Below are 57,671 nucleotides of genomic sequence, written 5' to 3'. Positions count from 1 at the left end.
TATTTGTACCTGACCAAAAGGATTAAAATACATCGCCAATTTGGCTTTATTAGGCAATGCTTGCTGCAGGTGTTTTACCGGTGACGGAATATTAATTAACAATAAACGCCTTAGTCCGACCCTATGATGACGCAGCGCTTCATGTTCATCGTCAAACAATTTAATACTGACATCATTGTTGTTATCCACTAACGCAGGATACGCTTTAACTTCATAATTACCTTTACGTTGCTGATACTGTGTTGGTAAGTCACCAAAGCTCCATTGAGTAATGTTTTGTTGCTCTATTCCTGTATCTGCCACTTGCCTTATCGCTTTTGCTACCACACCTTGTAATGTCTCTTTTAAGACTTCTAAATCACGACTTTGACTAACTAAGCGCCCTTTGTCATCTTCAACTTTAAAGTTAATATGCAAATGAGTTGCCAGCTGGCTTAAATCAAAATCAGTAGGAGCAATACGATTACCAGACATGCGCAATAGCTGTTTACACATGGCATCAAGCATCGGCATATCAAATGGTGTCATGGCTTGAAAGCAAGCCTTGGCATAATCAGGCGCAGGGACAAAGTTTCGGCGTAAATTTTTAGGTAACGATTTAATTAACGCAATCAGTTTTTCTTCACGTAAACCTGCAACCAGCCAATCAAAATCGTCACTATCAACTTGGTTAAGTAGTGCAACAGGGATATGCACCGACACACCATCATCTTCATTACCAGGTGAAAAGTGATAACTGACTTTTAAGGTTAAATTGCCTTTATGCCACACTTCTGGGAAGTCCAATGCTGAAATATGGTCAGCGTCACGCTGCATTAATAGCTCAATATTTACATCAAGCAAGGTTGGCGTGTCACGCTTAGCTTGTTTCCACCATTTAAAAAATAGCGGCGCGTTGTAAATCCCTTGCGGAATAAGTGGTTCATAAAAGTCCACCAGCACTTGTTCATCAACGAGAATATCTCGGCGGCGAGATTTATGTTCTAGGTCTTCAATATCACTGCGTAGCTGTTGATTTTTTACAAAAAAGGCTTCTTTAGTTTGCAGTTCGCCTTCGGCTAATGCACTACGAATAAAGATGTCACGCGCCTCAATAGGATCAATTGGCCCATATTGCACTTTACGGCGATTAACAAACCGTAAGCCATAAAGCACTTGGCTTTCAAACGCGACAACGCTTGCCGGTTTGGCTTCAAAATGTGGTTCTACATAGCTTTTTTTCACTAAATGGCCAGCCAACGACTCTAGCCATTCAGGCTGAATCTTGGCACAACAACGGGCAAATAAGCGCGAGGTTTCAGTCAACTCTGCCGCCATGATCCACTTAGGACCTTTTTTCGCTAATGGCGAGCCTGGAAATACAAAAAACTTGCGATTACGCGCACCTAAATATTCATTGTTATTGTCTTTAAAACCGATATGGCTTAATAAGCCTGACAAAATCGCCTTATGAAAAGATTCATAATCGGCTGCATTATCATTTAAACGCCATTTTAAATCATGCACAGCTTGGCGGGTTTGAGTATAAAGATCTTGCCATTCACGTACCCGTAAGTAAGCAAGGTATTCATCACGACAGCGCTTTCTAAACTGGCTTGCCGATAGCTCACGCTTGCCATCTTTAATGTGTTCCCACAATAACAACCAACTCGAAAAGTCAGAGTCTTTGTCACTAAAGCGACGATGACATTCATCCGCGGCTTGTTTTTTATCAATCGGGCGTTCACGGGGATCTTGAATCGATAATCCAGACGTCACCACCAGTACTTCATGCAAACAGCCTAAATCATTTGCTGCAAGTACCATGCGCGCTAAGCGAGGATCAAGGGGGATTTTAGATAAATTGCGTCCAAGTTGGGTTAGCACTAAATCGCCTTTACGTTTTTCCACCGCTTGTAACTCTTCAAGCAATAAAAAACCGTCACGAATATGTTTTTGCTCTGGTGGTTGAATAAATGGGAAACCACCAATATCACCTAAACCAATCGCCAACATTTGCAAAATAACCGAAGCCAAGTTAGTACGAAGTATCTCAGGATCGGTAAACTCAGGACGCTGAATAAAATCTTGTTCATCATACAAACGAATACAAATACCTGGCCCTACCCGACCACAACGACCTTGACGCTGATTTGCACTGGCTTGTGAAATGGGTTCAATTGGTAAACGTTGCACTTTAGTACGATAACTATAACGGCTTATCCGTGCGGTACCGGGATCAATCACATAACGAATCCCTGGCACAGTCAATGACGTTTCAGCTACGTTAGTTGCCAACACAATGCGCCGTCCAATATGGCTTTTAAACACTTTGGATTGCTCACCATAAGAAAGACGTGCGTACAAAGGTAAAATTTCAGTATCACGATATTGCTGTTTTCTAAGCATATCAGCGGTGTCACGAATTTCGCGTTCACCGTTCATAAATATCAGAATGTCACCAGGACCTGCGGCCATCAGCTCATCAACGGCGGCAAAGATGCCGTCGGTGACGTCTAAATCAGCTTCATTGTCTTTGACTAATGGACGATAACGCGTGTCTACAGGGAAGGTGCGCCCTGAAACTTCAATGACTGGGGCGTCATTAAAATGTTTAGAGAAGCGCTCAACATCAATGGTTGCAGATGTAATAATGACTTTTAAATCAGGTCGTTTTTTTAAGACTTGTTTTAAGTAACCAAGAATAAAATCGATATTTAAGCTGCGTTCATGCGCTTCATCGATAATGATGGTGTCATACTGGTTTAAAAACTTATCAGATGTCAGCTCGGCAAGTAATATACCGTCTGTCATCAATTTAACGTAGCTATCTTCATTTAATGCATCTGCAAAACGTACTTTAAATCCAACAACTTCACCCAAAGGACTGTTTAGCTCCTCTGCAACACGGTTAGCAACACTTCGAGCGGCAAGACGACGAGGTTGGGTGTGACCAATCATCCCACGCGTACCTAAGCCAAGTTCTAAACAAATTTTTGGTAGCTGAGTGGTTTTACCTGAACCGGTTTCGCCAGCAACAATGGTCACTTGGTTATTGGCAATGGCCTTTGCAATATCATCACGCTTTTGTGAAACAGGTAAAGCATCGGGATAACTGACTTGAGGGCGATTTTCAAAGCGAAGTTTAGCTTTTGCTAATGCCTGTTGTGCCATCTCTTCTAATTTAGCTGTTTCTTTGGCTTTTTTATCTTGATCTTGTTCTTTTTTTAAACGAAACAACCGACGCCTGATTTTGGCGGCATCAAGCTGGTAACATTGGTTTAAGTAGGTTTTAGAAAGAGGATGAAGGCCCGAAGTCAATTCTGTGTCCCTTGCCGATAATCAAAAAAACGATCCTAACAAGGAACACCCCATTTTGGTATGACTAATCACTAAAAAGCATGTAGCAATTGCCTGTTCAGGTCAATTTTGTCCAACATGTTTGCTTTTATTGGCAAAAAAGCATTGAAGTTAACAACGAAGTAAATTAACCCATTTTTGTGATGATAAATTACAGACAAATAGTTTACTCGAAAACTCACCTAACATTGACGAGTAAACCAGATAAAGATGATTAAGCCGGTGCTAAGTAACATTGCTGCATATAGGTATTAATAGCATTAAGAACATTGGTGCGATTAATGGTTCCAATCACTTTATTATTACTGACAACTGGATAAATTTTCGGTTTTTCCCCTAACATTTGCTCCGCTAATTGCAGCATACTGTCTTGAGGTGACACCGTTAATACCGGTGTTTTCATACAGTCGGCAACGGTACTGGTAAGGTCACAGTGATAACTACTTTTTAGCATAACAGCCAAGCAGTCTTGCTGAGATAAAAAGCCCACTAATTCCCCTTGAGAGGATATCACTGGCGCGCCCCCTTTTTTGCTGTCTAATAATAATTCAACGGCCACTGCTAATGACATATCACTTTTTAGCAATACCGGTTGTCTGTCCATATGATCTGCAATTTTAATTGAATCCATAGCATCCCCTTTTAAATTGCTAGCCAAGATGTGCATTGCTGATTGACAAATATTTGCGCCGTAACAGCAAGCCTAAACCTTAAATAACAATGCCTAACATATAATTGAGTGTAGACAAATTTAGCGTTGGCGCGTTGAATTTAACTATTATTTTTATTGTTGTTCCTTTAAAAAACACAAAAAAATAAGCGTGCATATAACCTGCACGCTTAGCATTGTTCATTTAAAGCACATTTCCATCACGGTCTTGACCAATTAAAATATATTCTGGGTTATCTGCGTAATCAGGGTGGTTTTCCCAATTACTTGCATCAATAATCCATGGTTGCAAACAAGCTCGCTCAGTCACACATGGGTCGGTTAACGCTTCCATAAACGCAACTACATTATCTGATTGCTTAACATTAATATCGATTTCTGGTGCGGGTGAATGCGACGTGTCGCTAAAGCTTTGACGGAATAAGACTCGTGTATTTAACACCGCATCTGGGTTCATATTGTTAAACACTTGCTCACAACTCTCGCCGGTCTTATCCATAAGTTGTACCACAGATTGTAATTGACAATAATTGGCATTTTGCAACTCATTAAATACGGCGTTGGCATTTAAAATGGTACCTATGCCGAGTAAGTCATTCATTGCACCGCCAGGATTGCCGTAAACATCCATCACTTGACGTAACGTCGATAGTGCGCCGTTGTGCATGTAAGGACCCGTTTGCGCAATATTGAGCAGCCCAGGGGTTCTAAAGTGGTAAGCTTGGGTGACATCACCATTGACATTCTGACGCCCTAGATCACCATTAGTGACAAACAGGGTGTTATCGCCATTACCTGGACCAACTTGCCCAAGGCCAATAGCATGAAACTGACTATCGCTAAAGGCATCGCCAGAATGACACTGACTACAAGCGGCGCCGCCTTCATCACCAGCGGTCATAAACAACACCGCACCAACTTTTTGGTCATAATTTAATGCATCGATATCGGCACTGACATCACCTTTAATTGCGCTGACATATTCTTTCCACGGGTTATTGGCAAACACCATTGACTCTTCAAAAGCAGCAAGAGCCTGCGCGATAAGATCAAAGTTAATATTGGTACTGCCATAGGCTGCCAAGAACATCGCTTCCCAATGAGCATGCCCTTTAAAACGAGCAGCTAGCATATCGCGATAGTGTTGATGCGTATTTTCCAGTGGCACATCACCGCGCATTTCATCATGATTAACTAGCGGAAAACGTGACTGTGCATTGGCTAACGACGCCCCTAATGGCACAAGGCTGTCCGCCGTATTTGCATTAAAAGAGTCTGGAGTAATAATGCCAGCGTCCGTTCCGCGCGCCCCTTTTGTCGCGCTAACACTTTCAATCCTGCCATCCCAAAATAAAGCTCGATCAATCAAACCAATATTGAATATTGTCGGCGCATTACGACCAATAACAGGATAGCCAGCAAGTTCATCACTTGCAGAGCCATTAAAGTGACGTCCTGGGCCGAGTAAATTTGGTGAGAATTGATGAAACACATCAACAGCATCATAACCAACAGGCCATGAAAGATTATCGCCGCCACCTAGCATTGGGTGATGACAAGATGCACAAGCGGTATCAAATTCGCCGCTTAAGCGTTTGGTATAAAATAATGCTTTACCTAATTGAGCAATAGCATTTTCAATTTCAGGTAAGTTGCGCCCTGTGGTTGGGTCTCCGGTAAAACCTTGCTCGGTTATTAACAGTTGTGCATGCACATCAACAGGTTCCATAACACCTGCTACTGAGCCTAAGCCGTCATCTTCAATCAGTGACTCGTTTTGTTGGACATCCACTGCGGCTAATTGGTTATCATCAATGCCAGCGCGCACTAATCTGACTAACATCGTGTCACTGCGACCTTTAAACCAATTAAGTCCCGTTTTAAAATTTACAAACCAAGAGTCTTGATCAAATTCAACCATAGGTGATGATGACCATGTGTATTCATTGGTGGTGGCAGGGAAAATAGTGACATTTATCGCGGGGCTAACACGATTGAAATCCACTAATGAGAACAACTCTTTATTATTAGGCAAACGCCAATCATCATATTGCGCAAAAGTGCTTGTTTGAGCATATTCAAGCGCATCAGCCCAGATCATACTTTGACCACTGCCGCTAGCGCAATCAATGCCCTCTCGCCCTGCAACACATTGTGTCCACATCAGCCCTGTAGCTAAATCGGTCACGGTACCATCGTCGTGTATACTATAACGTTCATCTGGTGTTTGTTGAGGAATATCTTGGGTTGTTATTGGGTCAATGGCTCGCACTAAGCGCAGCGCAGAAGGTTGATAGCGTTGTACATTTTTATTGTTAGCAAAGACAAACTGAAATGCCCAAGCATAAAAACCACCATGCTCGCCCCTATACGGCATGGCGCTCCAATAAAACTCATCCACTGTATTAGGGAAATAATTAGTATCAATTTTCATTGCTCGGCGGTTTGCACCAAAGTGAGCAATCGACATCAACTGCGCATTATTGGGCACTTGCCAGTCACTATAGCCACATAATGATTGTTCATTAGTGTTAATAATTAAACTGTTCCAATCATCATAGTAATCGCCTATACGTTCTGGATTGGTTCGGTCAAGCCCAGTTAACCCTCCCCAGCGATACATGTGACGATAATCATGAATACCACCATCGGTTGTTTTGACTTCCCACATTAACCCGGTGCGGTTATCACGAACACAAGCCCAAGGCTGACTAGCATAATTGCCATTACCGGTGTATTCAGAACCATCTGTATTAATTCGACTGAAATCAAAACCATGTTGTGCGCTATTTTGCGCACTGCGCCCTTGACTGCAGTCTTGCGCTAATTTAGTCACGTTATCACTAGCCAATAAGCCAGTATCACAATTACTGCCATTAATATCGTTGTTTGCCCCAAAGGTAATACCGGTGTCATTTAACGCCGCCATGCCAGTGGTGAAAATAGCTGGACTCTCTTCTACTGGGTCACCAGCTGAGCCATTGTCATCACTTTCACCTTCTTCGTTGTCATCACCTTGTGAGTCATCTTCACCCGAACCGGTCTCTTGTGAATCATCTTCTTCTGAGCCTCCGGTTTCAGTGTTGCCGCTATCGCCACCAATAATGTTGCCGCTATCAGCGTTGTCCCCGCCATCAGAGCCGCCACAACCACTAAGTAACAACGCTAAAGTAAATGCACAAAGCAAGGGGTGAGGTGTATTACTGAATATGGACATAACTATTTCCCATAAGAAGTGTACAAAACTAATGTTGGAGAAATGTTAAGCCTTTTAATTGATAGTTAAAAGTAAAGAAAGGTAATTGTTTGTAGTATTTTTGTAAACGCAAAGCTAGTGCCAGCACCTGTAGCCTTTTAGTGGCATATTGATTCCAATTTTAATACGAATCAGAAGTCAATTTACACAAACAGTGTATTGACCACCTATTACGCCATATCGCAGAAGTATTATCAGGACGGTCAGTCCATTAAATGACGTTATCTAAACACTCACAGATAGAGGAAACTTACTTATATCCAACAAAAACTAACGGCAAAAAAACGAATATTTTATTCTAAATAATTTAATTGCCGTCTCTAGTTGGAATTAGTCTACTTATTACTGAACTAATTCCTTTAACTTGGCGCAAATAACATTTTGCTCATCAACAGTTAAATCAGGAAACAAAGGTAATGTGAGGCAAGATTGATAATAAGCTTCAGCTAAAGGGAAATCTCCTGTTTTAAAGCCTAAACCTTGATAATAAGGCTGTAAATGGATGGGAATGTAATGCACATGCACGCCGATACCTGCTTTTCTCATTTCATCAAAAACATATTTTCGATCGCAATGTTGTGGTAACTTGATTAATAATAAATGATAAGCACTTAGCGTACCTTCTAACGGTGTGATGACATTGATTTGTGTATTTTTAAACTGCTGTTGATAACGTAATGCCAATGCATTTCGCTTATTTACAAATGTACTTAGTTGATTCAGTTGACTGTTACCAAGAGCGGCTTGCAAATCCGTCATTCGATAATTAAACCCCAACGACTGTTGTTCATAATACCAAGCACCTTGCTCAAACTCAGTAAATTCATTGTGATTTTTTGTTATACCATGGCTACAAGTCATGGCCATCGATTTTGCTAACAGAGGGTCATTTGTTGTTGCAACACCGCCTTCTGCTGTAGTAATTATCTTAACAGGGTGAAAACTAAAAACGGTTATATCACTGTATCGACAACTGCCAATAGGGTGTTCTAAATAATGACCACCAATGGCATGCGCTGCATCTTCAATAATTTTAATGTCAAATTGTCGAGCAAGTTGAGCTATTGGTGTCATGTCGCAACTGTGACCTGCAATGTGAACAACAATAATAACTTTAGGTAATTTGTTATTTTTCTCGGCAATGACAAGCTTTGCCGCTAAGGCTATTGGACATATATTGGCAGTCTCAGGGTCAATATCTACAAAGTCGATTTGAGCTGCGCAATACAAAGCGCAATTAGATGAAGCAACAAACGAAATAGGGCTGGTCCATACAATATCGTTTTTACTGACGTCTAACGCGATACAAGCCGCATGTAATAATGACGTAGCACTGTTTGCCGCGACAGCGAATTTTGACTGAGTAAGATTCGCAATACTTTGTTCAAATAATGGCACCTGCGGACCTTGGGTTAAAAAGTCTGACTTAAGCACTGAAGTAACCGCTTCAATATCTGCATTTGAAATAGATTGATGCCCATATGGAATCATTATTTCGCCTCATCCATCGAGATAATTTCCTCAGTAGATAAAAAATCTTGGTTATTGCCTGAATGGTATTCAAAACCGGACTCAACCAATTGCCCTTCTTCACCCAACTCATTAGTGGAGTAATCATGCTCTTTGCCAAAAAACCTGATACTCGGGGTAATAACAAAATGGTCATCAAACTCTATGGTATGGTGTGAGTCATCTCCAGGGCACATGATCTCATGCATTTTCTCCCCAGGACGAATACCCACAATATGATGCTTTAAATGAGGTGCATATGCTTTGGCTAAATCGGCAATACGTATTGAAGGGATTTTAGGAATGAAAATTTCACCGCCCTGCATTCTATCGAAGTTTTTAAGGACAAAATCTACGCCTTGTTGCAGGGTAATCCAAAATCGCGTCATATCAGGATGAGTAATAGGTAGTTCAGTTGCGCCTTGCTTAACAAGCTTTTTAAATAAAGGCACGACTGAGCCTCTGGAGCCGACAACGTTACCATAACGCACCGTTGCAAAGCGGGTTTCACTGGAGCCAACCATATTATTAGCTGCAGTAAATAACTTATCCGATGCTAACTTCGTTGCACCATACAAATTAATCGGATTGGCGGCTTTATCTGTCGATAAGGCAATGACCTTTTTCACATTATTGTTAATAGCAGCTTTTATTACATTCTCTGCACCATTAATGTTAGTTTTTATGCACTCCATCGGATTATATTCTGCTGCTGGAACTTGCTTCATTGCTGCAGCATGAATGACGTAATCGACATCTTTAAATGCTTGTACTAAACGATCAAAGTCTCTGACATCACCAATAAAATAACGCATACAGCTTTGATTAAATATCTGCTGCATTTCGTATTGTTTTAATTCATCACGGGATAAAATAATTATTCGCTTGGGTTTGTAGCGTTCTAACAGTGTTTTGGTATATTTGTGTCCAAAAGACCCCGTACCACCTGTAATGAGTATTGACTTGTTATCAAACATGTTTTCTCCAATTTTACTGCTCAAATGCTCAAATGCTCAATAGTGACAATGTGATAATGGTTATTTGGATACACATTGTTTGCGTCGCTAGGCCTATGAGTAAAATAGCTACTCAAACAATGCAATAACTAAACCAATCTTGTTGAAAAGAAACATAAAAAAATTCTTTACTCGCAAAGCTACACTTATAATAGTATTAAAAATATCACTTAATAAACAAATTGTTTTCTAAACTGTTGTATTTGTATGATTATCAAGCTTTATTTATATCGATTGTTGCTATTTTACACATCAAGCTGGTGCACATGCTTATTTAGGATTGCTTGTTCGCCATCGTGACACATTGACTCACTCAATTGATTTTTGGCCGGCTTTCAACTCACATTAGGCCTTGGATGTTAAAACAGACATTTTATTGACATTAAAAGTGCGATGACAAAGTCAATCCAATATAAACAGCACCGCAATGAATTCACATTATCCACAGGCACATAAAGTACATACGCGCCTCGCTTTGTTACCGGCCATATTTAAAGTATATTTTGCACCATGTCATCATTCATAGCGTGTTGGTGACACATCATAAAAATGGTAACTAAAAAGCCGCATCGCAAACGTGAAACAATTCGCATGGTTTATAAATCCAGCATAATTGCGTTATTAAAATGAGTGATTGTAATAATCGACTGCAAGTCTCTGAAAGTTTGTTTATTTAACATTCATTAATCCATTGTGTCCTTGCGAGTTGAGTACTTTCTGGCGACAATAGGGCTAACAAACATTTTTTATGAAGCCAGAGTTATCTTGCGATCAAATAGAGCCCATTTTTGCTTAATTTTATTAATAGCGCTTTTCACGTTAAGCATGCCCTATTCCTACGCCCAAGATTCCATTTTAAGCATCAAGATTAATGGTGCTAATCGCGCTTTAACAAACAACATTCGTGCTCATTTAGGCCAAGAACCCAAAACAGAAGTGCAACGGCGTGCCTATCTTTTTAATGTCGAAGACAATGTTCAAGCAGCCTTAAAATCAATGGGCTACTATCATGCAAAAATCACCACACAAACCACACCCAATAAAAATAAACCTTGGCAGCTCAGTATTGATATTGAACAAGGAAAACCGGTCACTCTTAAATGGGTAGATATTTTTTTTAGCGGTGACATGCTTGACGATCCCACCTTTGAAGCTTGGTTAGACAGCGTAACCTTAAAACCCGGACAAGTGCTCGATCACGGCAAGTATACTTTTGTTAAAAATCAACTATTAACACTGGCATTAGCGCGCGGCTATTTTGATGGCGTGTTTACTCAATCTCAGATAAAAATTAATCGTGACGATAATAGCGCGGAAATCAACTTACATTTTAACTCTGGCAAACGTTATCGTTTTGGCCAAGTCAGCTTTGAAGGGCACACCTTAAATACTGATCTACTTAATGCCATGATCCCATTTGATGATGGTGCTTATTATGCAACAACCCCGCTCAGTAACTTAAATCGAAATTTACTCGACTCCGGATACTTCGGCCAAATTAAAGTCTTGCCACAAATTGAACATATCCAAAATGAGCAAGTCCCGATTAAAGTCATGTTAACGCCTAAACCCAGTCATTCAATTGAGGTCGGTTTAGGTGCTGATATAGGTAATACTTCAGATAGCAGCATCGAACCTAGAGTAAAACTGACTTGGCGCACCCCACAGATTAACCGTTTTGGTCACTTTCAAGACACCACCGCCGAATGGTCACCCGATCGCCCTAAACTGTTAACCACCTATACCATCCCACTGGCTCACCCACTTGATGACCAATTTAAAATTAAGGTTGGCTTACTAAGGGATAAATACGGCGCAACGCAAGTGTTTGACCCTAACGACAATAGTTTTTCTAATACAGGGCAACTAGAATCAACTAAATATCAATTGGCGTTTACAAGGCAAACCCGTACCAAAAACAATTGGTTAATTGGCTACTCATTAGAAGCCATTAAAGAGCTTTATACCCAATCAGATATTGACTATGACCCTGAGTTTTATTTGCTCAGTTATGGTCTTTCACGTACACAACGTGGCGATAACTCTCTTGATCCCAAATCGGGGTTTCGCCAAACATACAGTATTGAATATGCCGACCCTAAGTTAGGTTCTTCCATTCAATTAACTCGCTTTCAAGCAAAGTTAAAATGGATAGACACCTTTTTTGACAAGCACCGTTTTGTATCTCGATTAGACCTTGGTGCTGATTTGGTGTCTAAAGATGATTTTGACCTTGTGCCACCATCACTACGCTACTTTGCTGGTGGTGATCAATCGATTCGAGGTTATAGTTATCAAGAGCTTGGCCCTTATATTGATTATATAAATAACGACGGTCAACAAGCTCGGCAGGTCGTAGGTGGCCGTTACTTGGCCGTCGCCAGTGCCGAGTATCAATACTATGTGACGCCAACGTGGCGAGTCGCAACCTTCATTGATGCTGGTAATGCATTTGATAAAGACCAATTTGAACCGATTGTGTCAGTTGGTGGTGGCCTTCATTGGATTTCTCCTATCGGCCCCATCAAATTAGATGTGGGTGTTGGCTTAAATGATACAGAGACTGTCGCGCGTTCATGGCGAATACATTTAACGATGGGGGCAGACTTATGATCACGCCTTCAACACCAACAAAGACTGAAGACAGCGCAGGCAAAAAATCACAACATTCAGCCCCAAAAACACATAAAAAGACCTTTGCACAGCAATGCTATAAAGGCTTTAAAATTTGCACCCGTACATTATTTTATATCCCCTTTTCTATATTGGTCATAATAGCAATATTGCTTAGTACCCCAATTGGGAGTCATGTAACGGTGTTGCTGGCCAACACATTTGTGCCAGGTTTAAGCATCCATTACCACAGCGGTATCATTAATCGAAATTTGTCGGTCTCTCAAGCTAGCTGGCAAATGCAAGGTATTAAAGTCAAAGTAAATAAGCTCACATTACAATGGAATCCTGCCTGTGTGTTCTATAAACAGCTTTGTGTTAAAAACCTCACCGCACAGCAGGTTCAAGTCGATATAGATACCCACTTATTAGGTGAGCAAGCCACAAACGCTGCTAGCTCACAGTTAAATGGCTTAACGGATGCTAGCTCACTACCACACACCAAAGCATCAATAACGACACCAAAAACGGATGAATCAGAAACGCCAACCGATGTTCGCCTACCTTTTGATATCAGTTTATCTCAGCTTGATCTGCAACAAGTTCATGTTCGAGTAAATGATATGAATTTCAGTGCCAAGCAACTGCGCGGTCAAGCCATTTGGAACGAACCAGGATTACAAGTTGACTGGCTAACAAGCCAAGATTTAAAAGTCGATATCCCACTAAACACCCAAGCAAAAACAGCCAAGACTCCAAACACAACGCGAACGGACTCACATCAAGTCAAAACAAATAAAAACAATAAGACCCTAAGTGGCCAAGATGCAACGGCATGGGCAATGGCCGCACTTCCACAAGTTCGTCTGCCGTTTGCATTATTTGTGCGCGAGTTTAACGCGCAAGATAACCAGCTCATTTTGGGTCATCGCGTAGACAACTTTGCTGAAATTAATATTGAAGGCACCTTTATTGGTCACAATTTGCATTTAAGTGACCTGTCATTTAAGCATGATTACGGCAATGCGAGTATTAATGGCTACCTCGACTTTATCGATGATTACCCTATGAATATCAATGGCAATTTTGATATTGATAAGATCAAAGAGTTGCCCGACTTTACCAAACAACAATTACAACTTGGTTTAAATGGCAGCTTTGCTAAGCTAACAGCCAAAGCGCAGTTAACCGGAACCAATAAAGCAGATGTATCGACTACCATCAATTTAACCACCCCAGCGCTTACATACCAAGCCAATATAAAAGACGCCCAATTACACTGGCCTTTGAATACCCCAATATATCAACTACATATTGACTCATTAACCAGCTCTGGAGATGTGCATCATCAACAAGTGCGCACCAAAAGCAAAATAGACAGTCCGTATGCCCCAACACTTAATGTTGACACCCATTTTTATCATCAAAACCAACAGTTAAATATTAACCATCTTAATATCAATTCAACTGCCGGAAATCTACTGGTTGACGGACACATGAATTATCAACAACAACTGCAATGGGATGTAAACGTTATTGCCGATAACTTATTGCTCAATAACATTCCTGCCTTAAACCACTATGATATTTTTGACGGCAAAATAAATGGACAAGTGACCCAACGCGGACACATTAAGGACGGAAAGTGGCAATTAAGTGTTGAAAACACCAATCTCAATGGTGAATTAAATCATCGACCATTTACGTTATTAGGCGATATGTCACTTAACCAAAACTGGGAAATGAATGCCAAAAACCTACAAGCTAGCATGCTTGGCAGTGCATTAACAATTAATGGCATTGCAGACAAACAATGGGATATTAATGCTAAATTATCGGTACCGGATTTAAGTTTATGGCTTAACGGTGCTAAAGGTTCAATTGCTGCAAACATTTCAGTTTCTGGCGAACAAAACCAACCTCAAGTGAATGCCACCGCCAGCATCAACAATGTTGCTATCGCTGACTATAAAGCGCAAAACATACAGTTATCAGCACAATATTCACCACTTACAGAACATAAATTTGCTGCCACAACCACGTTAACCCAAGCCATTATAAACGGCATCCACATTAAAAATGGCCAATTTAATATCAATGGCGATCAGTATCAACAACAAGCCAAATTAGTCACTCAAGGCGATGTGATTGTTAATAGCGTGCTGACAACTGAAACCGACATAGATAAACAAACCTTAGTCGGTAAGCTGCAACAATTTGATATTGACCATTTACTGGGGTACTGGCAACTTCAACAACCGATTGATTTTAAGTGGGACAACCTAGCTAAAGTTGGCAAAGTGAGCCAATTCTGTATTGGCCAAAGCCAGCATCAACTTTGTTTAGTTAACCCAGTTAAATTAGGTAAACAAGGCTCAGTAAACATGCAATTTGCTGGCGAACCGGGCAAGCTACTTAAGAAATACTTACCTAAGAATATGCTCTGGCAAGGCAATGCGGCCATGAACCTTGACTTAGCCTGGCAACCTGAGCAAAAACCAACGGCCTCAGTCAATTTAATACTCACTCCAGGCAGCATTAAATTAACCGGCACAGATACCCGTGAAGTGTCTTTTGATTATCAACTCTTACAACTTAATGGCGACCTTAAACAAGATAAACTACACAGCTCAATTAAGTTATTATCTGAAAAGTTTGCCAGCGCAGAGGGTAAACTCACTATTGATATTGCCAATCAAAAAGCTGTAGATGGTTACTTTAATATCAATCAACTTAATCTATTACCATTAGTGTCCTTATTCCCACAATTTGCCACATTAGAAGGTAAAATTTCATCCGAAATACAATTAAGCGGCACACTCGCTTCACCAATCACCCGCGGTGTTGTTAGGATTAATGACGGCGCATTCGCCCTCACATCAAACCCAACATTGGTCAATGACCTTAATGCTAAAGTAAACTTACTTGGCCAGCAGGCTAAGCTAATAGCCGACTGGAAAATGGGCGAAGGCACATTAACCAGCACAGGCACATTAAATTGGTCAACGGGTAAGCTAAGCGGCAAAGTGGACTTACAAGGGGATAAGTTAGCCGTCATTCAGCCACCGCTTGCTATACTCGATGTTTCACCCGATATCAGTCTGCGCTTTACTCAAGATAAACTCGACATCGATGGCAATATTGCTATCCCAAGTGGCAAGATCACCATTGTTCAATTGTCTGATGAAGGTATTGCCTTATCAGATGACGTGGTATTTAGTGACTCAATTTCTGAACTTGAACAAAAGAAAAAGCCCTTTTTACTCACCACCAACTTAAACATTAATGTGGGCAATGATGTTCAAATTGATGGTATGGGATTACAGGGTAAATTATCCGGAACACTGCAACTAAAACAAGAAAGTGCTAAACCCCCGCTGCTATTTGGCGACATTAAAGTCAATAATGGTAGTTATAAATTTATGGGGCAAACGCTGACCATTAATACCGGTGAACTACAATTCTCAGGTCCGCCAAGTGTCGCTAACTTAAACATTGAAGCGACTAAAGATATTAAAGATGAAGATATTGTTGCTGGGGTAAGGGTAACAGGGACATCACTCAAACCCATTGTGACAATTTTCTCTAATCCAGCGAAAGAACAAGCTGAGGTTTTATCTTATATTTTAACTGGCAAAGGCTTTACCAGTTCATCATCAGATCAAAATAATGCACTGATGCTCAATACCGCACTCAGTTTAGGTACGCAATTAGGCGGTAATGCCATTAATAATATTGGCGATACAGCCAGCAGCTTAATTGAGAAGTTTGGTTTCTCAAACGTTCAACTTGATGCCAACGATGATGGCAGAGTGGCCGTTAGCGGCTTTATAGGTGACAGTTTGATGGTGAAGTATGGTATTGGCGTATTTAATCCAGGTTATGAAATGACAGTGAGATATTACTTATTATCTCAGCTGTACCTTGAAAGTGTATCAAGTACCTTAACCCAGTCATTAGACATTTATTACAGTTTTGATATTGAATAGCTTTGCATGAAGCGATGTTATTTAGCTTCATTGTCGGCATCATTTTAGCGGTGTCAAAACCCTATTTACCAATTAGCTTGAATGCATATCTACCATTCTCTTGTCTCTTGTCTCTTGTCTCTTGTCTCTTGTCTCTTGTCTCTTGTCTCTTGTCTCTTGTCTCTTGTCTCTTGTCTCTTGTCTCTTGTCTCTTGTCTCTTAGAGATTTTGAGCACAAAAAAAGCGCCATTAAGGCGCTTTTTGTCAAATCAGCTTAGATTAAGCAAATTTGAAATCGAAGTGTTCAACCATTGGTTTGAACGCGTGACGTTGAACGTCTTGTACGCGAACAGTTACTTCTTTACCGTCTAATACGATTGTTAGGTCAGTAGTGTAGAATTCATCATTCAATTGAATGTTGATGATATCTTTGTGAAGTAAAGTGATTGATACAGGCTCTTTACCTGGACCATAGATAACAGCTGGTACTTTACCCGCGTGACGTAGGCGGCGGCTCGAACCTTTCCCGATTTCAGTACGGATTTCAGCATTAATTGTGTAAGACATGATTAACTCACTTATAAATATAAATATAAAGTTGTCATTTAAATTAAGTCTCATTTTCGACCAATGTAACTTAAGTCAAATGACTCAAATAAAGCGCGCGAATACTAACATGCGCATACTCATACCACAAGAGCTAATGTCAGCAACACCTTACCCCCAAGAACGAACAGGACCACAATCAATATGTACAAAGCCAGAACGAGGGTAAAATCCGACACCACCTAACTTTAATGACAATGCTGCATCACGCAGATCTTTTGTTTCAATTCCGGGAATGGCAATATCAATCGCCATGCCTTTCATATGATAACTGTGCTTTGCAACACCATGGCTTTTAGCAGCCAACATATTGTTTGTTTTAGGCGATCGATAGCCAGATATCACATGAATTTCTTTATCTACTTGCAGGGTATTTTGTAATTTGAACAAATACTCAAACAAACGTTTATCCATTGGCATAGTAATATCTTGTCTGAAATCCCGTAATAAGTGATTAAACTCATTAATTGTCTCAGCTTGATAATGACCATCTTGCCAAAAGTTACCCTGACTATGTTCACCAGTGTGGCGATTATAAAAACGTAATTGTTTTACACCTACAGTGGAGCGACTAGCATAAGCGGTTTTAGGTAACAAACTTACCAAGGCAGCACCACTTAACCCCAAAAATACTTGCCTACGAGCGATACAATCTAACGACATCAATATATTACCTGCTGCTTTTTTGTTCAATTCCAGAGCAAGTTAAATGCTTAAGACAATGATTGCAAGCATTGATAAAACACAGGTAAGACGTAAAAACAAGGCGATATAGATAGCTTGTGTTTAATAATTAAACAGTTATCAGCTATTTATTAACATTGATAAAAAAATAGCCACTAAAAACAAAACAACAAAAAAACAACATTATTACACTACCGTTCAATTATTGTTTACATTTCAACCGCGGGATTAAGTGGTAAAGGACCGATTGGTAGAGCATTTTGAGAAACGGGTTGAGCGCTTGCAATTTGAGTCTGCACCTGAGGGATCAACTTCTGATAAATATCATTTCTAAATTGAGCCACTTGTTGCTCATTTACCCATGATGACCAATAGACGAAATGGACCGGCAAGGTTTGTTTTAATGAAAACCACTGCGTTGTTTCATAATCTGATTGCAAGCGTTTCCAAGTCCGTTTATCAATCACCAAATTATTAGCAAACCAATCAGCAAGCTCTTGAATCGCTTCAATACGCACACAACCTGAGGATAAGGCACGTTGAGGCTCATTAAATAACTCAGGGGTCGGCGTATCGTGCAAATACACATTTAAATCATTTTGAAAATGAATTTTATAGCGTCCAAGCGCATTGTGGCTCCCTGGACGCTGTACTAATCGATAAGGAAAGCGCCCTGTCGCTTCTTGCTGCCATTGCAATGGGCTTTTCTTCACCACTTTACCTTGATAATCAAACACGTCAAATTGTTGCTCAGCAACATAATGACCATCACCTTTAATTTTTGGCAGTACATCACGGCGCAGTAATTTACGCGGTACTGTCCATGTCGGGTTGATGACGATGTTGGAAATTTCTCCTTTAAACACTGGCGTTTGACGATATGACTTACCCACAATCACGCGCGAACTCAGCACCAATCGCTGCTTATCAACCAACTCCATTTTATACGCTGGAATGTTGACTAAAATATAACGCGGTTCAATTGTGGCTAAATAACTGGTTTTCTCTACAAAACTTTGTGCCAATATTTGGGCTTTTTTATAGGGTGTACGATTGAGCCAAAATAAAGTTTGCGGACCAATCACCCCATCGGTTTTTAACCCATGGCGTGCTTGAAATCGAACCACAGCAAGATGTAACTCCGAACTATAAACCGATGTTAATTCTAATGGCTTCGCTGCGTCTCCTAGCAACCATAACCTCAAAGCAATGGCATTAATGGTGCGATGGCTATCACCAAGTCGCAGTAATCCTCCTGGCGCAATCGTTTCCCAACTCGATTGCTGCCCTAACCACAGCAGTTTTCGGATAATATTTTTTACCGCGAGGTAATCACTGACATTGGGCTCTAAAGCAAGAGCTATCTGCTGTGAAGAGAGGTTTGAATGGTTTTTAAAGCGGCTAAAAGGAAGAACGACATTTTTGTGCTGCCAAAATTGGTTTATTTGTTGATAAATTTCATCTTTAAATTCAAGTTTATCGGCATAAGATTGTCCAGATACAATCTCAAGATATTGTTGCCAATCACCCGATGGGTCAGCCAAGGCCAACAACTGCAAGTGTTCAGTTAACGCCCGCTCAGCCGTATGCGGTTGTATCTTGGCGCAAACGCCAAAACACATCAAACTCATCATTAGGCTTACTTGCATCAACCACCTCAAACTCAAACGTTTGCATAGTGAAGCAAGGCCATACACTGGCATAGCAACGAATCTATTCATTGCTTAAGTATGGCAAAGATTTACGTGTCTATTGGGTGAGTTACTTTTTCACTACAAAACTTCATACCTTTTAGTGACATCCACTCGAATTTTTTTTGGTGCTGGGTTAAAAAACAGCGTTTAAACTCAACAGGGTGTTATTCAAAATCCAAGCCTGCTATAACACCATCCCGCATTTAAACAGCACAGCATCATGAATAAAAAACAACTCGTTGAACGTATGGCGGCGAAAATGGCAGCATCACAAGTCAGCACTAAGCCACAGTTAGACCAAATACTGGCAACTATTCACCAAGCACTAACCGAAGGTGAGAAGGTATACATTCCTCAGTTTGGTACATTTGAGCTTCGGTTTCATTTACCAAAACAAGGTAGAAACCCACAAACTGGGGCGACAATGGATATTGATGGCTTTAATCAACCAAGCTTTAAAGCTTCTCCATCATTAAAAGCGGCAATGAACGACTAACACAACCCACACGATTATGTCTTGGCTAAGTTGATAATGTTTCATCGCTACTTTCTGACAATTAAAAAGCGAGCACCAAAGGTACTCGCTAATCATTGAAGCCAATAAACGCTGATGTGTTGTTGCTATTTAGCAAGTCACATCGCTTAGTATTGCGCTTATTCGTATTCTGACGAATAGGTTTCAGAGTAAGTATGAGAGTAAAGTTCAAATAATGTCCCAAACGGGTCTTCTAAATACACCATTTTGTACGGTTTATTATCATCTTCAGGGTGATAGCGCATAATATCCATTCTCACCTTTCCACCCAGCGCAACAACTTTTTCAATGACGCTTTCAAAATCGTCAGTTTGCAATGAAAAATGAAACAAACCTATTCGAGAGAAATCAACCACATGACGTTCTTGGTGTTGCTTCATTTCAAACAGTTCAAATCCCACCCCATCGGTAGACACCAAGTGCGCAATATTAAAGCCTTGGAAACCTTCACCAAAGACTGCAACACACATTTTACCAATCGCAGTTTCACGCTCTTCCTCTACAGCTGTCTTCCCCATGACCACGCTAAGCCCTAACGCTTGGGTGTAAAACTCAACCGCTTTGTCCATGTTTGCAACCATAATACCTACGTGACTCATTTTCATAATCTGCTCCAAATGCTAATAACTAATCTGTACTGGTACTGTGTTTATGTCGATAACAACAGTATATGGAAACCGACTAATCATTAAAAATTATCATTACTAATGATTTTAATAATAAAAATTTATCATAGACGTTGTAGATAAAAATCATCACTGCAAATGCAAGTTTTCGTTAACAGCACCAAAAGTAACTGTAGATGGGAGCCGCACTGTTGGCTTGACTCAGCAACTAAACAACTAGGGCAACTAGGCAACTAGGCAACTAGGCACTCAAGATAAGTTCAGTTAAGTTAAGTTCAGTTCAAGAAGAGTTGGGAATGACGCCATGTTTTGTGCATCAAGAATAAAGCCATATTTTCAAATCAATAATATTGGCCTATTGCCTATGAGGTTAACGCATTAATCCAGCAAGCTTTAATGATGTGCACAATGATAATAAAGCATTCATTTATCGCGCTATAACAGCCTAGAGGTATCTATTGGAGGGCTATAAATTTTAAATACAAAAAAGCCTCGACTAATGTCGAGGCTTTTTTGTCCATTACTCAAATCACAACATACATTGTACTGAGTCTAATAATGGTACCCGAGGCCAGACTTGAACTGGCACGCCTATTAAGCGAGGGATTTTAAATCCCTTGTGTCTACCGATTCCACCACTCGGGCAAACTGTTAAAATAATCACTTACGTCATTATTTTTAATAATCTGCATCAACTGTTCGACCGTGTCGCCGTTGATTGAGGCATACTTTACTGATTTTTCGCGACCAAGCAACAAAAGATTTCATTTTTTTGTTCGATTGCTTCAAAAACAAGCTAACAACACTGTTTTTGCTGTATTTTCGATCATAAAACCCAAAAGCAACTGCCAACCAACCTATAAAAGTGATGACGTAATAACTGATAACTGACGCATTTGATCGAATTCTATTACCGCCTAAAATAATAAAAAAGCTTACATAAAAGAAAATTTTTAAACTAAAAACAAAAAAGCCGCAATAAGCAGCTTTTAATTAAACAGTCACCAAAGAGATCAACTGCGTTGACGGGTTGGTTTGGGTTTAGCCGCCACCTTATGCTTACGGACTGCACGGCGAATTTTAGCGCTTTTCACTTTAGAGCGTGATACTGAATGTTTATCTGTGCCTAAAAATGAACGAGTTTCAAGTTCTAAACCAGCCAATTGACGCAAATAGTTTACTTGTTCCATTGTCAGCTCAACCCAACCACCACGAGGTAATGACTTAGGTAATTCGACCATACCGTAACGTACACGAATAAGGCGACTAACTTGAACTTCTTGCGACTCCCATAAACGACGGACTTCACGATTACGCCCTTCATTTAAAGTGACATGCCACCATTGGTTAATCCCCTCACCACCAGCAGGTTTAATGCTGTCAAAGTGTGCAGGGCCATCTTCAAGCGTCACGCCATTACGTAAACGCTGCACTGCAGCCTCAGGTACTTCCCCGAATGTGCGCACCGCGTATTCACGCTCCACTTCATTTGAAGGATGCATCAGTTTATTCGCTAATTCGCCGTCAGAGGTAAATAACAATAAACCAGAGGTATTAATATCTAAGCGACCGACAGCAACCCAACGCGAATCACGTATTTTTGGCAACCGGTCAAATACGGTTGGACGCCCCTCAGGGTCTTTACGGGAACAAATTTCGCCTTCCGGTTTATGGTAAGCCAATACTCGACAAATGACATCATCTGCTGATTTAACTGATACTGAACGACCATCAATTCTCACTTTAACATCAGATTCGATACGGTCGCCTAAATTGGCAATCTCACCGTCAATACTAACTCGACCTGCAGCAATCCATGCCTCCATCTCACGACGGGAGCCATGGCCTGCACGGGCCAAGACTTTCTGCAATTTTTCACTCATTAGTTGACTCTTCTTTTGTTTGTGGCAAAGCGTTTGTATTTGCCTCAATCACCGCGGGGGCTTTTTGAGCATGTTCAAACATTGCCTGCAATGACTCAATATCCGAAAGCGCCGGTAAATCAGCCAATCGGTTTAAGCCAAAATAAGATAAAAATATAGTCGTGGTGGCATACAAGGCGGGTCGCCCAGCTACCTCTTTATGTCCTACTGTTTTTATCCACTGTCTATCAGCTAAGGTTTTAATAATGTGGCTGCTGATTGCCACACCTCTTATTTGTTCGATATCACCGCGGGTCACAGGTTGGCGATAAGCAATAACAGCAAGAGTTTCCATTATTGCGCGTGAATATTTAGGGGCTTTCTCTTGCCATAATGGCTGTAACAACGGGTTCAGAATTTCCAGTGTTTGAAAACGATACCCTGTGGCAACTTTGACTAATTGTACACCACGTTCTTGATAATCTTGCTGCAACTCGTTTAGCATTTGTTGAATGCGCGCCCTTGAAACATTTAGCCCCACTAACACGTCTTCTTTAATAAATTTAACGGTTAACGGTTTTGCCAATACAAACAAACTGGCTTCAATAAGTTGTTTTAATTGAATGTCACCAATGGTGTTTACAGCCATACTTAAGCGCTCGCTTTTACGTAAATAGTGGCAAAAGGTTTACTCTGTAACACATTGACTAACATACTTTTTATCAACTCCATCAGAGCTAAAAATGTTACCACAACCCCAGCTCGACCTTCTTCAATGTCAAACAAGGTTTTAAATTCAACATACTCATTGCCATTTAAGCGCTCTAAAATTTGGCTCATACGTTCACGGGTGGACAAATGCTCTTTTTGCACTTGATGATCAACATTGGCTTCAATTCTGGCTAACACCTGCCCAAATGCCCTTGCAAGTTCACCTAATGACACATCTGGTGCAACCATAGTGGGTTTAATATCTGGATGCGAATGCACACTCGCTTGAAAAACATCTCGCTCAAGCCGTGGCAGCGCATCAATGTCTTGAGCCGCCTGTTTTATCACTTCATAGGCTTTCAATTGCTTAATTAAGCGTACCCGAGGATCTTCTTCGTCATCTTCTTCTAAAGCCATTTTCGGCAACAGTAAGCGCGATTTAATTTCAGCTAGCGTCGCTGCCATGACTAAATAATCAGCAGCAAGCTCAATGCGTGCTTCGGTCAATATTTCAATATACGTTAAATATTGCGTGGTTATTTGCTGTATCGGTAAATCAACCACATCCATTTTTTGTTTACGGATTAAATACAGTAATAAATCAAGCGGCCCTTCAAATGCTTCTAGAAACACTTCTAGTGCTTCAGGCGGAATAAATAGATCCACAGGTAACGTTGCAAGGGCTTTGCCACGAACAACGGCTAAAGGTAAGCTTTGCTGACTACCTTGCATTAAATTAAAGAACCGACTTGTATCATTAATAACATTCCCGCCAACATTTGCGGCGTATAGCCGGATAAGCGTTTAATTACATGCACATTGAAAATTAAAATCGTTGTACAAAGCCAGTAGACTCAGCTAAAAAATAAGCCAAATACACAAGCTAATAAGCCATTAATTACAAGGCACTAAGTCAGCTATTTTAACCAAACGCGCGATTATACGCATAATTGGGCAAGGATTAAACAAGTAATCGTGTTTAGCGCACCAATTGCTCGCTTTAAAGCCATTAATGGATAATTACCCCAATTTATCAGACACGATGGAGGATCAATCTACCTCTTGGTGTATTCACATCCTACTATTCAAATGCACTGGTATCGCCAGCACCTTGGCGTAAAATATCAATTTCACCTTCAGACATGTCAATCACGGTAGTTTGTTTCTCAGCTAAATAACCGCCATGAACAATCGCCTCAACTTGATGTTCTAACATGTCTCTAATTTGCTCAGGATCTGACTCAGCAAACTCTTCATCAGGCATCACCAAACTGGTCGACATCATCGGTTCACCTAATGCTTCTAAAAGTGCTAATGCGATAACGTTATTTGGCACACGGATACCAATGGTGCGTTTTTTGTCATTTTGCAACCGTCTTGGTACTTCTTTACTGGCTTTAAAAATAAACGTATACGGCCCAGGTGTGCAGCTTTTTAATAAGCGGTAGGCTTGATTATCGACTCTGGCAAAGTTGGCCAGTTCAGATAAGTCGCGGCACATAAGTGAAAAGTTATGATCGTTTTCAATGCGGCGAATGCGCACCATACGCGACATGGCATTTTTATCACCAATTAAACACCCTAAGGCATAACCTGAATCGGTTGGGTAAACAATTACGCCACCTTTTTGTAAAATTGCCACAGCTTGGTTAATTAACCGCGCTTGCGGATTTTCATCATGTATATAAAAGAATTGACTCATTATCGTTCCATCCAAGATTGTGATTCCCAGACCCATTTAACACCTGGAGGCTGGAATAAATTTTTGCCCAGTTCAATCCAATTACTCGGGAAGTGAAAATCACTGCCGATTGAACCTAAAAGTTGGTTTTGGATACTCAGCGAAATAAGCTGATTTCTATCGTCAATGGATTGTTGGCCTAATACCACTTCCATGGCATCGCCATTGGATTGAGCAAATTCTCGTACTAATTTTTTTAGCCATTTCGCCGATAATTTATAACCACTAGGGTGTGCTAAAACGGCTAAACCGCCCGCTTGATGAATGATGTCACAAGCGGTGGCCATGTCTTGCCAATTATTGGGAACATAACCCGTTTTACCTCGGGCTAAATAACGTTTGAATACGCTAGGCATATCTTTGGCGTAGCCCATTTGGGCTAACCACCTTGCATAATGACCACGGCTAATGGCCGCACCGTTAGCAAAACCTTTTGCACCTTCGTAAGCGCCTTCAATACCCGCTTTTCCTAAACGCACTCCAATTTCTTGAGCACGTTCATCACGCAATTGGACTTGCTTATTTAAGAACGATTGCAAAGCTTGGCATTGAACATCAACATTTAGCCCCACAATGTGAATATCAAAATTATTCCAACGGGTTGAAATTTCAACGCCGTTTATTAATTTAAGTGGTTGTGGCTGTTGTTGATTAAATGCATGTGCTTGGGCTAAACCATTGATGGTGTCGTGGTCGGTAATCGCTAACATTTGCACGCCTTTATCCAGCGCTCTGGCGACTAAATCTGCCGGTGATAACACCCCGTCTGAAGCCGTGGTGTGGCTGTGTAAGTCAGCCAAGCTAGTCTGTGTTGTCATGGTATTATTGTACTGCACATTCTGTATAAAATGGCGTTAAAGTCATAATATATTTCAATGCCGTAAGTATTTTCGCTTACTTTTCATTCAACTTAGATTAGATTTATTTGTTATTGCCACTTTTTATCTACTAAATCGTGTTTTTGCAGATTATTCAATTGACTTTAATGCTGAGCTGCGGTTTCCTATAGGCATTGAAACAACTTTATACATAAAATAATGACTCATAACGCGAATGCAATTCTAAACATCTCTTGGTGGTGGCACTTCCCAAATTAGACGGGTGGTGTGAAGCGTTGTGCATATTTTAAGCAACAAAATTTTACAGGAAGCCCGCAGAAATGTGGGCTTTCTTGCTTTTTAGCCTACGAAAACGGTTTATCAGTACTGACAACTCAATAAATGTAGAGGCTAATTAATGAATTATATATCCATGGGAGCCAAAGGATAATGAATACGTCCAGCAACTTTGCGCAAGTTACCACCAATAGTGTGGAACTCACGTATCAGTCCGATCCGTTAAATTTATATCAGCATATTACCCATAACCAACCGCATACTATGTTGTTGGAGTCGGCTGAGATAGAAAGCAAAGATCACCTTAAAAGCATTATTTTAACCCATGCGGCGCTGATGATCCGTTGTGATAGTTACAACATCACTTTTACCTCAATGACCGATAACGGTGCATCTTTAATACCCGCTATCGCAGCATTTTTTAGTCATTGTCAACAAACACGTCAACACAACACCTTGACCGTCACGTTAAACAAGTCGACCCAATGCCAAGATGAAGATGCCCGTTTAAAATCGACCTCACCCCTTGATGGCCTAAGAATGTTGGTTAAGCAAATCCATAAAGGTGACACTCAACTGGCGTTTGAAGATTTATTTTTAGGCGGCGTGCTAGCTTATGACTTAATTGATACTGTTGAGCCATTACCTGAGGTGCCAAATGGCGATAATGAATGTCCTGACTATTTATTTTATCTTGCTGAAACCCTAATCTTAGTGGATCACAAACAATCTCAAGCCGAAGTTGTCACCCATCAATTTTCATGCGCACCAGCTATTAGTGCAGCACTCAAACAACGTATTAGTGATATAAAGCAGCAGTGCCAACAGTTAGACGACATTAGTCCACTGGTTGCCGTGAATGCCACCACCCAAGTGAATATCTCAGATGAGCAGTACATAGCGACTGTCATGGATTTAAAAGAGCATATTGTTGCTGGCGATATATTCCAAGTCGTGCCTTCGCGAAGCTTTAGTTTACCTTGTCCGAATACTTTAGGGGCTTATCGTGCGCTGCGTTTAACCAATCCAAGTCCTTATATGTTTTATTTTCAAGGGCCTGACTTCACCTTATTTGGGGCATCGCCAGAAAGTGCATTAAAGTACGAGGCGAAATCGAATCAAGTTGAGGTATACCCCATTGCTGGCACACGTCAACGCGGTAAAGATCAGCATGGCAATATCGACCCTGACTTAGACAGCCGCATAGAACTAGAACTGCGTCTTGATAAGAAAGAATTATCAGAACATTTAATGCTGGTTGATCTCACCCGTAACGACATTGCTCGCATTAGCCAAAGCGGCACCCGCAAAGTAGCCGAATTACTAAAAGTTGACCGTTATTCTCACGTTATGCATCTAGTTAGCCGAGTCACAGGCCAGTTACGTGAAGATTTGGACGCCTTACATGCTTATCAAGCATGCATGAACATGGGCACCTTAGTCGGCGCACCTAAAGTCCGCGCCGCGCAATTAGTACGAGCAGCCGAGAAAACTCGCCGCGGCAGTTATGGTGGCGCTGTCGGTTATATAAATGGCTTGGGTGATATGGATACCTGTATTGTCATCCGCTCCGCTTTTGTCAAAAACAGTGTTGCACATATTCAAGCCGGCGCCGGTGTAGTATTTGACTCAGACCCACAAGCCGAAGCCAATGAGACCCGCCAAAAAGCACAAGCAGTTATTTCAGCCATTAAAATGGGAGGCGGACAATGAAACAAGATGTGAAACTGTACCTATTAGATAACTTTGATTCGTTTACCTACAACTTAGTTGATCAATTTCGCAGCTTAGGTTACCAAGTGCTGATTTATCGTAATGATATTAACAGTGACTACATTGCCAATTTGCTTTTAAACGAAGCTGACAAAGCTGCATTAGTATTATCACCAGGCCCTGGTGCACCACACGAAGCTGGCTGCATGATGGAACTTATTGGTAAAGTGGCAGGTAAAGTACCGATGTTGGGTATTTGCTTAGGCCAACAAGCCATTGTTGAATATTATGGCGGTAAAGTAGCGCGCGCACCGGTGGTGGTTCACGGCAAAGCCAGTCCAACTCATCACAATGGTCAAGGCGTGTTTGCTAACCTGCCATCACCACTGCCAGTAGCCCGTTATCACAGTTTAGTCGCAACCCAAGTGCCCGATTGCCTTGATGTTATCGCCACGACAGATGACATGCCTATGGCTGTTTTACACCCTCAAGATAAAGCCGTTGGTTTTCAGTTCCACCCAGAGTCCATTTTGACCACCCTTGGCAGTCAATTATTAACCCAAACACTTGCTTACCTCACGCATACACAAGGAGATGGTCAATAATGTCGCAGTTACAACCTTTACTCGATACCTTATACAAAGGCAATGCACTGACTTGCGCGCAAAGCCAACAACTGTTTAGCGCCATTGTGGAAGGCAAGATGGACCCCATTGCCATGGCTGGCATGTTAACCGCATTAAAAATGCGCGGAGAAACCGTTGAAGAAATTACTGGTGCCGCACAAGCCATGCGCCAAGCTGCAAAACCGTTTCCGCGTAGTCAACAATCATTAGAAAGTGGCATTGTTGATATTGTAGGTACTGGTGGTGATGGTTTTAATACCATTAATATTTCTACTACGGCCGCATTTGTCGCAGCAGCAGCGGGGGCAAAAGTCGCCAAACACGGCAACCGTGGTGTTTCAAGTAAATCAGGCGCATCAGACTTACTGGCACATTGTGGTATCGGGCTGACGATGACGCCTGAGCAAACCCGTGATTGTGTCGATAACCTTGGCGTCGGCTTTTTATTTGCTCCGCATTATCATGAAGGCGTAAAACACGCAGTACCTGTACGCCAAGCCCTGAAAACCCGCACTATTTTCAATATTCTTGGCCCACTTATTAACCCAGCAAAACCCGAAAACATGTTGTTAGGAGTATATTCTTCAGCACTGCTTGCCCCTATCGTCAATGTATTAAAAGCACTTGGGGTAAAACATGCCATGGTGGTTTATGGTAGTGGTCTTGATGAAGTGGCACTGCACGATGAAACCCAAGTCGCAGAACTTAAAGAGGGTAAAGTTCGTTTTTACTGCATCTCGCCGACACAACTTGGTGTCCCAAAAGCGGATATTGAGGCATTAACTGGCGGAGAACCAAGTGAAAATGCGGCCATCACTAAAGCCATTTTGGCAGGCAAAGGCACTAAAGCACAACGTAATGCAGTTGCAATTAATGCTGGCTGCGCCCTTTATGTTGCCGGCATTAGCGACAGCCCTAAAGCCGGCACAAAATTAGCGCTGGACACATTAGCGTCAGGTGAAGGATTAACGCGCTTAAACCAACTTGCAGCAGCAAGCCAAGGAGTATAACAATGAGCGACAATTTAGCTGAACAAGAAACGACTGCGCCGCTCGAGACCGAAAAAGAGTCGAATGTATTAACCAAAATCATTGACACAAAAGCTGAGCACATTGCCAGTTTAAAGCAGCGCTTCCCACAAGAAAGCCTGCAGCCTAAAATCTCTGACCGTAGTTTATTTGACGCCTTAAAAGCGCCTAACGCACAATATATTTTTGAATGTAAGAAGGCCAGTCCATCAAAAGGCCTTATTCGCCCAGTATTTGATGTCGAAGCCATTGCCAGCGTGTATTGCCGTTACGCAGCGGCAATTTCGGTGTTAACAGACGAGCAGTTCTTCCAAGGCGATTTTAATTACATTGCCAAAGTACGAGCAAAAGTCAGCCAGCCTATTTTATGTAAAGACTTTTTTGTCGACCCTTATCAAGTGGAATTAGCCGCTCATCATGGTGCTGATGCCATTTTATTAATGTTGTCGGTACTCGATGATGAACAATATCAACGACTTGCCCAATATGCTCGTCAATATAACCTTGATTATTTAACTGAGGTCAGCAACCAACAAGAGTTACAGCGCGCAATTGATCTTAATGCGCCTATTATCGGTATCAATAACCGCAACTTGCGCGACCTAACAACTGACTTAGCCACCACTGAAGCATTAGCGCCGCAAATCCCATCCGACAGAGTGGTAGTGAGTGAGTCAGGCATTTATCACCACAGCCAAACTCAACGCTTAAATCCATTAGTCGATGGCTACTTAGTAGGCAGCTCAATAATGGCGCAACCTGACATTGACTTAGCTTGTCGGCAATTAGTATACGGGCCAAACAAAGTTTGCGGCTTAACCCGATACCAAGACATTGAATTAGTCGCAAAGGCAGGAGCAAGCTTTGGCGGAATGATATTTTACCCGCCCTCACCTAGAGCGATTAACCTTGAAGATGCCAATGTATTAGTGAGTCAAATGCAGCGTAACCAAATTGCGCTTAATTTAGTGGGTGTTTTTGTTAACCAACCAATTGAGATGCTCATTGAGCACGCCAAACAACTACAACTGTTTGCATTGCAGCTTCATGGTAATGAATCAACACAATACATCAATGAGCTGAAACAACAATTACAGCAACAAAGTCTTCATTGTGAAGTATGGAAAGCCGTTGCTATAGATAGCCAATCAGCACACGAAGTTGAACTTGCAGATGGCGCTGACAAATATTTGTATGATAGCAAGCATGCAGGTCAATTTGGCGGCACCGGTGAAACATTTGATTGGGGCCGTAAAATAGACAATAAATCGCAAGCATTATTAGCTGGCGGCTTATCTGCTGATAATATTGCTTGCGCCAAACAACAAGGTTTTGCTGGGTTAGATATCAACTCTGGAGTCGAAAGCAGCCCAGGGATTAAAGATGTCACCAAAGTGAATGCTGTATTTACCCAACTTAGAACCAATTAATTCACGCTTATTTATTTGATGTTAAATAAGTTCTCATTATTTTTTGGGGCGCTAGTCGCCCTCTTACGAACAAGGGATGAACAATGACCACCCTAAAATTAGACCCTTACTTTGGTGAATATGGCGGCATGTACGTGCCGCAAATTTTAGTACCAGCATTAAAGCAGCTCGAAACCGCCTTTGTTGAAGCGCAACAAGACGAAGCATTTAAAACCGAGTTTCAAGATTTATTAAAAAACTACGCTGGCCGCCCAACGGCCCTTACGTTAACACGAAACTTAAGCCCTAACCCGCTGGTAAAAATTTACCTAAAACGGGAAGACCTACTTCACGGCGGCGCACATAAAACTAACCAAGTATTAGGCCAAGCGTTACTTGCAAAACGCATGGGTAAAAAAGAAATCATTGCCGAAACCGGTGCAGGACAACACGGCGTGGCAACGGCACTAGCATGTGCATTACTCGACCTCAAATGCAAAGTGTACATGGGCGCAAAAGATGTAGAACGTCAATCGCCTAACGTATTTAGAATGAAGTTAATGGGCGCAGAAGTGATCCCAGTGACTTCTGGTTCATCGACCTTAAAAGATGCCTGTAACGAAGCCATGCGTGATTGGTCTGGCAGCTATGAAAAAGCCCACTACCTGTTAGGTACGGCAGCGGGCCCGCATCCTTTCCCAACCATTGTGCGTGAATTTCAGCGCATGATTGGTGAAGAAACCAAAAAACAAATACTGGAAAAAGAAGGCCGCTTACCTGACGCTGTAATCGCTTGTGTTGGTGGCGGCTCAAATGCAATTGGTATGTTTGCCGATTTTATTGATGAAACCTCAGTTGCGCTTATTGGAGTAGAACCCGCGGGCAAAGGCATTGATACACCGATGCACGGCGCGCCATTAAAACACGGTAAAACCGGAATTTTCTTTGGTATGAAATCCCCATTAATGCAAGATAGCGACGGCCAGATTGAAGAGTCATATTCAATTTCTGCCGGACTGGATTTCCCATCAGTGGGCCCACAGCACGCTCATTTAAATGCAACTGGCCGTGCCCGCTATGAATCAGCAACAGATGATGAAGCACTAGATGCATTCCAACTATTAGCGCGTGCAGAAGGCATTATTCCTGCACTGGAGTCGGCTCATGCACTGGCCTATGCCATCCGCTTAGCAAAGGATGCCACAAAAGAAACTATTTTAGTGGTTAACTTATCTGGTCGTGGTGACAAAGATATCTTCACCGTTGCCGACATTTTAGAACAACGGGAAAACACCTCAGCGGAGAACAGCAATGACTAATCGATATCAAGCAGCGTTTGCCGCACTAGCGCAAAAAAACCAAGGTGCATTTGTTCCATTTGTTACCCTTGGCGACCCGTCGCCTGAGTTATCATTAAAAATCATTGATACCTTAGTAGACAACGGAGCTGATGCATTAGAACTTGGCTTCCCATTTTCAGACCCTTTAGCTGACGGCCCAGTGATTCAAGGTGCAAATATCCGCTCGCTTGAAGCGGGTACAACACCAACAATTTGTTTTGAGATCATCAGCAAAGTTAGAGCTAAATATCCACAACTTCCAATAGGGCTACTACTGTATGCCAACCTTGTGTACGCCAATGGTGTCGATGCATTTTATCAAAAAGCACAAGCCGCAGGTGTAGATTCCGTGTTAATTGCCGATGTACCTGTTGAAGAAGCTGCGCCTTTTATTACTGCGGCTAAAGCCCATCAGGTTGCGCCTATTTTCATTGCTCCGCCCAACGCTAATAGTGACACATTGGCTCAAGTCAGTGAAAAAGGTGAAGGTTATACTTACTTATTATCACGTGCTGGTGTTACCGGCACGGAGTCTAAAGCCGGTATGCCCATTGGTGATATTTTAAGTCGTTTAAAAGAGTTTAATGGCGCACCGCCATTACTAGGCTTTGGTATTGCAGAGCCCGCGCAAGTTAAAGCGGCAATTGATGCAGGTGCAGCTGGGGCAATATCAGGTTCTGCGGTGGTTAAAATTATTCATGCAAATAAAGATGATGAAACCCAGCTACTTAAGCAACTGGCTAAATTTACCCGTAATATGAAAGCGGCAACGGTTAAATAACCGAAACAGACATCAGCCATGCCACGCTTTAATGATGAAACGCACGCGATTATTTAGTCGAGTGCGTTTTTTTATTTGTGACATTAAGTGCCCCCTGGTAATACTTTACCATCTACATCTACATCTACATCTACATCGAATGTAACAACCCATGTAGCTAACGTGGTCAAATCGTTAATCAACAACGTCATTTCAGTTTAGATTAACGATGTTTAATATTAGCAAAGCTATTTTGAAACCCACTTTCATCTACAAATAAACTAATCAAAGAAGCAAGCGCTCACAAACGAAACCAACAATAAACACTTATTAATAAAGGATAAATTTAGAAAACACTCATATCTAATAAAAAAAAACGTGCATATCGACATAATATAACTAATTCCACAAAAAGGTCACTGATACAAATTGTCATTTTTGATACGCTACAGCATTGTTAATAAAAAAATCCCCCCTTATGCTAAAGACACATGTTTAGTGTTTTTGTTCTATATTCAGACGGATTGTCATTCAGTTAGCGTAAAATCAACGTTAAAAACGTTTCGTATTAACCGCAATATTTATGTCGTGATGTACACCAAGGGAATTGGTGATATGCCTAATTTTTAGTAATTGAAACGCTTCTTTTACACTATCTACTGAGACCCAATTAATGAGTTCAAATCGTATTGTTCCTGACGTTGAAAAAGCCCAACAGTCAAAACTTAGCAGCCTTTTTCAATTTGATTTAAAACAACGACAAGTCAACACGATTGTTGGTATTACGTTTTGGAGCCAATTTGCTACATATACCATCTTAACGGTTTTCATTGTTTACCTAACGATGCCATTAATTAAAGATGGCTTAGGCATGACTCAGGCTCAAGCATACGCCTTTATGGGCGCATCAGGAGCGGTAGGCTATTTAATGCCGATGCTTGGCGGTTACATGGCCGACAAGGTATTAGGCATCCGCCGCTCTATCCTCATTGGTAGTATTTTAATGGCCACCACTTACTTGTTGGTTATGTTAGGTGGTCAAATGGTGCATACCTTTGGTCATATTGCTTTCTTACTACCGTATGCATTGCTTCCTGCAGCAGGCTCACTGCTAACAGGTACCGCTTCAGCATTAGTGTCTAAAGTGTTCAGTGACGACCAAAAACGTGCAAAAGGCGGCATGACAAGTTATTACATGGCGATTAACATTGGGGCGCTCATTGCTACTGTTATCGCACCATCGTTATTGCACAGTAAATATGGTCCATTATCTATTTTTGCAGTGGTATTTGTCGGTAAAGCACTGGCTGCACTGAACTTTGCTTATCGTTATCGCATGTTTGACAGTGTGGTTGATGATATTGATAAACAACCATTGACTCTAAAAAAATGGGGAATGTTAGGCGCTTACATTTTGATTTTGTCTGGCCTAACCTTGATGGTTTATTTAAACCCTGCTGTATCAAGCTATGTTATTGGCGTAGGTTGTACCTTAGGATTATCAATATTTTTGTACCGTACATTGCAACTTCATGGCGATGCGTTAACGAAGCAATTAGTGGCTGTTATTCTGATCTTTGTGGCCATTATCTTTTTTGTTATGTACAACCAAATGAACACCACGATGGTGCTATTTGCAAAAAATAACTCAGACTTAACCATGTTCGGTTTCCATGTGAATGCCACGAATTATCAAATGGTTAATCCATTGTCTATTTTGGTGTTAGGGACTTTATTACCACGTTTTTATCGTCGTTTCCACAAGTTTACCATTCCGTACCAATTTGCCGTAGGCATTATTTTAGCTGGGCTATCCATGCTAGTAATGTGGTTTGCTTGCTCACAAAACCATGACCATTTAGTCAACGGTAATTACCTAGTGTTGTCCTATTTTTTGGCGACCATTGCAGAGCTATTTGTCAGTGCATTAGGGCTAAGTATGATTGGTTTATATTGTGAAAAAAGCATGATTTCCTTCGCAATGGGCGCATTTTACTTATCAAGTTCATTATCGAACGTGATCACCGGTAAATTAGCGCAAGTCGTAGCCATACCAAAATCAGATGTCGACCCATTATTATCAATGCCAATGTATCAAAGCTATTACGGTAATATTGGCGCAACCGCCATTGTGATCGGTTTATTTCTTGTCGTGGGCGCTTGGGTATTACACGGACAAATGACCAAACGCGGTGTCGACTTAGTTTAAAGCAACGCAAATTTGACTCTATTCATAAAATACTTATGAATGCTGAATAATCAATAAAAATGCTCAACCTTAATCGGTTGAGCATTTTTATTAGCCAATCAAATTCGCTAATCACTGACACAATTGTTATCAAAAACAATACCTGTGCTATTTAATCCCCCCAGTAAATTAACAATATTTGATTTAGCAAAAAGTCAGCCCCACCAATGCCTCCAAGTTAACCAACGAAGGTTTTTCCGCCGTTGTTTGCATGCTATAGTTCGGTTTAATCATACTAACTCACTACAGATTTTCTCTATGAAGCAACTCCTCGACTTTCTCCCTCTTGTTATTTTTTTCATTGTTTATAAAACCTATGACATTTATGTTGCCAGTGGTGCATTAATTGCCGCTACAGCCCTGCAACTGATTATTAGTTATATGTTGTATAAAAAATTAGAAAAAATGCACCTTATCACCTTTGCTATGGTGACGTTTTTCGGTTCGTTAACCCTTATTTTTCATGATGACGCCTTTATCAAATGGAAAGTCACAATCGTTTATCTGTTTTTTGCGATTGGCTTAGCCGTTAGCCACCTAATGGGCAAATCGCTCCTAAAAAGTATGTTAGGTCAAGAAATGCAGGTCCCTGACAAAGTTTGGGCTAATGTAACTTGGTACTGGGTGGTTTTCTTTGCTATTTGCGGCATCGTTAATATTTATGTAGCCTTTAGCTTGCCGCTTGAGACTTGGGTAAACTTCAAAGTATTTGGCTTAACTGCCCTAACATTAGTCAATACCGTTGCAACTGTCGTTTACTTATTCAAGCACTTACCAAAAGACTCATTAGAAGATAAAAAGTAACCTTATTACACAACGGAGCCGTTACTATGTGGTACATGATTTCATCTCAGGATGTTGAAAATAGTTTAGAAAAGCGTATGTCAGTGCGTGCTGAACACTTAGCACGATTACAAGCATTAGCAGATGAAGGACGCCTATTAATCGCAGGCCCTCACCCAGCGATTGATAATGAAGCACCGGGTGAAGCAGGTTTCACCGGGTCATTAGTGGTTGCTGAATTTGCATCATTAGAAGACGCACAAGCATGGGCTGATGTTGACCCTTATATTGATGCTGGTGTTTATCAAAGCGTTATTGTAAAACCTTACCTTAAGGTATTACCATAATGAAAATAGTGTCATTTAATATTAATGGCATTCGCGCTCGCTTACATCAGTTGCAAGCGTTAATTGACTCACACCAACCTGACATCATTGGCTTACAAGAAACCAAAGTTCACGATGAAGCGTTTCCGGTAGCTGATGTTGAAGCCATGGGTTATCAGGTGCATTTCCACGGTGGTAAAGCCCATTATGGTGTGGCTATGTTGTCAAAAAAAGCCCCGATTAAAGTTATTAAAGGCTTTGCTAGTGATGCCGAAGATGCACAGCGACGATTGATTATTGGTCAATTTGAGCAAGATAATGGCCGTGTATTAACCGTTATTAATGGTTATTTCCCGCAAGGGGACAATATTAGCCATGAAACCAAATACCCTGCTAAGCGCAAGTTTTACCAAGATTTAATGACCCACCTACAGACAAATCATCAAGCAGATGAAGATATTGCCATTATTGGTGACATTAATATTTCGCCAGTTGATTTAGACATTGGCATTGGTGAGCCTAATGCAAAGCGTTGGTTAAAAACGGGTAAATGCAGTTTCCAACCAGAAGAACGTCAGTGGTTAGCAACCTTGCTAGATTGGGGATTCGTTGACTCATTCCGTCATCTACATCCACAACGAACTGAGCGTTACTCATGGTTTGATTATCGTAGCAAAGGCTTCGTAGACAATCGTGGATTACGCATTGACGTGGTATTAGTCACCAAGTCCATGGTGCCATCATTGGTAGAGTCAGATGTTGATTATGACCTTAGGGGGATAGAAAAACCGTCTGATCACGCACCAATCTGGAGCACTTTTAACTAAACGCCTTTGCAGCTTATGCTGTTAATGACACTAAAAAGCTCACATTAAGTGAGCTTTTTAGTGCTTGGTGTTTGAGTGAGCATCAAAACTTCATTATATGGTGTAACTATTTACAAGCGAGAATTAAGCTCTTGTCTAATCTAACAGTTCATCAGCAACAAATGGGTTATGTAATCGCTCTTCAGCAAACGTCGACATCGGTCCATGACCAGGAATAAACTGAGTATCGTTTCCTAAAGGCCATAGCTTTTGAGTAATCGAATGTATTAAATCATCATGGTTTGACTTCGGGAAATCAGTTCGGCCAATCGAGCTTCTAAACAGTACATCACCAACCCATGCCATTTTCATCGCTTGGTGATAAAAAATCACATGACCAGGCGTGTGTCCAGGGCAATGTAAAACCTGCAATGTTTGTTTTCCCACGACGACGCTTTCACCATCTTGTAAGTATTGCTGAGGCATAAATGGCGCAACTTCTGGAAAACCAAAGTTTTTGCTTTGGCTTGGCAAGCTATCTAACCAAAATTTATCCTCTTTATGCGGGCCAATAATCGGTATATTGACTTGTTGTGCAAGAGCTTGTGCTGCACCAACATGATCAATATGTCCATGTGTTAATAGGATCTTGGTTAGCGTTAAGCCCAGTTTCTTAACTTCTGTCATAATACGGTCTTTATCGCCGCCGGGGTCGATCACTGCAGCTTCAAGGGTTTCTTTACACCAAATCACACTGCAATTTTGCTGAAACGGTGTCACTGGTATAATTTGATATTTCATGAAGCTTCCTTGTAATTAACAGCATTTGGCACATAAGCGTATTTTGCTATTATTGGCTAAAAAAGCCTAGGCTTATTTGATCTTGATTCAAAAAAATCATTTAAAAACCCGTTCATGATGATGAATTGGCAAACTGATCACTGGCAGTGTTCTGCTGAAATTAACTCGCTTTCGGTTTTGACTTTCTTTTGCTCGGTTTTCTTCCTTTAACTGAAGCAGACTTACGCCCTTTACTCCAAGACTTTTTAGCCGGTGCGCTCACGCCCTTCAAAGCATGCGGTAACTGTTGACTAGCTTGGTTTATTAACTCATCGACCTGCTCAATTAACGGCTGCATAAAGCGCTCATAACGCATTTGTTTAAGGCTTATGGCATCTAAACTTTGCTCCCACAATGCGGTCATGTCGGGTAATGTTGCCGACAAAGGTAAGCTGTTTATTAAGCCCTTCCCCACATCCGTCGCCATAATGGCTTTACCACTGCGGTGCAAATAACCGCGATTAAACAGCAACTCAATAATTCCAGCCCGAGTAGCTTCAGTGCCAAGGCCGTCAGTTTCTTTAAGGGTTTTCTTAATTTCTGCATCGCTAACAAAACGACTAATGCCAGTCATGGCACTTAGTAAGGTCGCATCTGTAAAGTGTTTGGGAGCCTGAGTCATTTTGTCGATACACTCACCTTTAAAGCAATGCAAAGCTTGACCAACGTGTAATGGCGGTAAAGACGATAAACTGTCTTCCTCATCCTCTTTCTCCCGCTGCTGACTATTATCAATGGTTGTTTTGTTGTTGCCATAAAGCACTTTCCAGCCAAGAGCTTTATCAACTTTAGCTTTGGTTGAGAACAATCCGCCACTGATATCCACTTCAACTCGCGTTTCATCATAAACATACGCCTCATAAAATTGGGCTAAGTATTGTCTTGCAATGTGACGATAAAGATTAGCTTCAGCGGCTGATAAACTGGCTAAATTGGCTTTTCTTTCTGTTGGTACAATCGCATGATGCGCTTCGACTTTGGTGTCATTCCATGCTTTAGAAACCAATGATAAATTTGGTAACGTGGCATTTGGAATAAGCTCGGCAGCATTTTGAGTCACAGCATTCACAATGCTTGGAGCAAGTTTACGTTGTTCTTTGGGTAAATAGCGGCTGTCAGAACGTGGGTAAGTAATTAATTTATGTCGTTCATACAAACTTTGACAGGTGTCTAATACCGCTTTGGCGCTCATGCCAAAACGTTTGGCCGCATCTATTTGTAGTGATGACAAACTATAAGGCAATGGCGGATTTTGACGTTTATTCTTTGACTCTAATTTGCTAACTACTGCAGGTTGATTAGTTATACGTTTAACAACATTAAGCGCTAAACCTTTAGACAGCACGCGCCCTTCTTCATCTTGATACGGTTCACACGCTTTGCTCGGTTGCCATTTGGTGCTAAATTCGCAACCGTTTTTTTCTGGAAGGGTTAAGTGCGCTAATACTTCAAAAAAGGGTTTAGGTTCAAAGTGGGCAATTTCTTCGTCGCGCCGAACAATTAACCCAAGAATGGGGGTTTGCACTCGCCCTACAGAAAGTACCCCTTGATAACCGACTTTCTTACCTTGAATGGTATAAGCGCGGGTCATGTTCATTCCATAAAGCCAGTCGGCACGGCTTCGGGCTAAAGCAGAGGTTGAAAGAGGAATAAAATCACGATTATCGCGCAGTTGCCCTAAAGCACGTTTAACAGCACTTGGGTTTAAATCGCTAATCAAAAGCCGTTTTACTGACTGTAATTGAGTACCTTTTACACCTAAATGGGCGATCACTTCATCAACTAATAACTGCCCTTCGCGGTCAGGATCGCCAGCATTAACAATTTCAGAGGCTTGTTTAACGAGCTTTCGCAGCACCGTTAGTTGGCTGCGAGTATTGGATTTAGGTTTGAGCTTCCACTGACTTGGTACAATGGGCAAATCTTCTAAGCGCCACGATTTATATTTATCGTCGTAAGCATCGGGTTCAGCTTGTTCAAGCAAATGTCCAATACACCACGATACACAGTCGCCGTTCGCCGCAGTAATATAGCCGTCGCCTTTTTTATGCGGTTTAGGTAATACATCGGCTATCGCACGCCCTAGGCTGGGCTTTTCTGCAATATATAAAATCATCAATACGCCAAATAACTGTATAAATAAACAGTAACTTTACCTTGCAAAATGGCTTAGTGCAATTAATATTTATCTTCACTACAAAGCGTAATTACAATGAATGCATTGATGTAAGTTATTGGATAATTGAGCTTTAACATAAAAAAACCCGCTAAATATTGAGTCTACATCAAAGATGTCAAACGCAATAAATAACAGGATTAGTTTTTGCTAAGTTTGGCGTGAAGAAATATCAGTTCATCATCGTTATTAGCAAAGCCGATAAATATGTCAGCAGCTTATTTATCTAGTAAGCAAACTAAATATTCAATCACAAGCTTTAGCTTTCTAGTTGTTCTGCTTTATCAGCTGCAGCGAGCATTTTTCTGATCATAAACGAGCTGATAAATGCAATCACCACCATCACAACGGCAAGCTCACTTAACATAATAAAAAAATCACCATATACATTTTGTACAATAGTTTGAGTCAGCTTCTGATCTTTCTCCAGTGCAATAAAGGTTGAGATGACAGCACCTAAAATACCACTCACAGCTACAGCGACTGAAAATAACGATACCGAAAAACTTTCAATTTGTTTAGGGGTCACCGACAAAATAAACGCAACAACAAAGCTGCCAACAATCACTTCGGCAAATGCTTGGAAGAAATGCACCAACAAGAACACTTCAGGTGTTAAAGACACTGAAGGGCCAATATTTTTCATAAAGAAGGCCAATAAGCCAAACGAAATCGCAGTGAACACAAACGCACAGCCGACTTTAATTGAGGTCGACAAAGTAATGTTGCGCTTCTCAAGCTGTGTAAATACAAACGCAATGATAGGGCCTGCAATAGAGCACCAAAACGGGTTCATTGCCATTGACGCTTCTGGTGCAATGGGGATAATGCCAAACAAATCACCGCGCATAGTATTTAATGCAACTAGATTCATCGAGGTCATTATTTGGCCATAATACACAAAGAAGCAAATGGTTAGCACTATCATAATTAACACGGTGCCCATGCGTAATGCTTCTGATTTTTTAGCTTTAAAAATCAAACTGATGAAATATAAAATTGCCAATGCAGCAATAATATAAACAATGTTTTTACCCGCTTCGATATTATCAAACATGAAGAAAACCAGCCCAATCATCGCCACTGATAAGCTGATAAATGCGATGATATTTTTAAGCGGCACCGGCCTTCTATCGAACTCTGTCGCCACTTCGGTATATTCTTTGCGGTAATATAAAATGGATAGCATCGCTAAGCCTGCCATCACCCCTGATAATAAAAATCCACCGCTAAACCCAATCGCAATAATTAATAACGGGTATAAATATTGACCGAGTACCGCCCCGACATTATTGATGGAATAGTTCATTGAAAAGGCGTTTTCAAACTCTGCATCAGTATTAAATGTACGTTTAAATAACCCAGGATAAGATGGCGACATCAACCCACGTGAATAACTGATAACTGCAATGGCTGCCAAACTAAACCCAACATTAGAGGTCGTTGCGCCAAACGCTAAGAAGCAATAACCAACAGTAAAACCAATTTGCGCAACCGTTAATGAACGGTAAGCACCAAGGAATTTGTCAGCAATAAAGCCACCGGCAATGGAAAATAATGGCCCAATTGAAGAAAATGCACCGACGACCATTAAGGTGTCCGCTTCACTATAATTAAGGTCTTCTAAAAAGAAGCGGGTTAAAATTGACATCACGCCATAAAAGGCCAAACCAAACATCGCTTGGATGAACATCATTGATTTGTTGAGCTTATTCCACATAGGTTTTACTTCATTTCTGTATCTGGGAAAATAATGTGCGAAATGTATCATTTGTAACAATTATTCACAGTAACACGGGTCACACTAATGAATGGCTGCATAAAATAATATGCATAAAATTTCACTTCCCATACTGCTACTGGCTGTATTGATTTTATCACTTTGTTAACTCAAGCGTGATTAAACCATCGCCATGTTCCAAAAAACTGCAATATTAACAATAATAGTGACACTTATAAAAAAAACGCAGTGAATAAAAATTCACTTTAATCGAGAATTATTTCACAAAACTAAACCGTTGAAGATAAAAAAGAATATAAAGACCGCGATTTAAATCGCTAACAAGATGAAATCTGTGAATGACCAACTGGCGTGGTCAATTAAATGAATAAAAATGCCAGTCATATTATGACTGGCATTGAGGATATAACCGACTAATTTAGCTTTACTTGCAACCGATTAAGGATGACAAACGTTATGTAACTCTAAATTAGTGCCAATGTCCTTTAAGCGATTAGCTTTGGCGTCATCATTACGCAACTGATTAACGTGATCAAGATAAGATTGATCCACATCACCTGTAATGTAATTACCGTCAAACACGGATGTTTCAAAACGTTTTATGTCCGGGTTTTCTAACTTAACCGCTTCAACTAAATCAGTTAAATCTTGGAAGATGATGCCATCGGCACCAATTAACTCTGCGATTTCATCAGCATCACGACCGTGGGCAATCAACTCGTTTGACGTTGGCATATCAATACCATATACGTTAGGAAAACGAATTTCAGGCGCAGCTGATGCAAAGTACACTTTCTTTGCGCCAGCTTCACGTGCCATTTCAATAATTTGTTCTGAAGTTGTACCGCGAACAATAGAATCATCCACCAACAATACGTTTTTACCTCTGAACTCAGTGTCGATAGCATTAAGTTTACGACGAACTGATTTCTTACGTTCTTGTTGTCCCGGCATGATAAACGTGCGGCCAATATAACGGTTTTTAACGAAACCTTGACGATATGGCAGATCCATACAGCGCGCAATTTCGAGTGCAATATCGCACGATGTTTCTGGAATTGGGATAACCACATCAATATCGTGTTCAAACCATTCTGACTTGATTTTCTCACCTAATTTAGCACCCATGTTGACGCGGCTAGCATAGACAGAAATTTTATCAATTGCAGAATCTGGGCGAGCAAAATATACAAATTCGAAAATACATGGTGCGTAGCTTGGGTTAACGGCACATTGACGAGTAAATAACTCACCAGCAAGTGAAATATAAATCGCTTCACCAGGGGCGACATCACGCATCACTTCAAAACCAACAGCATCAAGTGCAACGCTTTCTGATGCAACCATGTACTCGGTGCCAGTGGCCGTTTCATGCTTACCCAATACTAATGGACGAATACCATATGGGTCACGAAATGCCACTAAACCTTGGCCAATGATCATTGCCGCGACAGCATAAGCTCCTCGTGTTTGGGCATGAACTTTGGCAACCGCGTCAAACACTTCGTCAGCCGTTAATGATAATGTGCGCGTTTCTTGAAGCTCATCAGCCAGTAAGTTTAATAAGATTTCTGAGTCTGATGTGGTATTCACATGACGACGTTTTTCAACCAAACTTTGGGCTAAATCAACCGTATTGGTTAAGTTACCGTTATGAGCTAATGAAATACCAAATGGCGAGTTAACATAGAAAGGTTGAGCTTCTGAAGCACTAGAGCTACCTGCCGTTGGGTAACGAACATGACCAATACCCGCATTACCTTGTAGACGTTGCATGTGTTTAGTTTCAAATACATCTTTAACTAAACCATTTGCTTTACGTAAACGAAACGCGTTGCCATCAATGGTGACAATACCCGCCGCATCTTGACCACGGTGTTGGAGCACGGTTAACGCATCATAAATGGTTTGGTTAACTGACGACTGGCCTACTATTCCGACAATACCACACATGGGTAAGGTTCCTCATTGAAGTGTATTTTTATACATATTTATTGTGGGGGTACAAAACTTGATGTGTTTTGCAAATAGTCAAAGAACCATTGAATAACCACACCAAATTCGGGTACGAGTACTGAATTAGTCCACCAATCGGTTTGATCTAACTGAGTAAACGCATCCATAAAAAATAACAATGCACTGACGATTAATGCACCACGAATGGCACCAAAACATAATCCAAGTACACGGTCGGTGCCTGATAACCCCGTTTTAGAGACTAATTGTCCTAGCAAATAATTTATTAATGCTCCTAAAATCAGAGAAGTAATAAACAAGATTGCGATGGCTACGCCATTTCGTACCAACTCATCATTCATTTGAGTAAGATGCACGGCAAGGTCGAGATAAAATTGGCTGGCAATAAAAAAGGCGGCAAACCATACAAATAGCGACATGGCTTCTTTGGCAAAGCCTCGGATCAAACTGATCAAAGTCGACATGCCAATAACAATAAGAATTGCGTAATCAATCCACACCATAGAGATAGGGATCCGGTATCAAGGTTAAGACGGCGCGATTCTAACAAAGAAAAACAAGATTCTCACCCTTAGTTACGCAAATTATTCATGCGCAAATAAGAACAATCAAATCAGTAGAATCGCAATATTTTGTCGTGATGAAGGTGACAATTTATTAACCCGCAGGGTTAAACGGGATCACTTTTCCACTTAAACCCGTGAGCTTTCTGATTGGATCACGTGCTTGCTTTAATTTATTTTGATTGGTGTCAGGCCCGACAAAGACTCTGGTAATGTTGCCATCAACGGGGGTGGCTGGCACCGTATAAGCGGTGTAACCTGATAGTCTTAACTGAGCAATTAGCGCCGATACATTTTGCGCATTTTTAAAACCGCCTAGTTGTAAGGTATAACCTGTTTTTACACTTGAAACCTTCTGCTGAACTTTAGGTGAACTCGATGTGGCGGTATGCACCGTTTGCTGTTTTGCAGGCTTAGCTTGTGTTGACTTCGTATCGCGAGGCTTAGCTGCAACCACTGTTGTATTGTGCGCTTGAGTTTCAGTTAAACGGGATTTTGACTGCACATTTGCGGCAGATTCAGTTGGTTCAGTTGGTTCAGTGCCTAAATCTTGCCCTTTGGCGATGTCAATCACCTCAAATGATTCAGGTTGCTCATTACCTTCACTGGCGACACTCATCGGTCTCAGTGGAATGTCAGTGAACTCTTCTACCACATGGTTTTTCTTACCATCGAGTAAGTCAGGTAAAATAATCACTCCAAGCGCCACCAACACAATGGTGCCGACTAATCTATTTTGAAATTGACGATCCAAAATGTATTCCTGTTTATGTAAGTGAATCGGCTAATGCTGCTTGCATTGCGGCCACAGTAAAAAATGAACCAAATACAATTAACACATCATCTGCGCTAATAGTCATGGCAAGTGTTTCCCATGCTTTATCCATGGTGTCAAACTGACCGACGTCTGCGCGTTGGCACGCTTGAGGTAAAGCTTGATACAACATGCGAGCACAAGCCCCGCGTGGGTTATCAAGACTCACTAGGTTCCAGTGGTCAATAACTGGCTCAAGACACGCTAATACCGCCGCCATGTCTTTATCTTTAAGCATGCCGCAAAGTGCATGGATTTTCTTACCATTGTATTTTTTAAGTTGCTGCGCCAAATATAACGCTGCATGGGGATTATGTGCCACATCTAATAACACCACAGGGGCACTTTTCACTTGTTCAATACGCCCTGGTAGCGTCGCTAATTGCAACCCATTAGCAATGTGATGATTGCTAATACTTGGCCAAAACTCACTCACTAACGCCACGACGCTAGCAGCATTAGGCAAAGGCAATGAAGGGACTGGCAAGGCATCAATATGACGATGCTGACTACTAAATGCCCATGATTGTTGGCCATTATCCGTGTTAACGGGCAACATTGTATAAGAAAATTGTTGCCCGACGCGGCGAACTTCACTACCAATTTGACTTGCAACATCTTCTAATGAGGCAGGAATATCTGGTTCACCAATAATGCTTAAACAGTTTTCACGCATGATTCCGGCTTTTTCACGGCCAACAGCCTCGCGGGTATCACCTAAATATTCTTGATGGTCTAAATCTATCGCGGTAATGATGGTTGCATTTGAGTCGACAATATTGGTGGCATCTAAGCGGCCACCTAAACCAACTTCAAGCAATACCACATCAAGAGGCTTCTCGGTAAACAACCATAATGCTGCCAGTGTGGCAAATTCAAAGTAAGTTAAGCTTATCTCGGCGCGTGCGACTTCAATGGCATTAAAAGCGGTAATAATTTGAGCATCTGTGACATTTTGCTGATTAATCCGAAAGCGTTCATTAAACAGGTGAATATGCGGAGAGCTGTAGACACCCACGCTTTTACCCGCTTGGCGTAAAATAGACTCTAACATTGCGCAAGTCGTGCCTTTGCCGTTAGTACCGGCAACGGTTATCACTTGAGTGTTAGCAAAATCGGTAATACCAAGTCGTTGTCCAACAAGGGCTACGCGGCTCAAACCCATGTCTATTTCACTTGGGTGAATCGCTAATAAATGCTCAAGCCATTGATCTAATTTGGCATTTTGAGCTGAAAAAGCGGTTGTGCTGTTCAAATCATTTATTCCATTTACAAAAGTAATCTCAAACATTGCAGACAGTTAAACACGTTCAGTGCTTAATAAACCCATAAAAATAAAGCAAGTGCTGCATTGAACTGCCACTGAATGAAGACTCAGTATTGCCTTAATCAAGCATAAATAATGGCCCTAGCGCCAACTTAGGCAATCCATATTCTTCAGGATAAGTCACATCAACCAAATACAAACCGTTTGGTTTAGCTGTCGCTGCGGCTTGGTTTCGGTCTTTTAGTTCTAATAACTGCGCTATCCACTCAATTGGTTGATTTTTTAAACCCACTTCAATTAATGAACCAACAATATTACGCACCATGTGGTGTAAAAAGGCGTTGGCTTTAATATCAACCATAATGTACATCCCCTGACGGGTGACATTAACTTCATGGACATTTCTAAACGGGGTTTTAGACTGGCAATGAACAGCGCGAAAGCTGGTAAAATCTCGCTCACCGAGTAACTGCTGCGCAGCTTGGTGCATTAAATTTTCGTCAATATCACCATGATAATGACTGACACCTTGACGTAAAATACCTGGGCGTAATCCATGGTTATAAATAATATAACGATATCGTCTTGCTGTAGCACTAAAACGGGCATGAAAATCGTCTGGCACTTCTTTAACCCAGCGCACGGCAATATCGTCAGGTAATTGCGTGTTTACCCCGCGAGTCCAACCTTTTAAAGGTCGAATAGCTTGGGTTTCAAAATGCACTACTTGACCCGTACCGTGAACTCCTGAGTCAGTTCTGCCGGCACAAAAAACCTCAATAGGTTCATTGGCGATTGAACTTAGTGCTTTTTCTAACTGTGCTTGCACTGAATCAACATCAGCTTGTCTTTGCCAACCAAAATATTTACTGCCGTCGTATTCGACGCCTAATGCTATACGCATTAATTTCACCTTCAAACTCACAATGGGCGCTATTTTAGCATAAAAAAAACGGCGTATCTGCGTACGCCGTTTTAATATTAATCAGTCTAAATCACATTTATTTAATACTACTAATTAACGCTGTTGCTTCATCTTGCTGCCTGTTATTTCCATCAATAGAGACTTCTTTTAATAACGCCATCGCACTGTCTTTATCTTCAATTTCAATGTAGGCACGCGCTAAATCTAATTTGGCGTTTACGGAGTTTTCCTCATCATCAACATCAACCATTTCTGCATTGCCAATTAACGCATCGACTTCACCGACGTCGACATCAAGGTCTTTATACATGTCGGTTTTATCGACATTTTCATCGGCATCATTAAGCAGCTTATCAATATCAATAAAGCTATTTTCACGCTCAAAGTTACTTAATAACTCTTCAGGTGATTTCGTTTCAGCGACAGGTTCATCCAATGCAGCAAGGGCTTCATCGACCGTCAATGGATCATCGCTTAAGAAAAACTCATCTTCTGAAGTTAATCCATCAGGGTCGTCACTGTTAACCGCTTCTGAGAATGCCGCTAATAAGTCTTCGTCGCTAAAGTCATCAGCTTGTGATGTGGTGTTGGTGTCAGTTTCAGCGTCTTGTTGATTAAATAATGTGTTATCCCATTCAAGACTATTACTGGTTAAACTGTCTTGTACGCCTGTTGCTGAGCTTGCTTGCGATGATGCCACCTCATCAATTGCGGGGGTATCTTTGGCGCCCATATTGGCAAGTAACGCTTCAAGCTCTTGCGCTGCAGCGGCGTCGTTTTCAATTACGTTTGACTGCGGATGGGCTTGCGGTGCAACTGGCGCAGTAAATGGTGCTTGAGGCTCATCATCATTTTGCTGCGGTTCAACATCGTCTAATGAGGGTTCATGTTGCAATGGTTGGGTTTCAAAACCTGCAAGGAGCGAGTCTAACTCACCAGCAAGTTCATCAGTTTTCTCTTGATGTTGTACTTGTTGGGCACTAACTTGGGCTTGATTTGACAAACTACCAATCAATGAGTCGATTTCTTGCGCCGCGGGGTCAATGTTGTGATTATTGTCGGTGCTAAGTTGTGGCTCACCCAAGTCGGTATCAGTATCTGTAAAATTAGTTTCATCAACATCGGTATCGACTGGGTCAAATGTGTCAATGCTCTGTGCACTTGGGTCTACAAATGCGGTTGCTGCTAGTTCAGGCTCGAAATCGAAATCAGTCTTAGATGTAAAGTCTGAATCTTGCTCAGAATCCAGTTCGGGCTCTGAGGGATTAAATAATTCGTTAAGTAGAGCTTGTTCATCTGCCGCTTGTGGTTGAACATTATCTTCAACAACAGAAGATGTTAGCGCTTGTTGCTCTGCTTGTTCTGCTTGTTCTGCTTGTTCTGCTTGTTCTGAAGGTTCTGAAGGTTCTGCTGCCAGATTGGCATCAATATTAAAATCTGCAAGTAATGCATCTAAATCTTGTTCATCGACATGGTGGTGACTACCAATGGCATCATCGATTTCAGCAGCTAACTGATCGGCAATAATATCATCGTCGATATCAGTTAATAATGTATTTTTTGCTGGACTTTCGTCTTGTTCTTGAGAAGGTTCTGGAGACAATTCTTGAGTGAGCTCTGGTGATGATGACTCAGGTAAAGATTCAATAGGCGTGGCTTCACTAGGCGCATCCAACGTGGCCAGCAAGGCATCGATATCATCATTGCTATCAAGGTTATCTTGCGAATGAATAGCATCTAATTCAGCATCAAGCTCTTTAGAAATTGCGTCATCAAGCGTTGGGTTATCACTTAGTGTTGGGTCAACTGGCGCTTCTAGTTCAGCTAAAAGCGCATCAACATCATCAATGTTGTCGATATCGTCGGTTATACTGTCAAGTTCAGCATTGAGTTCTTCTACGGCTTCTAATTCAGCTTGAGTCTGATCCAGTACATCATCTGAATCTGTGACATTACGTTGAGGCTCTAGTGGTTGCTGCTCTGACTCTAAACTGGCAATCAACGCATCGACATCATCAACGTCGGTTTGTTGTGTCGTGGTGATATCTGCGGTTGCATCTTGATCAAGTTCTGAGTCAAAACTTGCCAAGATATCATCAATGCTCTGCTCTTCTGGCTCTGGCTCTGGCTCTGGCTCTGGCTCTGCAGCAAAGTCAAAATCTGCCAATATATCGTCAACGGCATTATTACTTTCAAGTTGCGCTGCTGGCGCTTGTGTTTCTGGTGTTGACGCCTGTTCAGGAGAAACCTCTAAGTCGGCCAATAAACTATCAATATCTGCTTCGTCAACCGTGGCATCTGCATTCTCTGCGACCTGCGATTGAGGTGTATCATGAGCAGTATTGTCTTGGGAAGGTAAATCAAAATCAGCCAGAATGTCGTCAATATTCGAATCTGACTCATTAAATGTAGCCATCTCAGGTTCGGCAACAACGGTTTCATTGTTAACTGCAGGTTCGGCTTCGACAGGCGTATCTGTGACAACGGGTTCTTCTAAGCCATCGAGTAAACTGTCTAAATCATCGGTATCCGAGCCTTGTTCAGGTTGTAATGGTTCAAGCTCTTGATCTTGCTCTTCCATCGCTTCAGCCCAAAGATCATCAAGTGAAGTGCTATCATCGGTTTCTTCACCCGCTTCTGCTGCCATTTCAGACAACACCAAATCGGCCTTTTCATCCATGAGGGTTTCGGGTTGTAAGTCAACGCCACCTAAATCTAATAGGTCATCAATACTTTCATCGCCATTTTCATCTAAATGAATAGCAAGTTCTGATAAATCATCTTCAGCAGGTGATAATTCAGCACTGTCGTCATCTAATACTGATACGGTCTCAATACCTTGTTCTTGCTCGTCTGCATTACTCTTTTTATTCTTTCTGGATAACAGCCAGAAAATGAGGCCAAATACCAGCAATAATGGCAGTGCAGCTAATAAACCTAATAACCACATGTTATTGGTAAGGTTACGCCACATGCTATCGGGCTCTTTTACGGTTTTGGGTGTCGCGGTGCTGTCAACAAGATCTTGATGTTCGGCTTGCAATTGAGCATATTTTTCTTGCAGCAGTTGCAGCTTTTCTTCAATCGTAGACATGTTATCAGTGATGTCATCAACATGTTTTTTTAAGGCGTTATTATCATTTTTTGCCACTAACAGCTGATCTTGTGCGCGACCAAGCTCATCAATAAGCGTTAAGTTTTTGCTGCGTTCATCGTCTAACAGGTCATTTAATTGGCTAATTTGTTGCGGGTTTTCTGCAACTACTTCGGTAGGTTTAACGTCTTCTTTAACCAATTGTAGCGGTTTGGCATTAATTTGTTGAGCAGATGACTTAATGGGCTTACTAGGTTGTTCCTTGGTAACTGGCGCGGCGTTGTTAATGACAGCGGTTTTCACCGGTGCTGACACGCGTTGAGTTTCCATTTCTGCACGGCGTTTTGCTGCTGCTTTAGGAATGGCTGCCATAACGTCGGCATCAGGAATGACCAACATCATGTTCTTTTCTAATGCGTTGTAATTGCCTTCCGGAAAAGCTTGGGGGTTAGCATCAAATAATGCCGACATGACTTGGTAAACGGTAATATTAGGATTAGGTCTAACTTTGAGCGCGATGCTCCAAAAAGTGTCATAAGGCGTAGTAGGGCCATATTCTCGGACAGCATCTTGTCTCACTTCACCATTTGGGCCGGTAATTTTTAAAGATTCAGCGCTGCTAGGTAGGGTCAGTACAGCACTTAACCCAATGGTTAAAGCGGCTACTAAAGTGGTTATATAAGAGGTACGAAAAGTCATCCGATTCTTCCCTAATAATATCGCCGACTAGACAATATTATCATTTTAATAATAATTCTTGTTATCGTTAAAGCTGCAAATACCTTAACTTTACGACTATAAACTAGATTTATCTGCCCTGCTACAACTGGTAAAAACTAAAACAAAAAAAGCCTGCTGGCTGCAGGCTTTTTAAACTAAATTGCGATATTCAACGACAAGTAAGCGGTTTTGTCACTGACTTAGTAATAATCTCTAATAAGAATCTCTGCAATTTGAACACTGTTTAAAGCAGCACCTTTGCGTATGTTATCGGCCGTCACCCATAAATTTATACCATGAGAATGAGAAATATCTTTTCGAATGCGTCCGACATAAACAGGATCTTGTCCTGCTGACTCAGTCACAACTGTTGGGTATTCATCATCTGACTCAAATAACACCACACCTTCTGCTTGGCTTAAGACCGCTTTAACATCTTGTGCATCAACGGCTTGTTGCGTTTCTAAGTGAATCGCTTCTGAATGACCATAAAATACGGGCACACGCACAGCAGTAGGGTTAACGGTAATGTTATCATCGGCAAAAATCTTTTGCGTTTCCCACACCATTTTCATTTCTTCTTTGGTGTAGCCATTTTCCATAAACTTGTCGATTTGTGGCAACACATTAAAGGCGATTTGTTTTGGATAAACACTCGGCTCAACGGGTAAGCCTTGTAATAATTTAGTGGTTTGCCCCGCAAGTTCTTCAATAGCTTGTTGGCCCGAACCTGAAACAGACTGATATGTCGAAACGTTAATGCGCGAAATACCAAACGCATCGTAAATAGGCTTTAGCGCCACTAACATTTGAATCGTTGAGCAATTTGGATTTGCAATGATGTTACGGTTACGAAAATCTGCAATCGCTTGTGGGTTAACTTCAGGCACAACTAATGGCACGTCTATGTCATAACGAAAGTGTGACGTGTTATCAATAACCACACAACCCGCTTCACCCGCTATTGGCGCCCATTTAGCTGAAACCTCACCACCCGCTGAAAAGAAACCGATTTGCGCTTGAGTCCAATCAAAGGTTTCAACATCAAGAATTTCAATTTGCTTTCCGTTAAATTCAACGGTTTTACCCGCGCTGCGACTGCTCGCTAAAGGAAAAAGCTTGCCAATGGGAAAGTTGCGTTCTTCTAGGATCTCAATCATTGTTTGACCCACAGCACCCGTTGCACCTAACACTACTACATTAAATTCTTGAGACATTTGACTTCTCGACTCCTATCACCTGTTTAAGTATTCAATCTAACTCACAATGCGCATGCTTAGCTAGCATTAATCTATGAAATATCTCAGTTAGCATGTGATTTTTTCTCAAGGGTTCAAAAATACCCTATTAATTGATTATTTAAGGTTAAATCCTAATGATTCAAGGGCAGATAAGTTTTTAACATTATCACCTACATGGGGATTAGGGTGAGATAATTGTCCATCACGGTTCATAGGCGTTGAATTTAGTTGTAAAGCACTAAATTCACGACGATGCTTATGTTGTTTACGCATTAAGTCAAAACCGCCAGCAATGGCAAACTGTTGTCTAAAGCGTTCATCATCGTCACGTATGTCATACGCCATCCGGCAAAGGTTTAGTAACCGTTGTTGCCCAGCAACTGCCATTAAGTCTGCTTGCTCATTAAGCTTAAATTGAGCGACATAAAAAGGCGGTAATAAGTCTTCAAGTGATTTGGTTACCGGACACTTAACGATATCGCACAATTTTTGATACAACATATAGGTGCCTCTCGCCTTACCTTCAAGGCTATATCCGGCAATATGCGGCGTGGCAATATCAACTAACGCCACTAATTCTGCCATTGGGTTTGGCTCACCTTCCCAGACATCAAGCACCAGTTTCAGATCATCACGGTGTTGCTTAATTGCAAGTAAACTTTGGTTATCAACCACATCTCCACGACAGCAGTTCAATAACCATGCATTAGGTTTTAAAGCACTTAATCGTTTGTCATCAAATAAATGCCAGGTTGGATACTCTCCCTCACGGGTTAGTGGCACATGCAAACTAACAACATCAGCTTGGTTGATAACGTCATCAAGGCGATAAAAGTCACGTTCATCACCTTGTGCTTGTTTAAATGGGTCACACAGCATCACTTTCATGCCATAAGCAGTTAAACATTTGGCCACTGCACTACCGGTATTACCTGCACCGACAATACCCACCACTTTATCTTTGAGCGGTTGCTTTAGTTGTCTTGCTAGCTCTAACATGGCAATAAAAGCATATTCGCCGACAGCAGTCGCATTGCAACCTGGCGCACTAGAAAAAGGAATATTTGATTGTTGAAGGTATTGAAGGTCAATATGATCCGTACCAATGGTGGCACTGCCGACAAAAATTAAGCGCTGATTATGCGCTAATAGCGCGGGGGTAACCTTCGTAATAGAACGGACTAAAAGGACATCAGCTTGGCTAACCTGCTCAGGGGTTAACGCCCTACCATCGACTCGTTCTATATCGCCAAATTGTGCAAACAATTCTTCAACATATGGCATGTTTTCATCAGCAAGGATTTTCATATAACACTCTTACAATAATTTTAGGTGTATTTTACCTTCAAGCCAGCTTGAATTCAGTGGGTAATTTAACCCTTAAACAAAAAAACCAGCCTAAGGCTGGTTTTTTTACTTCAACAACATGAGTTTATTTGTATTGGCGCATCACTAATGTCGCGTTAGTGCCACCAAAACCAAAGCTGTTGCTCATTACCGTGGTCAGTGCTGTTTCACGCATTTCAGTGACAACGGGAATAGTTTGTGCTTTTTCATCTAAGTTATCAATGTTGATACTTGGCGCAATAAAGCCTTCCTTCATCATCAATAAGCTATAAATGGCTTCATGGACACCTGCAGCACCAAGAGCATGGCCTGTTAATGACTTCGTTGAACCAACCGGAGGCACTGTGTCAGGGAACACTTCAGCTAACGCTTCAAGTTCACGTACATCACCAACTGGCGTTGAAGTACCGTGGGTATTGATATAATCGATTGGTGTATCAACTGACTCTAATGCCATTTGCATACAACGCACAGCACCTTCACCTGATGGTGCGACCATGTCGTAACCGTCTGATGAAGCACCGTAACCAATGATTTCTGCGTAAATTTTAGCACCACGAGCTAACGCATGTTCTAACTCTTCAACGACCACGATTCCACCACCACCAGAGATAACGAAACCGTCACGGTCAGCATCATAAGTGCGAGAGGCTTTTTCAGGGGTATCGTTATATTTAGTTGATAACGCGCCCATAGCATCAAAGCCCATGGTCAAAGTCCAATCTAACTCTTCAGCACCACCAGCAAAGACCATATCTTGCTTACCCATTTGAATAAGCTCTACCGCATGCCCAATACAATGTGCAGAAGTTGCACAAGCTGAACTGATTGAATAGTTCATGCCTTTAATTTTAAATGGTGTGGCTAAACAAGCACTGGCTGTCGATGCCATGATACGCGGCACAATATAAGGGCCGACACGTTTAACACCACGTGCACGTAAAGTGTCTGCTGCATTCACTTGGTTTGATGATGATGCACCACCAGTCCCCACAATTAACCCGACTCGGTGATCAGAATATTGCGCTTCGGTTAATTGCGCATCAGCAATCGCTTCTTGCATTGCAATGTGGGCATACGCGGCTGCATCACCCATGAAACGTAACGATTTACGATCAATGTGTTCTGAAGGAACAATATTGATTTCGCCCCAAACGTGGCTACGTAATTTCATTTCTTCAAATTGTGCTGAATGGCAAATACCGCTTTTACCGGCTTTAAGTGACTCGAGCACTTCATTTTTATTATTGCCGATGCTTGAAACAATACCCATTCCGGTGATAACGACTCTTTTCATTTTTTCTTTCCATTTTGTACATATTGGTACTTAATTGCGGCAATGATATCTGCTTTGGTGCAATAAAGTGGTCAGCTTTCCATAAACATAGGTAAAATAATGCCTATTATTGAATAGCGAGTAAACATTTTGACAAGCCAAGGAAAACAAATGAATGCGAAAGGTGTAAACCCTTTATCACGAATTAACTTAGCAGACTTATTTCATACGCAATCATATTTACAACTTGGCATCATTACCCACAACCCCATAGCTGCTTTGCAAAGCATGTTTAATCAGCTAGAGCAAATTAACCAAAAACGCATTCACATTAGCGTATTAAGCAAATCAAAGATATCTTCAATTGATCCGCTCTGGCAACATATTGCTCAATCCAGTGTTACTGAATTAGCCACTAGTTTATCGCAGCAGCATGTCGCCAATATTAATGGTTGTCAAAGAATGTCATTAAATAACGGCCAAATAACTGTCGATATTTATCAATACACTGACAATCGCACCGTCAATGACATGTTAGCGGACATCATCACCCCACACATTCGGTTTCAACATTGGTTGTTGAGCTGTGATACGTTAAGTAGTGTTAATAGCGATCACTATTTACAGCAAGCCATTTTTTGGCAATGCGCAAGGTTAAGCGCAGATCACGCTTGCGTCTCGATATTAGCAATGGATACGCCATCAGGCGTTGTGACTCATCAACGAGTTGCTACCTCAGATACAATTGAAGCAGTCCACGATCAAGATGTTGTACCAGCGAACATCAGTAAGCTGCAATTGTTATGTCGCCAAACGGGTTTTAGATTTATCGACGAACTCAGCAATGACATTAAACACCATGACAATGCCATTGAATTAGCAGAGCGTCAGGCTTTGCGCCAACAGCAGCTTGATACGTACGCGTACAACCCTCTGCCGCAACCCAATATGCCACCAAGCTCAGTCAATAATAGCGTCGAAGAGCCATTAACCATGGCTAACCGTCAATCCATACCCAATCATACACTGAACACCGCCCAGAAGAAGATTGACCCAAACAGTGACACCATTGCGATTGTTGGCGGTGGCATTGCCAGTGCATTTTTAGCATTATCGTTGGCTAAACGTGGCAAAAAAATCACCTTATATTGTCAAGACGACGCTATCGCACAAGGTGCATCAGCCAATAAACAAGGGGCAATTTACCCATTGCTCACGCCTGATAACGGCCCGTTAAGTCAATTTTTCCAACAAGCTTATTTATTTAGCCGTCATCAAATTGATGCATTGTTAAATCAAGGGCATCCAATTAGTCATGATTTTTGTGGTGTTTTTCAAACAGGATTTGACCCACGCAGTCAGCAGCGACTGGATAAAATAATTAACGCTCAGCAATGGCCCAGTAATATTGCCGTTAAGGTAAATGCGCAGCAAGCTAACGAGTTAACCCAAGTTGATGTAAATAAAGGCGGTTTTTATTATCCGTTAGGCGGCTGGGTTTGCCCTTATGAGCTGACTCAAGCGGCGATAAAGCAAGCAATGTCATTAACCCAGCTGGAATTGGTATTTAATACCCACGTGGATGACGTTCAATATATTGATAACCAATGGCATGTATATGGCAGCCATTTATCCTCTGAACGAAAAAACGCAACACAATTACTTGGTCATCACTCACAACTTGTGATTGCCTCTGGCGCTAATATTAATCAATTATCGCAAACCGCAGCATTACCTCTCACGCCGTTTCGAGGCCAAGTGAGTCATATTCCCACTCAAGGCCAGTTAAACCAACTCAGCAGTGTCATTTGTGCTAATGGCTATTTAACGCCGCAACATGAACACTCCCATTGTGTTGGAGCAAGTTACATTAAGCATCCGCAGGACTTGGCATTTTCTGAACTTGAGCAACAGCAAAATCAACAAAAAATGGCTCAAAGCTTCCCTGACTCTCACTGGCCAAAAGACATTGATACGCATGATAATCAAGCCCGTGTTGGGGTGCGTATGGTCAGTCGCGATCATTTTCCAGTGATGGGCGCCATGGCAAATGTTGCGCAAATACAGGCTCGTTTTGAGCAACAACGTCAATTACCACAATGGCAACAGTCACCGAAATATTGGCAACAAAATATCGCGCCGCATTATCAACAGTTGTATGTCCTTGGTGGATTTGGTTCACGCGGCATTAGCTCTGCACCATTAGTCGCTGAGTCATTAGCCGCCATGATGACAGGCGAATTATCACCTTTAGGAATGACGTTACAAACGCTATTAAGCCCGAATAGAATGTGGATGCGTAAGCTGCTTAAAGGCAAAGCTATCTAGCAACCTTAATCGTTTAGAGGGGTTAGCAAACTAAAACCGCAGCAAAAAATATTGCTGCGGTTTGGTATTTAAGTCGTCTCTAGCCAGCGTAAGCTGGTTTTTTATATCCATCTTAAAATCAGTTGTAAGTTGAGCTATAGCCATCAACTAATGACTAATTTGTTTTAATCTTAAATTATAGGCCCTTGCTATGGGTTCAAAATCTGGGGTTTGTGCGAGTTTACGATAACTAGCTTGAGCTTCGGGCCACTTATTTTCAAGCCAATAACTTTGCCCAATAAGTAACAGTGCTTGCCCTTGTAATTGAGTTCTTTTTTGGCGCGCCAATTTAATATCAGCGGCACTACTTTCTGGTAGCGTCCCCTTACCTATTTGTCT

41 protein-coding genes and 1 tRNA gene (2 of these 42 only partly in view) are annotated in these 57,671 nt (G+C 41.4%); 14 read left to right on the top strand and 28 right to left on the bottom strand.

What is annotated here, in order from left to right; all coding sequences use genetic code 11:
- The 5 genes from hrpA to pseB all read right to left on the bottom strand — a co-directional run.
- Positions 1-3,300: the 5' portion of an ATP-dependent RNA helicase HrpA gene (gene hrpA, locus G3R48_RS02950; RefSeq protein ID WP_153660465.1), read on the bottom strand. 576 nt of this gene lie to the left of the window's left edge; 3,300 of the gene's 3,876 nt are visible here — the first part of the coding sequence; its start codon is at positions 3,298-3,300; its stop codon lies beyond the left edge, outside the window.
- 253 nt (positions 3,301-3,553) lie between these two features.
- On the bottom strand, positions 3,554-3,970 hold the full coding sequence (locus tag G3R48_RS02945; protein WP_153660467.1) for a CBS domain-containing protein: 417 nt from the start codon (positions 3,968-3,970) through the stop codon (positions 3,554-3,556).
- Between the two features lie 223 nt (positions 3,971-4,193).
- Positions 4,194-7,226, bottom strand: a complete 3,033-nt coding sequence (locus G3R48_RS02940; protein ID WP_153660469.1) for an Lcl domain-containing protein — start codon at positions 7,224-7,226, stop codon at positions 4,194-4,196.
- Positions 7,227-7,607: 381 nt separating this feature from the next.
- On the bottom strand, positions 7,608-8,756 hold the full coding sequence (pseC, locus tag G3R48_RS02935; RefSeq protein WP_153660471.1) for a UDP-4-amino-4,6-dideoxy-N-acetyl-beta-L-altrosamine transaminase: 1,149 nt from the start codon (positions 8,754-8,756) through the stop codon (positions 7,608-7,610).
- Positions 8,756-9,751 carry a UDP-N-acetylglucosamine 4,6-dehydratase (inverting) gene (pseB, locus tag G3R48_RS02930; RefSeq protein WP_153660473.1) on the bottom strand — a complete coding sequence of 332 codons (996 nt, stop codon included), beginning with the start codon at positions 9,749-9,751 and terminating at the stop codon, positions 8,756-8,758. The genes pseC and pseB overlap by 1 nt, the downstream gene beginning before the upstream one ends.
- A gap of 864 nt (positions 9,752-10,615) precedes the next feature.
- Between pseB and G3R48_RS02925 the strand changes: the two genes are divergently transcribed.
- Both G3R48_RS02925 and G3R48_RS02920 read left to right on the top strand, forming a co-directional pair.
- Positions 10,616-12,403 (top strand): autotransporter assembly complex protein TamA, encoded by a 1,788-nt coding sequence (locus tag G3R48_RS02925; protein ID WP_153660475.1) that lies wholly within the window; start codon positions 10,616-10,618, stop codon positions 12,401-12,403.
- Positions 12,400-16,392 (top strand): translocation/assembly module TamB domain-containing protein, encoded by a 3,993-nt coding sequence (locus G3R48_RS02920; RefSeq protein WP_194823817.1) that lies wholly within the window; start codon positions 12,400-12,402, stop codon positions 16,390-16,392. Before G3R48_RS02925 ends, G3R48_RS02920 begins: the two co-directional genes overlap by 4 nt.
- Positions 16,393-16,650: 258 nt before the next feature.
- Here the strand turns inward: G3R48_RS02920 and rplY are convergent, their stop codons facing one another.
- The 3 genes from rplY to G3R48_RS02905 form a co-directional block, all read right to left on the bottom strand.
- Positions 16,651-16,938 (bottom strand): 50S ribosomal protein L25, encoded by a 288-nt coding sequence (gene rplY, locus G3R48_RS02915; RefSeq protein ID WP_153660479.1) that lies wholly within the window; start codon positions 16,936-16,938, stop codon positions 16,651-16,653.
- Positions 16,939-17,088: 150 nt separating this feature from the next.
- Complete coding sequence (gene mepK, locus G3R48_RS02910; protein WP_153660481.1) at positions 17,089-17,640, bottom strand: peptidoglycan L,D-endopeptidase MepK; 552 nt, start codon at positions 17,638-17,640, stop codon at positions 17,089-17,091.
- Positions 17,641-17,870: 230 nt separating this feature from the next.
- Complete coding sequence (locus G3R48_RS02905; RefSeq protein ID WP_153660483.1) at positions 17,871-19,310, bottom strand: L,D-transpeptidase family protein; 1,440 nt, start codon at positions 19,308-19,310, stop codon at positions 17,871-17,873.
- A 265-nt stretch (positions 19,311-19,575) separates the two neighbouring features.
- Between G3R48_RS02905 and G3R48_RS02900 the strand changes: the two genes are divergently transcribed.
- Positions 19,576-19,851 carry an HU family DNA-binding protein gene (locus tag G3R48_RS02900; RefSeq protein WP_153660485.1) on the top strand — a complete coding sequence of 92 codons (276 nt, stop codon included), beginning with the start codon at positions 19,576-19,578 and terminating at the stop codon, positions 19,849-19,851.
- Positions 19,852-20,009: 158 nt separating this feature from the next.
- Here the strand turns inward: G3R48_RS02900 and G3R48_RS02895 are convergent, their stop codons facing one another.
- The 7 genes from G3R48_RS02895 to rnm form a co-directional block, all read right to left on the bottom strand.
- Positions 20,010-20,495, bottom strand: coding sequence for a VOC family protein (locus G3R48_RS02895; RefSeq protein ID WP_153660487.1), 486 nt, complete (start codon positions 20,493-20,495; stop codon positions 20,010-20,012).
- A gap of 580 nt (positions 20,496-21,075) precedes the next feature.
- Positions 21,076-21,161 (bottom strand) — tRNA-Leu (locus G3R48_RS02890).
- Between the two features lie 368 nt (positions 21,162-21,529).
- Complete coding sequence (gene rluB, locus G3R48_RS02885; protein WP_153660489.1) at positions 21,530-22,399, bottom strand: 23S rRNA pseudouridine(2605) synthase RluB; 870 nt, start codon at positions 22,397-22,399, stop codon at positions 21,530-21,532.
- A complete protein-coding gene (scpB, locus tag G3R48_RS02880; RefSeq protein WP_153660491.1) occupies positions 22,392-23,027 on the bottom strand; it encodes an SMC-Scp complex subunit ScpB in 636 nt (211 codons plus the stop codon). The genes rluB and scpB overlap by 8 nt, the downstream gene beginning before the upstream one ends.
- A gap of 2 nt (positions 23,028-23,029) precedes the next feature.
- Positions 23,030-23,821 (bottom strand): segregation and condensation protein A, encoded by a 792-nt coding sequence (locus tag G3R48_RS02875; RefSeq protein WP_153660493.1) that lies wholly within the window; start codon positions 23,819-23,821, stop codon positions 23,030-23,032.
- 349 nt (positions 23,822-24,170) lie between these two features.
- Positions 24,171-24,791, bottom strand: coding sequence for an L-threonylcarbamoyladenylate synthase (locus tag G3R48_RS02870; protein ID WP_153660495.1), 621 nt, complete (start codon positions 24,789-24,791; stop codon positions 24,171-24,173).
- Entirely contained in the window at positions 24,791-25,648 is an 858-nt protein-coding gene (gene rnm, locus G3R48_RS02865) for an RNase RNM (RefSeq protein WP_153660497.1), read from the bottom strand. The genes G3R48_RS02870 and rnm overlap by 1 nt, the downstream gene beginning before the upstream one ends.
- 450 nt (positions 25,649-26,098) lie before the next feature.
- Between rnm and G3R48_RS02860 the strand changes: the two genes are divergently transcribed.
- The 10 genes from G3R48_RS02860 (at position 26,099) to xthA (ending at position 37,005) form a co-directional block, all read left to right on the top strand.
- The gene (locus tag G3R48_RS02860; RefSeq protein ID WP_153660499.1) at positions 26,099-27,658 is read left to right on the top strand and encodes an anthranilate synthase component 1; all 1,560 of its coding nucleotides are present in this window, start codon (positions 26,099-26,101) and stop codon (positions 27,656-27,658) included.
- 8 nt (positions 27,659-27,666) lie between these two features.
- Positions 27,667-28,263, top strand: a complete 597-nt coding sequence (locus tag G3R48_RS02855; protein WP_212593198.1) for an aminodeoxychorismate/anthranilate synthase component II — start codon at positions 27,667-27,669, stop codon at positions 28,261-28,263.
- Positions 28,263-29,294 (top strand): anthranilate phosphoribosyltransferase, encoded by a 1,032-nt coding sequence (gene trpD / locus G3R48_RS02850; RefSeq protein WP_153660503.1) that lies wholly within the window; start codon positions 28,263-28,265, stop codon positions 29,292-29,294. The genes G3R48_RS02855 and trpD overlap by 1 nt, the downstream gene beginning before the upstream one ends.
- A 2-nt stretch (positions 29,295-29,296) precedes the next feature.
- Positions 29,297-30,742 (top strand): bifunctional indole-3-glycerol-phosphate synthase TrpC/phosphoribosylanthranilate isomerase TrpF, encoded by a 1,446-nt coding sequence (trpCF, locus tag G3R48_RS02845; protein WP_153660505.1) that lies wholly within the window; start codon positions 29,297-29,299, stop codon positions 30,740-30,742.
- 83 nt (positions 30,743-30,825) lie between these two features.
- Positions 30,826-32,040 (top strand): tryptophan synthase subunit beta, encoded by a 1,215-nt coding sequence (gene trpB / locus G3R48_RS02840; RefSeq protein WP_153660507.1) that lies wholly within the window; start codon positions 30,826-30,828, stop codon positions 32,038-32,040.
- Complete coding sequence (gene trpA, locus G3R48_RS02835; RefSeq protein WP_153660509.1) at positions 32,033-32,842, top strand: tryptophan synthase subunit alpha; 810 nt, start codon at positions 32,033-32,035, stop codon at positions 32,840-32,842. Before trpB ends, trpA begins: the two co-directional genes overlap by 8 nt.
- A gap of 652 nt (positions 32,843-33,494) precedes the next feature.
- On the top strand, positions 33,495-35,030 hold the full coding sequence (locus G3R48_RS02830) for a peptide MFS transporter (protein ID WP_153660511.1): 1,536 nt from the start codon (positions 33,495-33,497) through the stop codon (positions 35,028-35,030).
- A 297-nt stretch (positions 35,031-35,327) separates the two neighbouring features.
- Positions 35,328-35,873, top strand: coding sequence for a septation protein A (locus tag G3R48_RS02825; protein WP_153660513.1), 546 nt, complete (start codon positions 35,328-35,330; stop codon positions 35,871-35,873).
- Positions 35,874-35,899: 26 nt separating this feature from the next.
- Positions 35,900-36,199 (top strand): YciI family protein, encoded by a 300-nt coding sequence (locus tag G3R48_RS02820; RefSeq protein WP_153660515.1) that lies wholly within the window; start codon positions 35,900-35,902, stop codon positions 36,197-36,199.
- A complete protein-coding gene (gene xthA / locus G3R48_RS02815; protein WP_153660517.1) occupies positions 36,199-37,005 on the top strand; it encodes an exodeoxyribonuclease III in 807 nt (268 codons plus the stop codon). The genes G3R48_RS02820 and xthA overlap by 1 nt, the downstream gene beginning before the upstream one ends.
- 135 nt (positions 37,006-37,140) lie before the next feature.
- Here the strand turns inward: xthA and G3R48_RS02810 are convergent, their stop codons facing one another.
- From G3R48_RS02810 to fabB, 12 genes are all read right to left on the bottom strand, one after another.
- Entirely contained in the window at positions 37,141-37,785 is a 645-nt protein-coding gene (locus tag G3R48_RS02810) for an MBL fold metallo-hydrolase (protein WP_153660519.1), read from the bottom strand.
- Positions 37,786-37,945: 160 nt separating this feature from the next.
- On the bottom strand, positions 37,946-39,940 hold the full coding sequence (locus G3R48_RS02805; RefSeq protein WP_153660521.1) for a DNA topoisomerase III: 1,995 nt from the start codon (positions 39,938-39,940) through the stop codon (positions 37,946-37,948).
- A 319-nt stretch (positions 39,941-40,259) separates the two neighbouring features.
- Entirely contained in the window at positions 40,260-41,720 is a 1,461-nt protein-coding gene (locus G3R48_RS02800; RefSeq protein WP_153660523.1) for a peptide MFS transporter, read from the bottom strand.
- 459 nt (positions 41,721-42,179) lie between these two features.
- A complete protein-coding gene (gene purF, locus G3R48_RS02795) occupies positions 42,180-43,694 on the bottom strand; it encodes an amidophosphoribosyltransferase (protein ID WP_153660525.1) in 1,515 nt (504 codons plus the stop codon).
- 38 nt (positions 43,695-43,732) lie between these two features.
- Positions 43,733-44,221: a CvpA family protein gene (locus tag G3R48_RS02790; RefSeq protein WP_153660527.1), complete on the bottom strand. Its 489-nt coding sequence runs from the start codon at positions 44,219-44,221 to the stop codon at positions 43,733-43,735.
- Positions 44,222-44,375: 154 nt separating this feature from the next.
- A complete protein-coding gene (gene dedD, locus G3R48_RS02785; RefSeq protein WP_153660529.1) occupies positions 44,376-45,035 on the bottom strand; it encodes a cell division protein DedD in 660 nt (219 codons plus the stop codon).
- 13 nt (positions 45,036-45,048) lie between these two features.
- On the bottom strand, positions 45,049-46,350 hold the full coding sequence (folC, locus tag G3R48_RS02780; protein WP_228497275.1) for a bifunctional tetrahydrofolate synthase/dihydrofolate synthase: 1,302 nt from the start codon (positions 46,348-46,350) through the stop codon (positions 45,049-45,051).
- Positions 46,351-46,480: 130 nt separating this feature from the next.
- Complete coding sequence (gene truA, locus G3R48_RS02775; protein ID WP_153660532.1) at positions 46,481-47,266, bottom strand: tRNA pseudouridine(38-40) synthase TruA; 786 nt, start codon at positions 47,264-47,266, stop codon at positions 46,481-46,483.
- 97 nt (positions 47,267-47,363) lie between these two features.
- Positions 47,364-51,080: a FimV/HubP family polar landmark protein gene (locus tag G3R48_RS02770; RefSeq protein WP_153660534.1), complete on the bottom strand. Its 3,717-nt coding sequence runs from the start codon at positions 51,078-51,080 to the stop codon at positions 47,364-47,366.
- A gap of 221 nt (positions 51,081-51,301) precedes the next feature.
- Entirely contained in the window at positions 51,302-52,318 is a 1,017-nt protein-coding gene (locus G3R48_RS02765) for an aspartate-semialdehyde dehydrogenase (RefSeq protein ID WP_153660536.1), read from the bottom strand.
- A 138-nt stretch (positions 52,319-52,456) separates the two neighbouring features.
- The gene (locus G3R48_RS02760) at positions 52,457-53,650 is read right to left on the bottom strand and encodes a 4-phosphoerythronate dehydrogenase (RefSeq protein WP_153660538.1); all 1,194 of its coding nucleotides are present in this window, start codon (positions 53,648-53,650) and stop codon (positions 52,457-52,459) included.
- Between the two features lie 124 nt (positions 53,651-53,774).
- On the bottom strand, positions 53,775-54,986 hold the full coding sequence (gene fabB, locus G3R48_RS02755; RefSeq protein WP_153660540.1) for a beta-ketoacyl-ACP synthase I: 1,212 nt from the start codon (positions 54,984-54,986) through the stop codon (positions 53,775-53,777).
- Positions 54,987-55,136: 150 nt separating this feature from the next.
- Here fabB and mnmC1 point away from each other — a divergent pair, with 150 nt between their 5' ends.
- Positions 55,137-57,293: an FAD-dependent 5-carboxymethylaminomethyl-2-thiouridine(34) oxidoreductase MnmC1 gene (gene mnmC1, locus G3R48_RS02750; RefSeq protein WP_153660542.1), complete on the top strand. Its 2,157-nt coding sequence runs from the start codon at positions 55,137-55,139 to the stop codon at positions 57,291-57,293.
- A 147-nt stretch (positions 57,294-57,440) separates the two neighbouring features.
- Here the strand turns inward: mnmC1 and G3R48_RS02745 are convergent, their stop codons facing one another.
- Positions 57,441-57,671, bottom strand: the final stretch of a protein-coding gene (locus G3R48_RS02745; protein WP_153660544.1) for a tetratricopeptide repeat protein. Its footprint extends 918 nt past the window's final position; 231 of the gene's 1,149 nt are visible here — the last part of the coding sequence; its start codon lies off the right edge, out of view — the gene reads right to left on this strand; it ends in the stop codon at positions 57,441-57,443.

Source organism: Shewanella intestini (assembly GCF_018221465.1).
GTDB classification, from domain to species: Bacteria; Pseudomonadota; Gammaproteobacteria; order Enterobacterales; family Shewanellaceae; genus Shewanella; species Shewanella intestini.
This window is presented reverse-complemented; position numbering and strand designations above follow the sequence as displayed.

Excerpts from the sequence above, each read along its gene's own strand:
- truA (WP_153660532.1), bottom strand. The coding sequence starts at position 47,266 with ATGCGTATAGCATTAGGCGTCGAATACGACGGCAGTAAATATTTTGGT.
- G3R48_RS02800 (WP_153660523.1), bottom strand. The coding sequence starts at position 41,720 with ATGTGGAATAAGCTCAACAAATCAATGATGTTCATCCAAGCGATGTTT.
- G3R48_RS02825 (WP_153660513.1), top strand. The coding sequence starts at position 35,328 with ATGAAGCAACTCCTCGACTTTCTCCCTCTTGTTATTTTTTTCATTGTT.
- mnmC1 (WP_153660542.1), top strand. The coding sequence starts at position 55,137 with ATGAATGCGAAAGGTGTAAACCCTTTATCACGAATTAACTTAGCAGAC.
- rnm (WP_153660497.1), bottom strand. The coding sequence starts at position 25,648 with ATGACAACACAGACTAGCTTGGCTGACTTACACAGCCACACCACGGCT.
- G3R48_RS02820 (WP_153660515.1), top strand. The coding sequence starts at position 35,900 with ATGTGGTACATGATTTCATCTCAGGATGTTGAAAATAGTTTAGAAAAG.
- G3R48_RS02860 (WP_153660499.1), top strand. The coding sequence starts at position 26,099 with ATGAATACGTCCAGCAACTTTGCGCAAGTTACCACCAATAGTGTGGAA.
- G3R48_RS02810 (WP_153660519.1), bottom strand. The coding sequence starts at position 37,785 with ATGAAATATCAAATTATACCAGTGACACCGTTTCAGCAAAATTGCAGT.
- pseC (WP_153660471.1), bottom strand. The coding sequence starts at position 8,756 with ATGATTCCATATGGGCATCAATCTATTTCAAATGCAGATATTGAAGCG.
- G3R48_RS02790 (WP_153660527.1), bottom strand. The coding sequence starts at position 44,221 with ATGGTGTGGATTGATTACGCAATTCTTATTGTTATTGGCATGTCGACT.
- G3R48_RS02760 (WP_153660538.1), bottom strand. The coding sequence starts at position 53,650 with ATGAAAATCCTTGCTGATGAAAACATGCCATATGTTGAAGAATTGTTT.
- G3R48_RS02875 (WP_153660493.1), bottom strand. The coding sequence starts at position 23,821 with ATGCAAGGTAGTCAGCAAAGCTTACCTTTAGCCGTTGTTCGTGGCAAA.
- G3R48_RS02925 (WP_153660475.1), top strand. The coding sequence starts at position 10,616 with ATGCCCTATTCCTACGCCCAAGATTCCATTTTAAGCATCAAGATTAAT.
- fabB (WP_153660540.1), bottom strand. The coding sequence starts at position 54,986 with ATGAAAAGAGTCGTTATCACCGGAATGGGTATTGTTTCAAGCATCGGC.
- trpA (WP_153660509.1), top strand. The coding sequence starts at position 32,033 with ATGACTAATCGATATCAAGCAGCGTTTGCCGCACTAGCGCAAAAAAAC.
- G3R48_RS02870 (WP_153660495.1), bottom strand. The coding sequence starts at position 24,791 with ATGAGTCAATTCTTTTATATACATGATGAAAATCCGCAAGCGCGGTTA.
- G3R48_RS02770 (WP_153660534.1), bottom strand. The coding sequence starts at position 51,080 with ATGACTTTTCGTACCTCTTATATAACCACTTTAGTAGCCGCTTTAACC.
- scpB (WP_153660491.1), bottom strand. The coding sequence starts at position 23,027 with ATGGCTGTAAACACCATTGGTGACATTCAATTAAAACAACTTATTGAA.
- G3R48_RS02900 (WP_153660485.1), top strand. The coding sequence starts at position 19,576 with ATGAATAAAAAACAACTCGTTGAACGTATGGCGGCGAAAATGGCAGCA.
- trpB (WP_153660507.1), top strand. The coding sequence starts at position 30,826 with ATGACCACCCTAAAATTAGACCCTTACTTTGGTGAATATGGCGGCATG.
- G3R48_RS02765 (WP_153660536.1), bottom strand. The coding sequence starts at position 52,318 with ATGTCTCAAGAATTTAATGTAGTAGTGTTAGGTGCAACGGGTGCTGTG.
- xthA (WP_153660517.1), top strand. The coding sequence starts at position 36,199 with ATGAAAATAGTGTCATTTAATATTAATGGCATTCGCGCTCGCTTACAT.
- trpD (WP_153660503.1), top strand. The coding sequence starts at position 28,263 with ATGTCGCAGTTACAACCTTTACTCGATACCTTATACAAAGGCAATGCA.
- trpCF (WP_153660505.1), top strand. The coding sequence starts at position 29,297 with ATGAGCGACAATTTAGCTGAACAAGAAACGACTGCGCCGCTCGAGACC.
- rplY (WP_153660479.1), bottom strand. The coding sequence starts at position 16,938 with ATGTCTTACACAATTAATGCTGAAATCCGTACTGAAATCGGGAAAGGT.
- G3R48_RS02945 (WP_153660467.1), bottom strand. The coding sequence starts at position 3,970 with ATGGATTCAATTAAAATTGCAGATCATATGGACAGACAACCGGTATTG.
- rluB (WP_153660489.1), bottom strand. The coding sequence starts at position 22,399 with ATGAGTGAAAAATTGCAGAAAGTCTTGGCCCGTGCAGGCCATGGCTCC.
- G3R48_RS02830 (WP_153660511.1), top strand. The coding sequence starts at position 33,495 with ATGAGTTCAAATCGTATTGTTCCTGACGTTGAAAAAGCCCAACAGTCA.
- G3R48_RS02905 (WP_153660483.1), bottom strand. The coding sequence starts at position 19,310 with ATGCAAGTAAGCCTAATGATGAGTTTGATGTGTTTTGGCGTTTGCGCC.
- purF (WP_153660525.1), bottom strand. The coding sequence starts at position 43,694 with ATGTGTGGTATTGTCGGAATAGTAGGCCAGTCGTCAGTTAACCAAACC.
- pseB (WP_153660473.1), bottom strand. The coding sequence starts at position 9,751 with ATGTTTGATAACAAGTCAATACTCATTACAGGTGGTACGGGGTCTTTT.
- mepK (WP_153660481.1), bottom strand. The coding sequence starts at position 17,640 with ATGTCGTTAGATTGTATCGCTCGTAGGCAAGTATTTTTGGGGTTAAGT.
- G3R48_RS02940 (WP_153660469.1), bottom strand. The coding sequence starts at position 7,226 with ATGTCCATATTCAGTAATACACCTCACCCCTTGCTTTGTGCATTTACT.
- G3R48_RS02805 (WP_153660521.1), bottom strand. The coding sequence starts at position 39,940 with ATGATTTTATATATTGCAGAAAAGCCCAGCCTAGGGCGTGCGATAGCC.
- G3R48_RS02895 (WP_153660487.1), bottom strand. The coding sequence starts at position 20,495 with ATGAAAATGAGTCACGTAGGTATTATGGTTGCAAACATGGACAAAGCG.
- G3R48_RS02920 (WP_194823817.1), top strand. The coding sequence starts at position 12,400 with ATGATCACGCCTTCAACACCAACAAAGACTGAAGACAGCGCAGGCAAA.